The sequence below is a fragment of the Pseudomonas sp. JUb42 genome (assembly GCF_024807945.1).
Classification (GTDB): Bacteria; Pseudomonadota; Gammaproteobacteria; order Pseudomonadales; family Pseudomonadaceae; genus Aquipseudomonas.
Map to the genome: position 1 here is coordinate 57,672 of NZ_JANUFD010000005.1, position 55,845 is coordinate 113,516.

Sequence of the window (55,845 nt, forward strand, 5' to 3'; positions counted from 1 at the left end):
GCATCCGGGTCAACAGCGTGGCGCCAGGGCCGATCTGGACACCGTTGATTGTCGCGACCATGACCGACGAGGACGTGAAAAACTTCGGCTCGGCCACGCCTCTGGGCCGCCCTGGCCAACCGGTGGAAGTCGCGCCCATCTATGTGCTGCTGGCCTCGGATGAAGGCAGCTATATCTCCGGGTCGCGCTATGGCGTGACGGGCGGCAAGCCGATTCTCTGAGCGAGGGCGCTGATTGGACACGCAGACCCTCGTCGTCGGCTGCGCCGGGTGGAGTCTGGGCCGGGAATATTGGCCTGACTTCACGGCGCAAGGCACGCATTTGCAGCGCTATGCCGCGCGCTTGAATGGCGTTGAAATCAACAGCTCGTTCTATCGCCCCCATCGTCGACAGACCTATGAGCGCTGGGCCAGCGCGGTGCCAGATGGTTTTCGCTTCAGCGTGAAAATGCCCAAACAGATCACCCATATGCAGCGCCTGAAGCAGTGCGAGCCGCTGCTGGACGAGTTTATTGGGCAATGTTCGGGGCTGACGGACAAGCTGGGTTGCGTACTGGTGCAACTGCCGCCTTCGCTGGCTTTTGATGAAAGGCTGGCTGAGGGCTTTTTCGATGAGATGCGCCAGCGCTTTAACGGCCATATAGCCGTTGAGCCTCGCCACGAGTCATGGGCCCATGCCGCACCGCTGTTGCAGCAGCTGAAAATTGCTCAGGTCGCGACCGACCCATCGCGTATCAGTACCGACTCGCGTCCTGCAGGCTGGCCGGGCTTCAGGTACTGGCGGCTGCATGGGTCGCCACGGGTTTATTACAGTGCCTACGGTGACGAGCCGCTGCAGAACATTGCGCAACAGCTGATGGCAGCCCACAGTGAAGGCGCGCAGGTCTGGTGTATTTTTGATAATACGGCTGCCGGGGCGGCATTGGGTAATGCCTTGCGGTTGCAGGTTTTATTGCACGTCAATGAGCGAAATACGGATGTGGGACCGGCTTTAGCCGGGAATACATAACTGTGGGCGATAAATCTCTATCGCTTTCACATTGCCTTCCCGGCTAAAGCCGGTCTCACAGAAAAGCTCCATCGTTCAATTTGTAGAGGTCTTACCTCAGAAAATGGACCTTACAATACCTTATCCAGGGTAATCGGAAACTCCCTGACCCGCTTGCCCGTGGCGTGGTAAATGGCATTGGCTACCGCTGACGCCACGCCGACGATGCCGATCTCACCAACACCCTTGGAGCCCAGTTCGTTGACGATGTCGTCGTTTTCTTCGACAAATATCACCTCGATATCGCCAATGTCCGCACTCACCGGGATGTGGTATTCGGCCAGGCTGTGGTTGAGCACGCGCCCGAGCCGGTGGTCGGTCTGTGCCTCTTCCTGCAAGGCCATGCCCAGCCCCCAGACCACACCGCCGAGAATCTGACTGCGGGCGGTCTTCGGATTGATTACCCGCCCTGCCGCCACCGCGCTGACGACCCGGCTGACTTTGATAGAGCCCAGGTCCTCATCCACCTGCACCTCGACAAACACCGCCGAATGAGTCGCGGTGGCATAACCCTCGCGCTGTTTGTTCGGTTCGGTATCGATCTGCACCTCAAGCACGCCGCCAGGGCAGTTGGCGACGATGTCGGCGATGGCCAGGCGCTGATCACCAAAATGCACATACCCATCGCCGAACCCCACTTCTTCAGCGGGAATATCCGCCAGTTCAGGATAATGATCGCGGGCAGCCTGCAGCACCTTGGCCCGTATCACCAGGCAGGCCTCGCGCACCGCCGAGCCCACCGAGGACACGGTGAAAGAGCCGCCTTGCAACGGCGCCGTCGGCAACGATGAATCACCCAGTACAAAGGTCACGTCACGCGGCATGATGCCGGCGGCATCGGCGGCGATCTGGGTCATGACGGTATAGGTGCCGGTGCCGATATCGGTGGTAGCGCTGCTCACGGTCAGCCGGCCTTCGGCATCCAGGCGCGCCTTGGCACTGGCTTTCATCTGCATGGCCTCCCAGACGCCACCGGCCATGCCCCAGCCAATCAGTTGATGGTCCTTGCGCATGCTGCGCGGTTCTGCATTGCGTTTGTGCCAGCCAAAACGCTCAGCGCCCTGGTCATAACAGGCGAGCAGTTCCTTGCTGGAATAGGGCTTTGCTTCATTGCCATTGTTCTGGGCAAAGTTGATGCGCCGCAGTTGCACAGGGTCCAGCTTCGCCGCGCAGGCCAGCTCGTCCATGGCGCATTCCAGAGCAATCATCCCCGACGCCGCACCCGGTGCGCGCATATCCAGCGGCGTGTAGACATCCAGTGGCGCCAGCTTGTAACTCAGGGCAACGTTGTCGCACTGGTACAGCATGCCGCTCCACTCCACCAGATGTTCGGTGAAGTCCTCGAAACGCGAGGTCTGCCCGATGGCGTCATGCCCGACGGCGACCAGCCGGCCAGCCGCGTCGGCTCCCAGACGTAGGCGCTGCACGGTGCGCGGGCGGTAACCAAAGGTAAACATTTGCTGCCGGGTCAAGGTGACCCGCACCGAGCGCTTGAGTTGCAGCGCCGCCATCACCGCCAATGGCAACTGGTACTGCGGGCGCAACCCGGAACCAAAGGCACCACCGACATAGGCGGTCAGGATGCGGATTTTGTCCTTGGGCATGGCGAATATTTTGTGCAGGTAGTCCTGGCAGTTCTGCGGCCCCTGGTTCTTGTCGTGGATCTCCAGGCCGCCATCGTCTTTGTAGAAAACGGTGGAGGCATGGGGTTCCATGGGGCTGTGGTGCTGGTTGACGGTGCAGTAGGTCGCATCAATGCTGAAGGCTGCATTGGCCAACTGCCCGTTGAAATCACCCCGTGGCTTGGGCGTTTCGGCGGGCGCCGGGTGTGCCGGATCGAGCACGGCAAGCAAATCGGTCTGATGGTCCTCCTGCTGGTAGTCGATACGCAGCAGAGACCCGGCGTAACGGGCCAGCTCAAGGCTTTCGGCAACCACCAACGCCAGGGGCTGACCACTATAGAGCACCCGGTCGTTGTACAGCGGACGGAACGGCGAGCCGTCGGCCGAGTCGGCATCGGCGTAGTTTTCGTCATCACTGGCCAGTCGCGGCCGGTTGCGGTGATCGAGCACCAACCGCACACCCGGCACCGCCAGCGCTGCGCTGCTATCGATATTAATGACCCGCCCGCGAGCGATGGTACTGGACACCACGCTGCCATAAAGCAGGCCATCCTCTGGGTACTCGGCGGCATAACGTGCCTGGCCGGTGACTTTCAATGGCCCGTCAACACGATCCATGGGTTGGCCCGAGGCCTGGTTAAAGGTCTTCATCAGGCATTCCCTCCAACGGCGGCATCGCTCAAGGCGCGGACAATGGCCCGTCGCGCCAGCTTGATCTTGAAGCCGTTGTGGGCCAAGGGTTGCGCGTCACGCAGCATCGCCTCGGCAGCCTCGGTAAAGGCTTCATGGGACACGGAGCGCCCCTTCAATGCCTGCTCTACGGCCTTGTCGCGCCAGGGTTTATGGGCCACGCCGCCCAAGGCCAGGCGCACATCGCGAATCACATCGCCGTCCAGTTCCAGGGCCGCCGCCACTGACACCAAGGCAAAGGCGTAGGACGCCCGATCACGGACTTTCAAATAATGGGAGTGTCTGGCAAAGCCGCTGGCCGGTAGCTCGATGGCGGTGACCAACTCGTCGTCGGCCAACTGGTTATCCCGCTGCGGCGCGTCGCCGGGCAGACGGTGGAAATCAGCGAACTCAATGCGGCGCTTGCCCGCCCGGCCCTGAACATGCACCACCGCCTCCAGCGCGGCCAAGGCCACACACATATCCGAAGGATGGGTAGCGACACAGGCATCGCTGGCACCGAGGATCGCGTGAATCCGGTTCAGGCCATCCCGTGCCGGACAACCACTGCCCGGCACACGCTTATTACAGGGGGTGCCAGCGTCGTAATAGTAATAGCAGCGGGTGCGTTGCAGCAGGTTGCCGCCGGTGCTGGCCATGTTGCGCAATTGCGCCGAGGCACCGGCAAGAATCGCCTGGGACAGCAGCGGGTAACGCGATTCGATCAACGGGTGCCAGGCCAGATCGGCGTTACTGACCAGCGCACCGATCAGCAGGCCGCCGTCCGGAGTTTCTTCGATATCACGCAAAGGCAACCCGTTGATGTCGATCAGGGCTTCGGCGCGGACGACATTTTCCTTCATCAGGTCGACCAGATTGGTGCCCCCGGCAATGAAGCGCGTGGTCGGTCCGGCCAGATTGATCGCCTGGCTCACCTCAACGGGTTTGCTGTAGCTGAAAGGCATCATGCGCGCGCCCCTCCCTGTTCGGCCTGCATCTGCGGCATCGCTTCTTCCACAGCAGCGATGATGTTGCTGTAGGCGCCGCAGCGGCACAGGTTGCCGCTCATCAACTCCTGAATCTGCTCACGACTCTGTGCCCGCCCTTCCCGTACCAGGCCCACCGCCGAGCAAATCTGCCCCGGTGTGCAATAGCCGCACTGGAAGGCATCCTGACTGATGAACGCCTGTTGCATCGGATGCAGTTGCGCGCCATTGGCCAGGCCTTCGATGGTGGTCAACTCGGCGCCATCGCACATGATCGCCAGGGTCAGGCAGGCATTGATACGCTTGCCGTCGCGCAGCACCGTGCAGGCACCACACTGGCCATGATCACAGCCTTTCTTGGTGCCGATCAGGTCCAACTGATCGCGCAGCAGGTCGATCAGGGTGGTCCAGGGTTGGACGTCAAGCTCTCGGGCCTGACCGTTGAGGGTCAGACGAATCGTCTGCGCCTCAACATCCTTGCGGAATGTCGCACTCATGGGGAACCTCACGGTAGAGATGAATTGCGCGCAGTAGGCTGCGTCTGTCAGGTACGACCGAGGAGGTTTTGCGAACGTTCAGAGTTTTTCGATGAGGCGTCGTTATGAATGTCGAACGTGATCAGCTGATCCTCAATATCGTGTGCAGGAATGCGGATAAACGCGATGTGATTCTTTATAAGGCAGGTAACCGCCCCGGCTATACAGGAGCGGCGCACCAAGTATCTGGAGGGTCATACCTGAGTGGTAATGTCAGGTTAAAACCGCACAGCGCATTTCGATACCGATACACGCGAAGGCGCTGTGCAGCACTCGCTTTTGGACTACCGCCCCTCAAGGCGCAGAATCGGGCAGTCGATGAAATATCCAGTTCTGCTCCGTACTCTCTAAGCAATCGTTTACGTATACGCGACTCCCAGTGTCATCCTTACGCGGTGGATATGGATCAGCAAGGCACCCTGGCTGATTATCAACAAAATTTTCGCCGGGACTTGTAAGTTTGACCGTATTGAGGCCGCCTTTCATCTCCCATCTTATAATTGGAGCAAGCTGAGGCACATTGCAAGGCAACATTACAGCAAGCGCGCCACGGCCTCTGCCCATCGCGGTTACGCAACTTTCTTTAACGGCAAGCATCAGGGAGACCACGCCTGGTTCGGTTTCACGCGTAATCAATGTCCACTTCTGATCCACTCGCCCCTCGTATTCTTGAAGTATAATATTTGAACCATCTGTTGTTGGATAGCTCCAAAATTTTCCAGGCTTGGAGACACTTTCAATCCTGTATAAACCTGCGCTCAAGTTCTGACCGTCTTCTGCATATGTGAGCGACGCTGCCACTGTAGCGATAACAGCTATTGCCGCAGTATGGGTTAAAGTCCAATTCATTATTAGTTCTCCCTGACTTATGGGCGCTTTGTTCTCTTTCACGCTCCCACCTTTACTATTAGCAGAATGGCGCCACGCGCGCAAAGTTTTACTCTACAAAACAATTGACTTATTCGCTATAAAAAACAGCCTTCTTACAAAACAAAACAACAACCTTGCGCCCGGCAAGCTAATTCCGAGCAATCAACTTAAACAAGGGAACTCTAAAATTGCGGAGTAATTCGGCCTTGGCATAAACCAACAAAAAATTGACTCGGGAACGTTAACTGGCTGCGCCTGTGAGGTAAGACCGAGGGGGTTGTGACCGTCAGAGTTTTTCGATGAGGTGTCCACGCAAGCTCATAAATGAGCCTGCGCGGATTGGTTGCCGGTCAGTCAACCGGCAGGACTATCGGCGGCAGCGCTCGATTCAGCCCCGTCCCGGCAGGCCAACGGTTCGTCGTCGATCTCGCCGCTATCAGCCATCGCCTGATATTTCTTGCGCAGAAGCCGCAGTTCCTTCTGGTCGAGCTTGTCCAGATTCAACAAGGCGTTCTGCGCCTCGGTGGTCACGCGCAGCAGTTCGTTGATTTTGATATGCAGCTCATCGGTGTCGCGGTTCTGGGTGTTCTGCACGAGAAAGACCATCAGAAAGGTAATAATGGTGGTCGAGGTGTTGATCAGCAGCTGCCAGGTGTCGTTGTAGTGGAACAGCGGTCCCGTCAGGCCCCACAGGACGATCAGGCAGATGGCAGCGATAAACGTTCTAGGGCTGCCGGCCCATCTCGATAAGGCATGTGAGAACCTGGAAAATCTCATGACGCGTGCTCCGTGATAAGGGGGTGTAAATTGATGGACCACGGCGCGCGCCTGAAATTTCTTGTTACATCCAATCTATTGGAAAAGTGTTTCGTCTTTCACTCGCCCGAAAAAACGCCGGAATTTTTTCCCCGCGCAACGCTCTGTTCTTTCAGCACTGCCTGGAGGCCATGAGCAATGACACAGACCACCCACTTCAAGATCGATTACCTGATCCACGGTAGCTACAAGACTTTCTACATCCATTCCGACGCGATGAATCAAGACGAAGCACTGCATTGGGCGACCATCGACGCGGGCTTGTGCCAGATTCCCAAGCCAAGGGCCGACAGGATTCCCCGGCTCAGCCAGCGTCAGGCTGAGCAGTTGGGGCTTACCGACGTCGAGTGGAAGTCGGCATGATTGATACGGCGCGTTAAACCCGCACGCGGCCGTGATAAAGGGCCGATGTATCGTCAAATTTCAGCTTAACCAGCCCCCATTTCTTTTCCCTGTGCGAAACTCCCAAGGCAGCAACCCTTGTTTTTATGCCTTGGAGCGATATTCGCCATGCCGTCGCTGGAAAATTCCGACGTGATGTACCGCCTACTCATACAGAGCGTGGTGGACTATGCCATCTATATGCTGACGCCTGATGGCATCGTAGCGAACTGGAATCCCGGCGCCCAGCGGGCCAAGGGCTACACCGCTGACGAAATCGTCGGCCAGCATTATTCGGTGTTCTACAGCGAAGAAGAGCGGCGTCAGGACCTGCCCGGCCGCAATCTGGCGTTGGCCAAACGCGAAGGTCGCTTTGAGGCGCAAGGCTGGCGGTTGCGCAAGGATGGCACGTCGTTCTGGGCACATGTGGTGATCGACGCCATTCGCGATGAGTCGGGAACACTGCTGGGCTTTGCGAAAATCACCCGGGACTGTACCGAGCAGCAAATGGCGCTGTTGGCGCAACGTGAGCAGGAGCGGCGCTTTCGGCTGCTGGTACAGGGCGTCAGCGACTACGCGATCTACATGCTTGATCCCGAAGGTCATGTGGTCAACTGGAACGCAGGCGCCGAACGGGCCAAAGGCTACAAGGCCCATGAGATCGTCGGTCAGCACTTTTCGGTGTTCTATATCCCTGAAGATCGCGCCTCAGGGCTGCCCTGGCAGAACCTGGAAATCGCCCGCAGCCAGGGCCGCTTCCAGGCTGAAGGCTTGCGCCAGCGCAAGGACGGTTCGCACTTCTGGACCAGCGTGGTGATTGATGCCATCTACGACGAGGACGATGGCCAGCTCATCGGCTTCGCCAAGGTCACCAAGGACATCAGCGAGAAGCGCCAGCACGAGTTGCAACTGCTGGAGAGCAAGGAACTGGCCGAGCAATACAGCCGGGAAATGGCTTCCCTGTCGCGCTTTCTCGACTCAGTCATCAGCAATATTCCTGCGGCCGTGATTGCCCAGGATGTCGCCAGCGGCAAGATGATTCTGGCCAACCATCAGGCCGCCCGCCTGTTTGGTTCGGAAAAAGCCAACATGCTCGGTCATCTTTCCCAGGAGTTCGTGCCGGTCAAGGCCGTGACCTATCTTGACCTGCAAATGGCCAGGGGCCTGCGCGACGAGCATGTGCATACCACAGAAACCCTGATCGAGACCGCCATCGGCCTGCGCACCCTGCGCAGCCGGGTCATGCGCAGCCAACATACCGGCGGCGAGTCTGACTATGTGCTGTTCGTTGCCGAAGATGTCACCGAAGAACTGGCCGCCCATGCGCAGATCCATCACATGGCCCACCATGACGCCCTGACCGGCCTGCCCAATCGCACCCTGCTTCATGAGCGTCTGGAGCAGGCGCTGGCCTCCTCCGTCGAGTCGCAAAAGCTCACCGCCGTGCTGTGTCTGGACCTGGATAACTTCAAGAATATCAATGACGCCCTGGGCCACGCCTTTGGCGACAAACTGCTGCGGGCACTGGCTCAGCGTCTGCAACGGGAACTGCGCGACGAAGACACCCTGGCCCGCCTGGGCGGTGATGAGTTCGCCGTGATCCTGCCTGGCCTGGATGCTCTGGAAGCGGCGCAGATCACTGCACAATTGTTGATCAACGCCGTTGCTCCGGCCTTTCTCATCGAGGGCCACAGCTGCTCCGTCGGCGTGAGCGTCGGCCTGGCCATCGCGCCTTTTGACCATGACCTGCCCGAGCAACTGATGGGCTACGCCGACATGGCGCTGTACGAAGCCAAGCGCAACGGCCGCAACCGCTGCGAGAGCTTCCGCCCGGAACTGGACGAAGCCGCGCGCAAGCGCCGCATGATGGAAACCGAACTGCGCACCGCCCTGCACCTCGGCCATCTGCAGATGTATTACCAACCCATCATTGGTGAAAACGGTAGCGACATCGTCGGTTACGAGGCGCTGATGCGCTGGGTCCATCCGAGCAAGGGCATGATCATGCCGGCCGACTTCATCCCCATGGCCGAAGAAACCGGCCTGATCCATGAAATCGGCGTGCGCGCGCTGAACCTGGCCTGCCAGGAAGCCGCCAGTTGGGACGGCGACTATATGGTCGCGGTCAATCTGTCACCCGTGCAGTTTCGCAGTGGCAATCTTGTCGACAGCGTCGCCCTGGCCCTGGCCGATTCGGGACTGCCGTCCTATCGCCTGGAGCTGGAAATCACCGAGTCGGTGCTGCTGGAAAACAGTGACGAAAACATCGCCGCACTGCGCGCCCTGAAAGCCTTGGGCGTGGCCATTTCCCTGGATGACTTCGGCACCGGTTATTCCTCCCTGGGATACCTGCGCTCGTTCCCGTTCGACCGTATCAAGATCGACATGTCCTTCGTTCGCGACATGGCCGACAGCCGCGAGGCCCTGGCGATCATTCGAGCGATCACCGGCATGAGCAGCAGCCTGATGATCAAGACCACCGCAGAAGGCGTGGAAAACGTCGAGCAGATGCGCCAGTTGATGGCCGAAGGCTGCTCGCACTTTCAAGGCTATTACTTCGGCCGACCGGTGCCGGCCAGCCAGCGGATTCAGGTGATCGAGTGAATCGATGAGGGTATTCAACACATCAGCACAGTCCGTTTAATGACTGTAAAGTCATTCTCTCAGGACTAACGTTCCTTGCACCCACATTGAAAATTAGAGCGGCCGGGCTCTAAGCCCTGCCATAGGTAAATGGGCGACTTCCACTACTGACCAACTAGCAACAACCAGTTACACTCCTGAAAAACTATAATCAGGAGCCTGTAATGAGGGACCATTCCCCGCAATACGATTTTGCCCATTGGTGGAGCACAGAGGGCCCTTGGGTAGAAGAGCCGAATGTACGTCGTAGCGGCACTAGTGGCGTACAGCGGGTGGTGCATGAAGGCTCCATCGTCTATGTAAAACGCCAGACCGGCCATTTATATCGCAGCGCCCGACATCCCTTTGGCCGCCCCACCGTACTCAGGGAAGGTCATGCCCTGGCCAGCCTGCACTCGCTCAATGTCACTGCGCCCAACCCGGTTTTCTATGGTGCCAGGAAGGTCGACGGCGTCTGGCAAGGCCTTTTGGTGACAAAGGATCTGGGGGAGTTTCAGGATCTGGACAGCTGGTATCACGCTGGCGGTCAGGATCGCTACAGCCCCGAAGAAAACATGCGCCTGTTCGAACAGTTGGCCTTTCTCCTGTCACGGTTGCATCTGAGTCGCTGGCAACACGGTTGCATGCGTTCCAAACATATCTTTGTAAAAGTGCAATCAACCGATGACGGTCCGGACTTCCAGCTCGCCCTACTTGATCTTGAAAAATCCCGTAGACGCTTCAGTTCACTGAGGGCGGCACGCCACGATATTTTCCAGCTGCGTCGCCATTCACCCTGGAGCGACGCACAGTGGCAATACTTCCTCAGGCACTATGAAGCAGAACTGGGCCGCACTCTGACGACAGGCGAAAGCGCCCGCCCTATTGCGTAATAGCCTTAATGAGCGCGATTGAGCCGGGGCTCATATGCAGGCGCTTAGTTCTGTTCTACAGAGTCCTGACGTTCCCCAGAATGCATTGAGTGACGACTTATGGAAAAGCGTTGTGTAGCAGCGTTATTGCTTACTCTGGGTACCTGTATTACAGGCTTGGCTGCGCAGCCCGATCCCAAGGCGTTGGCGGCACTGGAACAGACCGGGCGTTATCTGCACGCACTGCCCTATTTCACCTTGAACGTCGACAGTTTTACCGACCGGATAGTGGAAACCGGCCAGGTCATCGAAACGCCGCAGCACACCCAAGTGCTGTCGGTACGACCGGACAAGTTGCAGGTCACGGTTGGCGTGCAGCAGTTCTTCTACGACGGCAAGCGCTTTACCCTGCGCGACAGCGGTGCCGGGCACTATGCAACCATTCAGGCGCCAGCGGGCATTGACCCGTTGTTCGACCAGTTCACCGACCGCTATGGCATTGCCCTGCCCTTGGCGGATCTGTTTGCGTGGGACGCCAGCACTGCGGGCAAAGTCGGTGTCGCTGGCGCTGAAGTGATCGGCAAGGAACGCATTGGCGATCAGACCTGCATTCATTACGCCTACCGCCAGCCGGGTATCGACTGGCAACTCTGGGTCCGCGAAGGGGCCAAGCCGCTGCCATGCCGATTGGTCATCGTGCGCAACGACATCAACGGTTTGCCGCGGCACAGCGTGAATTTTGACTGGGATATCAACCGACAGCCTGCCAGCAGCGCCTTTACCTTCAAACCGCCTGCGGGCGCCAGTGTCGTGCCGCTGAAGAGTTTCGAGCAGGAGCAAGGCCCCAGCGCTGGAGAACAATGAACCGAAATGCAATCCCGTAGGACCGGCTTCAGCCGGGAGCCCGCGCTCGCGGCTCAAGCTCCTACGGTTGGTGTGTAGAGCCCATCTCAGCCGCGAAACAAAGGAATGCCCCACGGCGCACCGGTATTGCCGCCGTCGACCACTATCTCCGCCGCCGTCATGCCCGACGACGCGCTGGATGCCAGGAACATCACTGCCTGAGCCAGCTCATCCGCTTCGGCGAAACGACCCATGGGAATACGCGGGGCAATAGCTTTTTCCGTAGCGTCGACCGTCGCCCCGGCGCGGGCACCGCGGGTCCAGATCGGCGTACGGGTGGCACCGGGGATCACGGTATTGACGCGGATACCCTTGGGCGCCAGTTCCGAGGCGAAGACCTTGGCCATGGAGGTAATCGCGCCTTTGCTCGCCGAATAGGCCGACGATCCGGCTGAGCCCAGTTCGCGCATTACCGAACCATTGAGGATCACCGAACTGCCCTCTTTGAGCAGCGGCAACACACCCTGCACGGTAAAGAACACCGACGTCAGGTTGGTGCGCAGTATGGCTTCGAAGGCTTCAAGGGTGGTGCCGCCCAAAGGCGTTGGCCCGGAAATACCGGCGTTCGCGAACACCACATCAAGGCTGCCAAAGCGCTCCTTGATGACGCTGACGACCTGATCGATCTCGGCCAGATTATTCACATCGGCCTTGATTGCCAGTACATCACCGCCCAGCTCCAGCACAGCGGCGTCCAGTTTCGCCTGATCGCGACCGGTGATGGCGACACGGGCGCCGTTTTCCAGAAGCAAGCGTGCGGTGGCCAGGCCAATACCGCTGTTGCCGCCGGTGATCAGGATGGTTTTGTCTTTGACAGTCATGGTCGTGTCCTTCAACGGATGCAATGAATAGGATTACAACCATACTCTTATTTAATATTACGTCTATACTCCAATGACCGAACCAGACGAAAACGTCTGCCTGGAGGATTGCATGTCACGGTCTCAGGCTGAAAAAGCCGCCATTCACGAAGAAATCGTCAACCTGGCCGCCGCGCGTTTGCGCGAGGTCGGTCTGAACGGCATTGGCATCGCCGATCTGATGAAAGAGGCCGGCCGCACCAGTGGCGGCTTCTACAAGCATTTCGAGTCACGGGAGAAACTGGTCGAGGAAGTACTGGCCTCGATATTCGCCAAACGCACCGAGGCGCTGAAGACCTACGTGGAGTCGGCGACGACCCGCTCCCTTGGTGAGCTGGTGGACAGCTACCTGAGCCAACGCCACAAGGACGCTCCCGGCAGCGGCTGCGCCCTTGCCGCGCTGATGAACGACGTCGCGCGCAGCAGCGAGCCGATCCGCGAGTTGTATACCGAAGAGGTACGCAATGAGTTGGCGATGCTGACACGACTGATGGATCACCCGGAGCCGCGCGCTCAGGCGTTGTTGGCCATGTGCGCGTTGGTGGGTGCCATCGGCCTGGCGCGGGCGGTGGTGGATGAGGAATTGGCGGCGGAGATTCTCGGCACCGGCAAGACCTTGCTCAAAGCCTTGGGATCTGCTGCTTAACCACCTGTGGGAGCGAGGCTTGCCCGCGAAGAGGCCGGTACAGCCGACAGATCCTCATCGCCTGGAATATTGCCTTCGCGGGCAAGCCCCGCTCCCACAAGTTCTGATTTCAACTCAGAGACGCCAGTTGCTCTCTGAGGGATTGCGCCGCAGCTTGATCCGACCGCTCAAACCGCAACGGCGTTACCGACACCCCGCCATTGATCACCACATGGGTCTCACTGCCCGGCGCATCGCCGCGATCATGGCGTTCGATATTCAGCCAGTAATAGTCCTGCTCGCGCATATCGGTTCTGGCGGTGATATTCAGGCTGTCCATGCGCCCGGTTCCCTGGCTGGTCACCTGCAACGGTCCGGCCTGATCTGTCGGGACATCAGGAAAGTTGATGTTCAAACAGACCGACGCATCCCAACCCGCCGCCAGCAGTTGCCGGATAACGCCGGGGGCCAATTGACGCGCCGTATCCCAGCGCACGGCATCGCGGCGGGTCAGGGCCTGGCTCAAGGCAATCGACGGAATCCCCAGCAACAGCCCGGCCATGGCCGCGCCCACCGTGCCGGAAAATACTGTTTCCACGCCCAGATTGGCGCCTTTGTTGATACCCGACAGCAGTAACTGCGGCGGTTGCTCCATCAAGTGACGCAAGGCGATGGCGACACAGTCGGCGGGCGTGCCGGACACCGAATAGCGGCGTTCACCACGGGTCGTGATGCGCAACGGATGGTGAATGCTCAAGGCGTGGGAGATGCCGCTCTGGTCATGATCAGGCGCCACGACCCAGACCTCATCGGCCAGCTCAAGGGCGACCTCGAGCAAGGTCGCCAGACCCGGCGCGTCAATGCCGTCGTCGTTGGTGATGAGGATGCGTTCAAGGGGTTTGCTCTGCATTACGGCCTCGCACGGGAAAGACATGGGCCTTGCATTAAAGCGCAAGGTATATGTCTTTCCCTAGTGCGATACATCAACCATGAAAATGAGGGAATGATGTAAGGACGCATTCTGTGGGTGTGACACGCTGTGGGAGCGAATTTATTCGCGAAGAGGGCCGTAAGGTCGACACATTTCTTTCGCCTGAAATACCACTTCCGCGAATGAATTCGCTCCCACCGTCGCCCCCTATCAGATTCCAGATTCGATCCGGAAAATTGAGGTCAAGGTGTCGTCATTTCCGGGCAGTAGTCAACTCCGGCCCCTGCCACCCGCCACCCATCGCCCGAAACAGCGTCACCGCCGCCCGGGTCGAGTCGGCCTGGGTGCTGTTGAGCGCGTCCCTGGCGGTCAGCAGTTCGCGGTTGGCATCCAGCACATCCGTCAGCCCAATGGCCCCCGACTTGTAGGCGGTCTCGGACAGATCCCGGGCGCGGGTCAAGGCACTGACTTCGCCGTCCAGTTCGTCACGCCGCTGCTCGGTCTGGGACAACGCCACCAAAGCGTTCTCCACATCCTCACAAGCCTTGAGCACTGTCTGGCGATACCCAGCCAGGGCCTCGGCGTTGGCACCCTTGGCCTGTCTGACCTCGGCGTCGATCTTGCCGAAGTCGAACAGGCGCCAGCGAACCAGCCCGCCAATGGACGGCTGGAACGCACTCTGGCTAAACATGTGATTGCCGGTGATGCTGTCAAAACCCAGGGCGCCGGACAGCGACACCTTCGGGTAATAATCGGCAATGGCCTCGCCAATCCGCTCGTTGGACGCGGCCAGACGCCGTTCGGCGGCAATGATGTCCGGTCGCCGCCGCAGCACATCCGCCGGTGCAACGCTGCCAGCAATCGACGGCAATACCGGGATCAGCGCCGTTTGCGCCAAGTCCTGCGCAGAACTGCCGGGCTGACGGCCCATCAACACATCGAGGCGATTGAGCTGGGCTTCCAGCGCGATGCGCAGCAAGGGCACGCTGGCACGGGCCTGCTTGAGCAAGGCCTGGGCCTGAGCGACTTCCCGTTCGTTGACATCGCCCAGGCGCTGGCGCACCTGTACCAGCCCCAACAGATGTTCATCGGTGCTGATCTGGTCGGCAGCCACCGCCAGTCGCGCCTGATAGCCACGGATCTGCACATAGGCATCCGCCGCCTCGGCCACCACGCTGATGCGCGTGCCCAGATGGGCTGCTTCAGCGACCTGAACCTCGTCGTCAGCCGCCGAAGCGCCGCGACGCAGGCCACCGGCCAGGTCCAGCTCCCAACTGGCCGAAGCCCCGGCGGTCAGTTCTTTCTGATTACGCTCGTAGCCCGGTTGGTTACGCCCGGTCGAGCCAAGGGGGCTTTGCAAACTCTGCCGTTGCTTGGTCGCCGAACCGACCGCATCTACGGTGGGATAGAGCTGCGCACCTGCGGCCTGGGCCACGGCGCGGGCCTGTTCGACCCGAGCCAGGGACACCGCCAGATCGAGGTTCTGCGCCAACACCTGATTGACGATACTGGCCAGTTGCCGGTCATTGAAGCCCTGCCACCAGGTGGCCAGGTCGACGTTTGACGAAGTGACCTTGGCCTGCACCGGGTTATGAAACGGCGCCAGGCGGGTGTCCGGCGCCTTGTAGTCAGGGCCGACCGTACAGCCTGCCAGCACTGCCAGGGCAACCAGCAGTGGCAGCAAGGCCTTGCGTCCCGGCACCTTCACGGCGTCGGCAACGTTGAAACTGAGTGAGCTGGACATCAACGTCTCCCGTGGAAGTATTTGCGGATAAAGATGTAGAACGCCGGGGTAAACAGCAGACCGAAACCGGTCACACCGAGCATTCCGAAGAACACGGCGGTGCCCAGGGACTGACGCATTTCCGAACCAGCACCGGTAGCCAGGGTCAGTGGCGCGACGCCGAGGATGAACGCCAGGGACGTCATCAGGATCGGCCGCAGACGAGTACGGGCGGCATGCACCGCAGCCTCCACCGCAGTCGAACCCTCGTCCTGTTTCTGCTTGGCAAACTCGACAATCAGAATCGCGTTCTTCGCCGCCAGCCCTATCAGCACGATAAAACCGATCTGGGCGAGGATATCGATGGGCATACCGCGGAAAATCAGGCCACTGATCGCCGCCAAAATACACATCGGCACAATCAGGATGATCGCCAGCGGCAGGCGCCAGCTTTCGTACTGCGCCACCAGCACCAGGAACACGAACAGCGCTGCTGCGGCGAACACCACCAGGGTCGGCGTGCCTTTCTGCTGTTGCTGGTAGGCCAGTTCCGTCCATTCGAAGCCGATGCCTTTAGGCAGGACTTGCTGGGCCAGGGCTTCCATCTTCAACAGCGCTGTACCGGTGGCCACGCCTGGGGCCGCAGCGCCCTGCACTTCTGCCGCCGGGAACAGGTTGTAACGCGGCACGCGGTACGGAATGGTGTTGTGCTCGATACTCGCCACACTGCCCACCGGCACCATCTCGCCGGCGTCGTTACGTACTTTCAGACGGGTGATGTCTTGCGGTGTACCCCGGAAAGTCGAGTCGGCCTGGGCCACCACCTGATAAGTCCGGCCCAGGTAGTTGAAGTCGTTGACGTACTGCGAACCCAGGTAGACCTGCAGGGTCGAGAACACATCCGACGGTTTGAGCCCGACCTTCTCGGCCTTGACCCGGTCGATGTTGGCGAAGATCGACGGCGAGCCCGCGTTGAACAGGGTGAACATGCCGACGAAATCCGGATCCTTGCGCGCTGCCGCAACCAGAGTATTGGCCGCATCAGCCAGGGCTTTTGGCCCCAGACCGGCGCGGTCTTCGAGCATCAGCTTGAAGCCGCCCGAACTGCCCAGGCCCTGTACCGGCGGCGGTGGAATGCTCAAGACATAGGCATCCTTGATCACCGACAGACGCCGACGCAGATCCGCCAGCACCGACTGCGCGGTCAGGCCGGGCATGTCGTGGCTGTACAGCGACGGCAGACCGGTAAATACGGTGCCAGAGTTGGATGCCACGGTGGAGGTGGTGGCATCCAGGCCCACGAACGGCGCGATATGCTCGATACCGGGGGTTTCCAGAGCGATATCCATGACCTGACGCACCACTTTCTCGGTGCGATCCAGGGACGCGCCCGGCGGTAACTGCACGATGGTGATCAGGTAACCCTGATCCTGCTCGGGAATGAAGCCGGTCGGGGTGCTGTGGAATTCCACGGCAGTCAGGCCAATCAGACCCACATAGACCAGCATCACCAGGGCCAGGCCACGGGCCAGACGCCGGGTCAGGTTGCCGTAGCCGAACGACAGCTTGTCGAAACCCCGGTTGAAGCGGCCGAAGGTGGCATCCATGGCCCGGCGAGCGCCCTGGAAACGCCCGGTATCAGGCGCGGACTTGGACTTGAACAGCACCGCGCACAGCGCCGGACTCAAGGTCAGGGAGACGATGCAGGAAATGATCGTCGAGGCGGCGATGGTCACCGCGAACTGCTTGAAGAACAGCCCGGAAATTCCGCTCAGGAAGGCCGCCGGCACGAACACCGCACACAGGGTCAGGGCAATGGACAGCAACGCCCCGCCCACTTCGTCCATGGTGTGGTGTGCCGCCTCGACCGGCGACATCCCGTCGTGAATATTGCGCTCGATGTTCTCTACGACAACGATGGCATCGTCGACCACGATCCCCACTGCCAGTACCAGACCGAACAGCGACAGGTTGTTCAGCGAGATCCCGCACAGGTACAGCACGGTGAAGGAGCCGACCAGGGAGATTGGGATCGCCACCACCGGAATGATCGTCGCACGCCAGTTCTGCAGGAACAGGAACACCACCAGCACGACCAGGATAATCGCCTCGAAAATCGTGGTGATCACTTCATGCACGGACTTGCCGATGAAGATGGTCGGGTCATAAATGATGCTGTACGCCACGCCCGCCGGGAAATCCTTCTTCAGTTCTTCCATGGTGCCGAGCACCGCATGCTCAACGTCCAGGGAGTTGGACCCTGGCTGCGCATAGATCAGCAGCGCCGCGGCGTCGCGTTTGTCCATGAACGAAGTCGAGCCGTAATCCACCGCGCCGACTTCGACCCGGCCGATATCACCGATACGGGTCACCCGGCCGGTGGAATCAGTCTTGACCACGATCTGGGCGAATTCCTCGGGCTTGCTCAGACGTCCCAGCACTTCGACGTTGAGCTGATAGGCTTCGGCGGATTTGGTCGACGGCTGATTGAGCACACCCGCGGACACTTGCAGGTTCTGCTGACGCAGCACCGCGAGAACTTCACTGGCACTCAAGTTATAGGCCGCGACCTTGTCCGGATCGAGCCAGATGCGCATGGCGTATTCACGACCGCCCTGGAACTGCACATCCCCTACCCCCTGGATCCGCGCCAGCACATCCTTGATATGCAAGGTGGCGTAGTTGGACAGGTAGAGGGTGTCCTTGCTGCTGTCATCGGAGAACAGATGCACGGCCAGCAAGATGCTCGGCGTCGACTTGCGCACCTGCACGCCAAGGCGCTGTACATCGTCAGGCAGCCGGGAAATGGCGTTCTGTACGCGGTTCTGGGTCAGGTTCTGGGCGACGTTAAGGTCGGTGCCGATACGGAAGGTCACCGTGATCGTCAGCTTGCCGTCGCCGGTGGACTGACTGGTCATGTAGATCATGTTCTCGACGCCGTTGATCTGCTGCTCAAGCGGCGTGGCTACGGTCTTGGCGATAGTCTCGGCCGAAGCCCCGGGATACGAGGTAATCACCTGCACGGTCGGCGGGACAATTTCCGGATACTGCGCCACCGGCAGCACGAACAGTGCGCCGAGGCCGATCAGAGTGATGAAGCAACTGACCACCACGGCAAAGCGCGGTCGATCAATAAAGAAGTGCGCGATACGCATGTCGGTCAGTCCTTCGCCAGATCATTTTCGGGTTTGATATCGGCGATCTTGACCTTCACTTTCGCACCGGGCGGCGCGTAGACCAGGCCGCCGATCATCACTTGATCGCTAGCCTTGAGCCCCGACTTGATCACCCGCAGGCCGTCACGCATATCCCCTACTTCCACTGGCCTTGGCGCGACGATGCCGTCTTCACCCACGGTCAGCACGATGAAGTGCGACTGGTCCGGCAGCACGGCGGCATCAGGTACCAGCATGGTCGGCGCAGGTGCGGCAGCGATCACCCGCACCCGGGCGAATTCACCGGGTGTCAGGCTGTTGTCCGGGTTGTTCACCGTGGCGCGGGCATGGATGGTGCCGCTGGAGCGGTTCAGGCTGTTGTCGATGAAGTCCAGGGTGCCCGCTGTTGCATACTCGTGGCCGCCACCGACAGCGATCTGCACGTTCTCGGCGGCATCGCCCTGACGCTTGCTCTTGAAACCTTTGTATTGCTGGTAATCGGCTTCGCTCATGTCGAAGTCGAGATAGACCGGATCCTGGGAAACGATGGTGGCCAGCAGCGTAGTCGGGCTGCCTGCGGCGCGGCTGCCGGCGACCAGATTGCCTACCGAGACCTGGTGATTGCCGATGCGCCCGGAGAACGGCGCGACGATCTGGCAGTGATCCAGGTCGAACTGGGCATCGCGGATCTGCGCATTGGCATCGGCGACAGCGGCCTCGGCCTCCTGCCAGTCGGATTTGCGTTGCTCCATGTTCTGCACGGAACCGGCCTGGTTGCGCGCCAGCTCATCGGCGCGGCGGAATTCGCTCTTGGCGTAATCCAGTCGCGCCGCCGAGCGTTGCAACAGGGCCTTGGCCTGGGCCAGGCGAATCTCGTAGGGCACCCGGTCAATGGAGAACAGCAGCGCGCCCTTCTTGACGATCTGGCCGTCCTTGAAATTGATGCCGATCAGGGTGCCACCGACCTGTGCGCGCAGTTCGACCTTGTCCACCGCAGAGAACTGGCCGAGAAAGCCCAATCGGCTGTCCAGGTCCTTGACCAGTGGCCGGCTGACCACCACTTCCGGCAGTTGCGGCGCATCGGCGGCCACCGCCTGCTCGCGCTCGCCCGCCACCATGAACAGGCCCACACCGATGGCCGCCGAGAGCAACCCCGCACCTGCCACCGCCCCAACCATCCTTCGCTTACGCAGTACTGGTTTCACTGACATTCCCCATATCCAAGATTCGGCAAAAGTTACGGTTGCAACCCAGGCCCCGATTGACATTGATGCTAACCATCATCATTAAGAGTGTAAATATGTCGACCATAATCTAAACACTTGATCTCTCATCACCGAAATTGATACGAGAGGCGCTGATTCAGGTCGGACGTGGGGTAAAAACGCTGATCTGTTCGATGAACTGATGACGGAACCAGACCTCGGAAGCGGCCAGGTTCTTGCCTTCCGACCAGGCCATATGCAGGTCAAAACGTTCGGCAAGGCCGTCGGGCAAGGCGTCGATGACAACGCCCATTCCTTGCAGATGGCGGGCTTCGAGATCAGGGATGATCGCCACCCTGTCGGTCCCGGCGAGGATATGCTCGAGGCCATCGGCACTGGCCAATTGCAGCGCCACCTTGCGTGACAGGCCTTCTCTGGCGAGCTTTTCATCCAGATGCTGCTCAAGCCCGGCGCCATAAGGCACTACCACATGGGCACGCTGGCTCAGATCATTGGCTGACAGCACCTGCGCGCTGTCGCTGGCCCGCACCAGCACACTGCTGCAACGCGCCACTGACTGGGCCATCCGGCCCTTGGCCTTCAGGGCAAAGTAACCCAGCTCAAGCGATACCGACTCGGCCGCCAGGCGTTCATTGATCGACTCAGGGTCGCGGCGTTCCACGGCAATGCTGATACCCGGCGCACTCGCCAGGATCGGCTTGAGCAGCCCCGTCACCAGGGTCGAGCCAACTCCGCCACTGAGGACAATACCGAACCGGGCCTGGCACTCCACCGCAGCAAAAGGCTCGTTGCTGCTCACGGCGGCTTCGATCAGCTCCAGGGCGGGACCGATCAATTGGGCAATTTCGAGGGCTTTTTCCGTGGGCCGTACGCCATGGCCCGAACGGATGAACAGCGGATCCTGAAACAGCGTGCGCAAACGGCGCAGTGAGGCACTGATCGCCGGTTGCCCCACCAGCAGCTTGTTGGCGCAGCGGGTGACATTGCGCTCACGCATCAGCGCGGCAAACACCACCAACAGATTCAAGTCCGTGGAATGCAGATCATCAAGCATGGGAAAAATGAACCATTGCGCTTTCTCGACTTCAAAGATTACAACTATAATCTTTAAGTCCTGCACAATCGTTGTCAATCATTTTCACGGTATACGCAGCCTGGCATTACTCCGATAATTCGGCCGCCGATGCACCATGAGGTCATGATGAAAGTCACCAAAGAACAGCGTTTACTCAACAAAGAGAAGATCCTCACCGCCGCTTCCCGGCTCTATCGCGAGCACGGTATCGAGGGCATCGGCATCGGCGAATTGAGCAAGTCCGTGGGTCTGACCCATGGCGGTTTCTACCGCCAGTTCCCCGAGGGCAAGGAACAACTGGTCAGCGAAGCCATCGAGCGTACCTTCGACGAATACCGCGACCGCTGGCAAAACCAGCACAGCATCAGCGAGGTGGTCCAGGACTATGTCACCCGGGAGCATCGCGACAACCAGCAGGACAGCTGCCCCATCCCCACCCTCGCCGCCGACGTTGCCCGTATCGGCGGCAGCGCCAGCGAGGCCTACACCAAAGGCGTGCACCGCCTGCTGGCAACCCTGATGGAGAAACAGGGCGACCTGGCCGACGGCACCTGCGAAGAGCGCGCCTTGCAAATCCTCGCCTCGATTTCCGGCGCCATGATCATCGCCAAGGCCAGTAGTGATCCCGAGTTGGCGGACAAGCTCATGGCGGCAGTGGTCAGGCAGTGGAGTGACTGACACCCGCTCAGTTGCCTGAACTGGAATGAGATTCCCGCAGGCGCAGGCTTGCTCGCGATGGCGTCAGGTCTGTCCCCGACGTCATTGCGAGCGCTACACGCTCGATCGCCAGCAAGCCGGCTCCTGCAGAGTTTATCAGCCTTGAAAATCACCGGCGCGTAACCAAAGCGAAGTACCGTCATGTGCGCGCGGTTAGAGCCGCGCAGGCGACACGATGATTTTCACGTTGTGCTCCTTGTTATTGACCAGTTCCTCGAAGCCCTTCCCGACAATCTGCTCCAGCTGAATCCGTCCGGTTACCAACGGCGTGATATCCAGGCGGCCGTCGGCGATAAAGGCAATAACGTCGGCAAACTCGCCGTTATAAGCCAGGGATCCCAGCACCTGCTTCTCGGTGGCCACCAGTTCGAAGAAGTTGAACTCGCTGGGCTCTTCGAAAATCCCCACCAGCACGCATTTGCCGGCCTTGCGGATCAGGTCGATGGCGAATTTGGCGGTGCGTTTATTGCCGATGCATTCGAAACTGACATCGGCGCCGAGGCCACCGGTCAGACGTTTGACTTCGGCCAGGGCGTCGCATTCATTAGGATCGAGCACATGGGTCGCGCCCACTTCCTTGGCCTTTGCCTTGCGCGCACCGGACATCTCCAGGGCGATCACCTGGGCGGCACCGGCGGCCTTGGCGCACATGATGGTGCACAGGCCGATGGTGCCTGCGCCGACGACCACGACATTCTGGCCCAGCAGGCTGCCGGCCTTTTTCACCGCGTGCATGCCCACGGCCAAGGGTTCGATCAAGGCCCCGGCTTCGGCAGGAAAGCCCGCAGGCAGCTTGTACAGCAGGTTGGCCGGGACATTGACCAGCTCGGCAAAGGCACCGTTGTTCATCAGTCCGGTAAACGCCAGGTTTTCGCAGATGTTGTACAGGCCATGGGTGCAGTAGTAGCAGGTGCCGCAATGCTGGCACGCATCAGCCGCGACCGGCTCGCCAATGGCATAACCCTCGACGCCCTCGCCCAGCTCGACAATCTCGCCGCAGAACTCATGGCCGAGAATGCACTGGCCCTTGATCCCGGTCAGGGGATGCGGCGCGTCCACCGGAATGAATACCGGACCGGCCACGTACTCATGCAGATCGGAACCGCAGATACCGCACCACTGCACGCGGATCTGCACCCAACCGGCAGGCGGGGCGCCTGGCAGCGGCACGTCTTCGACGCGGATATCGTTACGGGCATGCCACACGGCGGCGCGCATGCTGGGGGTTGGGGTGGCTGGAGTGTTCATGGTTGTCTCTCTTTTTTATTAGTTGATTAGTTGCGGCGTGCCGGTGTGGGAGCCGCCTTGGTGGCGATCGAGTGCGCAGCGCTAGCAACAGCGTCGCTGACTGACCTGACGCCATCGCCAGCAAGCCGGCTCCCACAAAAGCTCGTCTATCCGTGCTGCTGTACAAACCCGGCAATCAAGCCATTGACCTGCTCCGCCGCTTCCATCTGCACCATATGCCCCTGGCCCGGCAGGACCTCGACCTGGGCGGCGAGCCCGCTGCTGTGGCCGGCAGGGATAATGGCGTCGGCGGCGCCCCAGATCAGCAGCGTCGGTTTCCCGGCCACCACGTCGCGCAAATCGCTTTGCTGTCGACCTTCGGCAAATACCGTCGAGACCAGTTGCTGCAATGCCGCATCCACACCTTCCAGACGTTTGTACTTGAGCATGTCTTCGAGCATCTGCCGGTTGACCAGCTCGGGATTGGAAAACAGCTTGATCAGTTGCGGCTTGAGCGCATTGCGGTTGGCAGCATCGACAAAACCTTGCAGGTACTCGCCATTGATCTCGCGGCCCAACCCGGCGCTGCCAATCAGCGTCAGGGAGCGCACCCGCTGCGGTGCCAGGCGTGCAGTGTTGAGGGACACCGCACCGCCCATGGAGTGGCCGACCAGGTGAGCCTCGGCAATATCCAGATGATCGAGCAGCGCCAGTACCACTTCGCTCAGCTCCGCCAGATCGCCGCGTTGCAGTTGCTTGGCCGACTCGCCATGGCCGGGCAGATCCACAGCGATCACCCGCTGCCCGGTCGCCAGGGCTTCGTGGTTGAACATCCAGTTATTCAGGTCACCGCCAAAGCCATGGATCAACAGCAACGGCACCCCGCCTTCGCCACGCTCGAAATAACGGATCAGTCGGCCGTCCAGTTCGACCTTCTGCGGCTTGGGCCCGCTGTCTTCTTCAGCGCCTTCGCCGGGCACGAAACCGGCCTGGAACTGCTCGACCACCGCATCGACTTCCGCCTCGCTGGCCTCGCCCTCGACCACTATGCCGAGCAAGGCGCCGACCGCCAGGGTCTCGTCCGGGCGGGCAATCTGCCGACGCAGCACACCGGAAAACGGCGCTTCGACGCTACTGGAGATCTTGTCGGTTTCCACATCCAGCAGGTCATCGCCCTTGCTGACGGCCTGGCCCTCTTCCTTGAGCCAGACATCGACCCGGCCTTCGGTCATGGACAGGCCCCACTTGGGCATGGTCAGGGTATGGATCTGGCTCATGCGCGGCCTCCCCATTCGATGACCTTGAGTACGGCCTGCTCGATCTTCGCCGCATCCGGGATATACAGGTCTTCCAGGGCATCGGAAAACGGCACCGGGGTATGCGGGGCCGTGACCATTTCAATCGGTGCCTTCAATGCGCCGAAGGCTTTCTGCGCCACCAGTGCGGAGATATCGGTGGCCATGGAACAACGCGGGTTGGCTTCATCGATCACCACCAGGCGCCCGGTTTTCTCGACGCTTTCCAGTATGCTGTCTTCGTCCAGCGGGCTGGTCGTGCGCAGGTCGATCACCTCGCAGTCAATACCACGCCCGGCCAGGCTGCGGGCGGCGTCCATGGCGGTGTTGACCGTGCGCCCGTATGACACCAGCGTCACGTCCTTGCCATCGCGCAGGAAATTGGCCTCGCCAAAGGGCACCGTATACAGCTCCTCAGGCACCTCGCCCTGCATGCTGTAGAGCAGTTTGTGTTCGCAGAAGATCACCGGATCGTTGTCGCGAATCGCCTGGATCAGCAGGCCCTTGGCATCATAGGGCGATGACGGGCAGACCACTTTCAGCCCCGGAATGTGGGTCCATAGTGACGTAAGCATCTGCGAGTGCTGGGCCGCCGCGCGCAGACCGGCGCCGACCATGGTGCGGATCACCAGAGGCGTAGAAGCCTTGCCGCCGAACATATAGCGAAACTTGGCGGCCTGATTGAGGATCTGGTCCAGGCAGCAACCGGCGAAGTCGACGAACATCAGCTCGCACACCGGGCGCACGCCACAGGTGGCCGCACCCACGGCGGCGCCGACATAGCCCAGTTCAGACAAAGGCGTATCCAGCACCCGCCCGGGAAACTGGTGATACAGGCCCTTGGTCACCCCCAGCACACCGCCCCAGGCATCGTTGTCACCGGGGGAGCCTTCGCCGCCGGCGACGTCTTCACCCATGATGAACACGCTCGGGTCGCGGCGCATTTCCTGGGCCAGGGCTTCGTTGATTGCCTGCTGATAACTGATTTTTCTCGCCATGATTAAGGTCTCGATTTTTGTTGTAGTAATCCGCGGGATCCAGGGCTGGGAGCGAATTCATTCGCGAATGAGGCCGTTACATTCACCAGAGGTGCGGCGTCTTTTCGACCGCTTTCGCGAATGAATTCGCTCCCACAATTCGCTCCTGCCCGTTGCACTTGATTCCGGGGTTATGCCGGTTCAGGGATACGACACATACACATCCGTCAGCAGATCCGCCGCCGTCGGTTTGGGGTCTTCCTTGGCCTTGCGCACGGCGTTTTCGATCAGTTGCTCGACTTCGCTGTCGATCAGGTCCAGTTGGCTGGCCTGGACCAGCCCGGAGCGGGTGCTGCGCTCACGGAACTGCATCAGGCAGTCGCTGCGTTCGCGGAAGTTCTTCACCTCGTCCGGGGCCCGATAGGTCTGGGCGTCGCCTTCGAAGTGGCCGTAATAGCGAGTCAGCTTGACCTCAATCAGCGACGGCCCTTCCCCGGCACGCGCCCGGGCGATGGCGGCGGCCGCCGCTTCATACACGGCGAAGAAATCGAAACCATCCACCGTGACACCGGGCATGCCGAACCCGGCGGCGCGGTCGGCAATATGGTCGCAGGCCACCGACCAGTTGGACGCCGTAGCCTCGGCATAGCCATTGTTCTCGGCGACGAAAATGCACGGCAGGTTCCACACCGAGGCCATGTTCATCGACTCGAACACCGCGCCCTCGTTGGAGCCGCCGTCGCCAAAGAACGCCACCGCCACGTTATCGGTGCCCTTGAGCTTGGCCGCCAGAGCCGCGCCAACCACCAGAGGCGCGCCGGCGCCGACGATGCCGTTGGCGCCGAGCATGCCTTTCTCGATATCGGCGATATGCATGGAGCCGCCCTTGCCCTGGCAGACCCCGGTTTTCTTGCCGTAGATCTCGGCCATCATTCCGTACACGTCCACGCCCTTGGCAATGCAGTGACCGTGGCCGCGGTGGTTGGAGGCGATGCAGTCACTGGCGCTCAAGTGCGCCATGACCCCGGCCGCCGAGGCTTCTTCCCCGGCATAGAGGTGAACGAAACCGGGGATCTCGCCGGTGGCGAACTCCACATGCAGGCGCTCTTCGAAGACGCGGATGGTGCGCATCACCTGATAGGCGTGCAGCAGTTGATCAGTGGTCAGCGATGTCGACATTTTTATTCTCCGATGTTGTCTTGATTGCAAAGATCAGGCGTTAAGAGGGTGCAGCGGATGTTCGCGGTCGATGGCCAGCAAATGCTGTTGCGCGGCATAGGTCAGGACCGTTTCGACGTCGATGGTCAGGGGGCCGTCGCCATCGAGGGTGACCGTGGGGCGGTCATGGGGGTTGAATTCGATTTCGCGTTCGCCATCCAGGGCCAGGGTGCCGCGTTCCAGGCACAACCCATGGGCGACGCCCGGCTCCAGGCTACCGGCGCCCAGTACGCCGCAGCCTTGCAACAGGCCCGGCGCCAGAGGCACCAGCAAGGCTTGCGGGGCTTCAGGGTCAAGACGCATCCATGCCCCGCCCGCCGCCTGGCGCGGCACCGGAAACCACAGCCCGCACAGGGCCGAAATGCCGATGGACTGGGGTTCGGCAAAGGTCACGAAGACTTCGGCCAGGTCCGCCCCGCTGCTGATGGCCCGGGCGCCGATAAAGGCCAGCGGTGAGACCGCCACATCGACCAGGGCCATCTCGCAGAGACCACGGCCGGCCTCCCGTACCACCAGCCGCTTGTTGCGGCGCAGCGCCAGTTCGGCCGGGACCCGTTGGCTGGCGAACAGGCCACCGGCCAGGCCGACACTGGTGGCTTCGCGCAATTGCGGGAAGGCGTTATTGGTGCCGGTGGACAGGGTCAGCAACGGGATATCGCCGACTTCAGCAGCCACCGCCTTGTGCGTGCCATCACCGCCCAGCACCGCAATCAAACTCACCCCTCGCTCGGCCATGCAGCGTGCCGTGCGGCGGGTGTCTTCGACGGTCTGGCTCAGGGGCTGATCAAGAAACTCCAACTGCGGCCAGTGACGACCCTGGCGAGCCTGGCTGTTTTTCAGCACCGCTGCCGCGATGCCGGTCATGTCGGTGGGCATCAGCACCCGCTCGATACCGGTGGCACCAAAGGCTGCCAAGAGACGCTGAATCACCGAGACCTTGTCGGTACTGGAAAACAGCCCGGCATTGGCAGTCAGGCGGCGCACGTCCCGACCGGAGGCAGGGTTGGCAATGATGCCGACAGTCAGGGGCTGGCGATGGGCGTGCATGGGGCAACCTTTTTATTATTCGATTGCCAGGAGCAGAGCAAGGCCGGTGCCAACGCCGGTCAATATCGCGCAAAGTGCCGGTCCAGAGCGCTTCCTGAGCAGCACCGAGGGCAAGAAAAAAGCGCCGATTGAGACAGTTGATATCAGCCGACAGCGAGGTCGGGCGAGACCTTGAGACATCCCGTCTCACCGACAGCCGCCGCTTGTTTGCCGGGGATGAACGGCGCTTAATAGCCCTACAACTAATAAGAAGATCGGAACGGAGGCCTGCGAAATGCTTTCCGCACATTCAAAGGCGCATGTCGACTGCGTCAGCCGTGTCCTGAAAAATGCTGAACACCTGCCGCAGTTGCCCGTCTCAGGCGTGATTCTCGATTCCTGGCGGCGTTCCATGGAGCAACATCACCTCGACCCCGGCTCGCTGCAAGGCCCGCGGATCCTCTCGCAGAACGTCCTGCAGGAGTGCCGCGAGCGTTCCGAGCTGTTCCTGCGCATCGCCAGTGAGGAAGTCGCCCGCCTGCATGGCCGGGTCCGTGATGCTGACTATTGCGTGCTACTCACCGACGCCCAGGGCCGGACCATCGACTATCGGGTAGAAACCAGCATCCGCAACGACTGTCGCAAGGCCGGGCTGTACCTGGGCACTTGCTGGTCCGAGGGCGAAGAAGGCACTTGCGGTGTCGCCGCCGTGCTCACCGCCAAGACCCCGATCACCGTGCATAAGCGTGACCACTTTCGCGCCGCCTTTATCGGCCTGACCTGCTCGGCCGCGCCGGTATTTGACCCTCTGGGCGAATTGCTTGGTGTGCTCGATGTCTCGGCCCTGCGCTCTCCGGACGAACGCCGCTCGCAGCATCTGATCCGGCAGATCGTGGTGCAGAGCGCTCGGGAGATCGAGCAGGCATTCTTCATGAGCAGCGCCCAGGGCTATTGGGTCCTGCGTGCCCATAGCAGCCCGAGCTACGTCGACAGCCGCCCCGACTACCTGCTGGCCTGGGACGATGATGGCTGCCTGCAAGCCCTCAACCCGGCGGCACGGCAATGGTTGCTGCAACGCTTCGGCCAGCTGCCGCAACACATCGGCCAGGTGTTCGATCAGCAAATACTCCATCGCGCCGCCGACCAGGCGCTGTGCCTGCTGCAAGGCCTGGACGGCAGCCCGCCCCTGCACGGCCGCCTGAGCGCGCCGCGGCGGGTCAAGGCCGTCGCACCCCAGCCAGCCTTGGCGCCCAGCGAAATCGACCCTCGGGTGGAAGAAAGCCTGCGCCTGGCCGTGCGGGTCAAGGACCGAAACCTGCCGGTGCTGATACAGGGCGAAACCGGCTGCGGCAAGGAAGTCTTCGCCCGTCAGCTGCATCAGGCCAGTCGTCGTGGTACGCAGCCCTTTGTGGCGGTGAATTGCGCGGCGATTCCGGAAAGCCTGATCGAAAGCGAACTGTTCGGCTATGTCGCCGGGGCCTTTACCGGCGCCTCAAACAAAGGCATGCAGGGCCTGCTGGAACAGGCCCATGGCGGCACCCTGTTTCTCGATGAAATCGGCGACATGCCCCTGGCCCTGCAAACCCGCTTGCTGCGAGTGCTGTCCGAGGGCGAGGTGGCACCATTGGGGGCGTCCAGACGCAAGGCCGTGGATATCCAGGTGATCTGCGCCAGTCATCGTGATCTGGAAAGCCTGGTGGCTACTGGGGAATTTCGCGAAGACCTGTTCTTTCGCCTGAATGGCGCGCGCTTTCGCTTGCCGCCGCTACGCGAACGCAGCGACCGCCTGAGCCTGCTCAACCGGATTCTCGACGAGGAAGCCAGGCACTGCGGTACCAGCGTGCAACTGGGCAGCGCTGCCCTGGAATGCCTGCTTGGCTATCGCTGGCCGGGCAATGTCCGGCAACTGCGCCAGGTCCTGCGCTACGCCTGCGCGGTGTGCGAAGACAACTTCATCCAGCTCGCCGACTTGCCCGAGGCCCTGCATGGCAGCATCGAGCAAGCGTCTGAACGAACCGACCACAGCGCCAGCCCGGAACGCCAGGCCCTGATCGACGCCCTGGTCCGCCACCGCTGGAAACCCACTGCGGCGGCCAAGGCCCTGGGCATCTCCCGGGCGACCCTGTATCGCCGGGTGCATCTGCATGAGATCGATATGCCGGGGAGAAGCCAGGGATCGCAGGGATTGCAGGGATTGCAATGAGACCCTATAGGAGCTTGCTTCAAAAGCTGGAATGAATTCAGCCGGGAAGACAATAGATCTGACGATAGAACGGTATCGGTCATACCCATGCCGTCCCGGCCAAAGCCGGTCCCACTGCCCTTTAACCATCTACCTCCAACTAGGGCTTGAGCACTTTGCTCCCCGGCCCCGCCGTACCGTTATTGATCTGCCTGCGCAGCACCACCAGCCACCATAGCCCTCCCACCCCCAGGGTGATCGCGGTGGTCATTGCCCCGGTATGGCTTTCTTCGGGCACGCTCAGGGTCAGGATCACCGCCAAGGCCCACAGCCCACCCAGCACGATCATCGGCAACAGCCAGCGCCCCAGGCTGAACACCCCGGCCGGAGCGCTGGGCATGCGCCCGCTGCGGTAGGCGATAAAGGCGGCGATCAGGGTCAGTAGATAGGTGCAGTAGTAGGTCAGGCCGACCATCGAGTAGATCGCTGTGACGAAGCCGCCGCTGGCCAGGTTGAGCAGCACGGCAATGCCGGTGATCAGCAGGATGGCCCCTACCGGTGTGCCGAAGTGCGGATTGATCCTGCCGAGCAAGCGCGAACCCGGCAGCATGTTGTCCCGTGACAGAGCAAAGGTCATACGCGTGGCCACGGCCATATTGGCAATCAGGCAGGCCAGAATCGAGGCGAAAGCAATGACGATCATCACTTTGCCCGCCGCGTTACCCAGTTGCAGGCGCACGATATTGATCACCGGGTTTTCCGCCTGGCTGAACAGATCGGGCACCGAGCCTGGAATGGCAATGCTGAGCAAGGCGAATACGGCAAAGCCCAAAACACTGGACACCAGCACCGCGCGGATCATCGCCCGGGGCGCGGCACGCCGAGGGTCCTTGGTTTCTTCCGACAGGTCCGCGGCGCCTTCCCAACCCAGCAGCACCGACACTGGTAGCAAGGTCGCCAGGGCAATGGTGGTAAAACTGATACTGCCACCGTTGACCGGTGCCGCCGACGTGAGGATCGCCACTCCCTGGGTGTGTTGAAAGAAGAAGAACACGCCGAGAAACAAGGCAATCGCCAACAGCACCGTGCCAATGATCTCGATAATCGCGCCGATGTCGTTGATCCGCGTAGCCAGGCGAATGCCGCAGACATTCAACAGCCCCACCACCAGAGTGGCACCGATGCTCAGGCCTTGAATCTGCCCCTGAGTAGGGTTGGGCCAGATTTCCGGGGCAAACACCGTACCGATCGCCGCCGAAGTGGCCGCCGTGCCAGCAATGAAGGAAATGAATGCAACCCAACCGGTGAACCAGCCAAAGTGATTGCCCGCCAGACGGCTGGACCACTGATAGGCATAGCCGGTCAGTGGAATCCGCCCGGCCAGGTGGCAATAAACCATGACAATGCAGCAGACCAATGGAATCACCAGCAGCCACAGCAGTACGCCGATACCGCCGACCCGGTTGAAGGGGTCGGCAAACAGGGTTACCACGCCGGTATTGATCGACACCATGGAAAACGCCAGGGCGAACGAGGTAAAGGCGCTCATGGTGCGGTGCATTTTTTGCTCGTAGCCCAGGCTGGCCAGGTCTGCGTCGTCACTGGATAACGGCGCGGCGCCAGCGGCCTTGGTGCTGGCTGCGTGCTCACTTTCGATCACGGTGCTCATACGCCCTGCTCCTCAATGATGCCGATGACCTCGTCCAGTACATCGAGGGATTTTTCCAGCAGCGGCCGCTCGATATCCAGCGGTGGCTTGACCTTGATCAGGTTGCCCAGCCCGGCATAACGGCTCTCGCCGAACAGCACGCCGCGCTCCGCGCCCAGGCGGTAGACCTCTTGCGCCTCGCGGCAGGCAGGCTCCTTGGTGACCCGGTCCTTGACCAGTTCGATGGAGACCATCAAACCCGGGCAGCGTACGTCACCGATCAAAGGATGGCGCTTTTGCATCTCCAGCAGGCGCCCGGTGGCGTATTCACCCGCCAGGCGTGCCTTTTCACACAATTTGTCAGCCACTATCGCTTCAACCGTGGCGTAACCGGCCGCCAGGGACACCGGAAAATGCCCGAAAGTCAGCGCCTCCTCACCCTCGTCGAACCATTTGAGCCTGCTATTGGCCGCAATCCCTGCAAGAGGAAAGCCACCGCCCACGCCTTTGCCGAAAACGATGATATCCGGGGTGATGTCGTAGTAATCCGCTGCCCACATGGTGCCCATGCGGCCAAAACCGGTCTGCACTTCATCGAAGATCATCAACACGCCCAGACGATCGCAGATCTCGCGCACGCCCTTGTAGTACGAGCGTGGAAACTCGATATGCCCACCGTTGCCCTGAATCGGCTCCATCATGATCGCGGCGACCGGTCCGTCCACGCCCTTGGTAATGGTTTCCTCCAGCAGGCCCAGGCATAGCTGTGATTCAGCCTCGGGGTCCATGCCCATGCGCGTGCGGTACGGATTTGGATGAGCGACCCGGGTGAAGCGCGGCTGAATGGCCAGAAACGGGTTATTCGGATGCGGCCAGCTGGCGCCCAGCGTCGCCAGGGAGCGACCGTGATAGCCGTCCTGCAATACCAGCAGGTGCTGCGCGCCCGGACGATTCTTGAAGGCCAGTTTCATGGCCATCTCGCCCGCCAGGCTGCCATGCAGGGCGAAACCGATCTGGCTCAGGCCCGCAGGCGCCACTTCCTGCAACTTGCCGACCAGGCGGGTATGGGCCGCAGAACCGAAGTTGGGGCGGATATGGGTCATGTCGCGCAACTGGGCGATGGCCGCCTCGACGACGCGCGGGTCATTGGCCCCCAGGTTGTTGGACCAGGCCTGGGCCGTGCAGTCGATGTACTGCTTGCCCTGATCATCCCAGACCAGTGAGCCACGGGCCTTGACCAGATTGATCTTGCTGTTTGCGGTGCCGGTAGTCGTCGAGTTGTTTGTCACGTCATTCATCTGCGTTTATCTCTTTTGTTGGGGGCAGTTATCAATGGGTGCGCAGTGTTTTTAGGAAGGCTCGCCTGCATCGAGTGGTCTTCATCCTAAGGCCCGGTGCCCACGCATTAGAAAGACGGATTTCAGTTGGATTTATTGGCAGCGCTTATAAATGATGTAATGATCGGCGCATCATTCGCAGGTACAGCGGGACGACGCCATGTCGATTGCGGGAGTGGATATTCGCCAGTTGCGGGCCTTTGTCATGGTCGCCCAGGAGCTCAGTTTTCTCGGCGCGGCCCAGCGTCTGTTCGTCTCTCAACCCGCGCTGTCCCAGACCGTACGCCAGCTCGAAGCGCAGCTGGATGTCACCCTGTTCGAACGCAATACGCGCAAGGTCAACCTGACGGAAGCCGGCGCAGCGCTGTTGCCTCAGGCCAAAGACATCCTCAAGAAACTCGACGGCCTGGCCCAGACCGCCCGGGATCATGCCAATGGCGTGCGCGGCTCGCTCAAGGTGGGTTTCCTGATTGGTGCCGGGGTCGATCTGATCCCGCAGATACTCAGCTCGTTTGCCAAGCGCTTTCCCCAGGTCAAGGTGATCGTCAGCGAGTTCGACTTCGCCAATCCCCACGCAGGCATTACCGATGGCATGGACGTGGCGATCCTCAGGCCGCCGCTGGATATCGACGACATCGAACTGATTACCCTGATCGAAGAAGATTGCGTGGCCTGCCTGCCCAGCACCCATCGCCTGGCGGGCGAAACCTCGGTGAGTATTCATGAACTGCTCGACGAGCCCATCGTGGCCGCACCGGGCAGCGGCATCTGGCGCAATTACTGGACCGCCAATCACTATCGCCAGGGCGGGCAGGCGCCGGTGGTGCACGAAGCGTCGACCGTGGAAAGCGAGTTGCAGGCAGTGGCCTCGGAGCGCGGCATTAGCATTACTGCGGCCTCAACTGCACGCTTCTACGCCCGCCCTGGCCTGTCATTTCCGGTGATCCGCGACATGCCGCTGTGCACCGTCTGCGTGGCCCTGACCCGCGAACCCAGCGTGGCCGCACGCAATTTCGCCCAACTGGCGGTGGAAGTAGCCCAAGCCAGGAAAGCCTGAGCCTCACCCGCAACTGCCTGCGCAAAACCCGTCCCCCGCCCAGCCGTTCGTCAATCCTGCTGAAACCTTGCCCGTGACGACGAGTCGCAATTGATAGGTCGTCATGACGGCGGCCGTCTTCGCGCATCCGCAATTCCGAGGAGCCAGGCAATGGAACCTGCAGATATCTACAAGGCTCATCCATCACGCGGCACGCTGCCATGAGCCAGATCCGCGTCGGTATCTCCGGTTGGCGCTACGCGCCCTGGCGCAAGGATTTCTACCCCGTCGGACTGCCCCAGGCGCGGGAACTGGCATTTGCCTCACGGGCGGTGAACAGCATCGAGATCAATGGCTCGTTCTATAGCCTGCAAACCCCCGAGCGCTATGCCAACTGGCGCGACGATACGCCGGATGACTTTGTCTTCTCGGTCAAGGCCCCGCGCTATATCACCCATGTGCGGCGGCTCAAGGAGATTGAAGAGCCCATGGCCAATTTCTTCGCCTCCGGGCTGCTCGACCTGGGCGACAAACTGGGGCCGATCCTCTGGCAGTTTCCGCCGAGCATGAAGTTTGATGAGGAGCGTTTCGCCCATTTTCTGCAATTGCTGCCCGCCTCCTGGACCGCCGCGGGCCGTTGTGCCCGGCAATGCGCCGAAGGCCTCAAGCACAACCGCATTCCCCGGCCCAATGGCCGGTCGAGGCTGCGTCATGCGGTGGAGGTCCGCCACGACAGCTTTCTCTGTGACGCCTTTATCAACCTCTTGCGCAAGCACAAGGTGGCGCTGGTGGTCGCCGACACAGCCGGTAAATGGCCCTATATCGAGGAGCTGACCAGTGATTTTCTCTACCTGCGCCTGCACGGCGATGCCGAGCTGTACAGCAGCGGCTACACCCCGGCGGCGCTGCAGCGCTGGGCCAAACGCATCGAAAAATGGAGCCACGGCGGCCAGCCCGCCGATGCCCATCGCGTGATCAAACGCGCGCCCACACCGCGCAAATCCCGGGATATCTACTGCTACTTCGATAACGATCTGAAAGTGCGTGCACCTTACGATGCCCGTCGTCTGCTCGACAGCCTTGGCCTGGACAAGGGCCTGCAAACCGAGCCAGGGGTAGCGCCAGCAATGGAGCTGTAAACATGACATTGACCGAACCCGCTGAACGTATCGAGGCCGCTGCGGCGGTACATCGCCTGACCGTGCTGACCATCAACGTGCACAAAGGCTTCACTGCGCTGAACCGGCGCTTCATCCTCCCGGAATTACGCGATGCGGTGCGCACCATCGGTGCCGATCTGGTGTTCCTGCAGGAAGTCCATGGCAGCCATCAGCACCACGCCCAGCGTCATCCGGAGTGGCCGGCCATGTCTCAGTACGAATTCCTCGCCGACAGCATGTGGCCGCAGTTTGCCTATGGCCGTAACGCGGTTTATCCCCACGGTGACCACGGCAATGCCCTGCTGTCGAAATTCCCGATCCTGGCCTTCAACAATCTCGACGTGTCGATCCACGGCAACGAGCAGCGCGGACTGTTGCATTGTCGCCTCGACGTGCCGGGTCATGACGGCGTGCATGCCATCTGCGTGCATCTGGGCTTGCGTGAAGAGCACCGCCAGCAACAGGTGCGCCTGCTGCTCGATTGCCTGGAGCAGATCCCCGCCGGAGCGCCGGTGATCGTCGCCGGGGACTTCAACGACTGGCGCCTGCGTGCCGATGCGCTGCTGACCCGGGAATCGCTGATCGAGGTGTTCAGTCACGATGGTGGCGCACCGGCGCGCAGTTTCCCGGCACGCCTGCCATTACTGCGCCTGGACCGGATTTACCTGCGCAACGCCACGCCGCTTTGCGCACAAGTGCTCTCCACCCGGCCCTGGTCGCACCTCTCCGACCACGCGCCCCTGACTGCGCAGGTGCAAATATGAGCAATGCCTCTACCTACAACAGCTGGATCGCCGGTAACCGCGTGCAGCTGCTGATCAATGGCGAGGATTACTACCCGCGGGTCTTCGACAGTATTCGTCAGGCCCGGGAGGAAGTGCTGCTGGAAACCTTCATCATTTTTGCTGACAAGGTCGGCCAGGCCCTGCAAGAAGCGTTGATCGAAGCCGCCCAACGTGGCGTGCGGGTCGAGGTTGCCGTGGATGGTTACGGCACTGCCGATCTGTCCGAGAGTTTCCTTGGCGCCATGACCAATGTCGGGATCAGGATTCATTTTTTCGACCCCGCACCACGCCATGTCGGCGTACGCACCAATCTGTTCCGCCGCCTGCATCGCAAGATCGTGGTGATCGATGGCCAGCGCGCGTTTATTGGCGGGATCAACTACGGCGCTGATCATCTGACCGATTTCGGCATCATGGCCAAGCAGGACTATGCGGTGGAGGTCACCGGCCCGGTGGTGGCGCAGATTCATGCTTCAAGCCGCCGCCTGATGGCCGAAGTGCTCGACCCGCCGAGCCAGGTCAAACCGCTGACCCAGCCCATTGGCCAGGCGCGGGCGATTCTGCTGGAGCGGGACAACCAACAGCACACCAACGATATCGAAGACCAGTACCTCGAAGCCATCCGCGCCGCGCGCACGCGCCTGGTGGTGGCCAATGCCTATTTCTTTCCCGGTTATCGCCTGGTCAAGGAGATGCGCAACGCCGCCCGGCGTGGCGTCAACGTAACGCTGATTCTGCAGGGGCAACCGGACCAGCGTTGGGTCCGGGCCTTTTCCCGCCTGCTGTACAACCGTCTGCTGCGCGATGGCGTGACCATCCTCGAATACACCCAGCGCCCTCTGCACGGCAAAGTTGCGCTGGTGGATGACGAGTGGGCGACGGTCGGTTCGAGCAATCTCGACCCGTTGAGCCTGGCTCTCAACCTGGAAGCCAATCTGTTCATTCGCGACCGCGCCTTCAACCAGCAACTGCATGCGCATCTGACCGAGTTGGGTGAACGGCACTGCAAGCGCATCAGTCTGGAACGGATGATTCGAGGCTACTGGTGGCGAGCGCCGCTGATTTTCCTGTGTTACCACTTTATCCGGTACTTCCCGACCATCGCCGGCTGGTTTCCCGCTCACCGGCCGACGCTCAAATCGGCGCCGATTCCTGCCGAACCCACCGCTGTTCCCGTCGGAACAACCGCCGACTATCAGGAGGGCAAGACCTGATGAATACCCGACCCTGGCGCAAATGGCTCAAGCCTGCACTTACCCTGTTTTTCCTGCTGTTGATTCCGGCGCTGCTGTACATGATGGCGCGCAATCTGGACTGGAACGAGGTCAAACAATCGCTGCATGCCTACAGCCCGGGCACCCTGACCCTGGGGCTGGTCCTGGCGCTGTGCAGCTATGGCGTATTCAGCGCCTACGACCTGGTCGGTCGCGCCTATACCGGTCACCATCTGCCCGCCCGCCAAGTGCTGCCGGTGGCCTTCGTCTGTTATGCCTTCAACCTCAACTTCACCACCTGGGTCGGCGGTGTCGCCCTGCGTTATCGCCTGTACAAGCGTCTGGGGCTGGACACCGCCACCGTCACGCGGATCATTACCCTGGGCATCATCACCAACTGGGTCGGCTATATGGCCCTGGCCGGGGCGGTATTCGCCATGCGTCTGGTCAAGCTGCCTGAGGGCTGGGTGCTGGGAGTCACAGGGCTGCAACTGATCGGCTTTCTGCTGATTGCCCTGGCAGCGGGCTATCTGTACGCCTGCGGCTTCGCCAAGAAACGTACCTGGACCTGGCGCGATCACGAAGTGGAGCTGCCGACCCTGCGCCTGGCCCTGATCCAGGTCGGCCTCGGCGCCACCAACTGGGCGCTGATGGCGGCGCTGATCTTCTGGTTGCTGCCCCGGGAGCTGTTCTACCCGTCGATCCTTGGCATTCTGCTGATCAGTTGCATGGCCGGGGTCATTGCTCATATTCCTGCGGGGCTCGGTGTACTGGAAGCGGTATTCCTTGCCCTGCTCCACGGTCAGCTCGGCCAGGGCACCCTGGTCGCCGCCCTGCTCGGCTACCGCACCCTGTACTTTCTGATTCCCCTGCTGCTGGCGGTGGCGACCTATCTGGTCCTGGAAAACCGCGCCAAGGCCATGCGCGAGCACGGCAAGGCGACTCCGAGCAAGCCCTGAACGCGTTGACGGTCACGGATGACCGTTTATCCGCGCGCCTGAACCCTTTTGCACGAAATACCGCTCTCAACTTCAGGCAATCGCAATTGCGCTGATGGTGACTAAGGAGAAACGACCATGCCCAGAGGAAGCAAAGCCAAGTACACCGACAAGCAGAAAACCAAAGCCGAACACATTGAAAAAAGCTACGAAGCCAAAGGTGTGCCCAAGGCTGAAGCCCAAGCCCGTGCCTGGGCGACGGTGAATAAACAGTCCGGCGGCGGCGAACGCAGCGGCGGCTCCGGCCAGCACACCAGCAGCGACAGCAAGCACAAGGCAACGCAGTCCTCGGCACGCCGCGCGGCGTTGACCCGCAAGGGCGTGCCCCACCCCGACCAGCCCTTGGAAGAACTCACCAAGACCGAGCTGATGGACAAGGCACGCAAGCAGCACATCGCCGGGCGTTCGAGCATGCGCAAGGCGCAACTGATCGAAGCCCTGCACCACGCCGCATGAGTACCCTGCCCGCCGCCCATTGCGGCGGGCAGTCAGCACAAGAACCACGGCGCCCAAAGGAGCACACCCATGAGCATCATCCAGGATCTGGACCCGGGCAATCTGCACACACTGCTGCACGACTTCGCCCAACGCCCCCAACTGCATGAAGCCGATGACCGCCTTGGCCAGCTCATGCACGACTTGCAGGCGGCAAAGCTCGATCGCCTGCCCCTGCCCGGCCAGCAAACTCTGCGTCGCTGGCAGACCCTGGCGCGGGTCGCTGGCTGCGACCTGGCCTTGGCCAAGCTATATGAAGGCCATACCGATGCCCTGGCGATTCTTACCGAATGCGGCGCGGCTCATCTGGCCGAAGACAAAGGGATCTGGGGCGTCTGGGCCGCAGAAATGCCCGGCGCCCGCACGCTGATTCATGGCGACGGCGCACAGGTTCGCCTAAGCGGCAGCAAGGCGTGGTGCTCCGGCGCCTTGCAGATCGACCGCGCCCTGCTCACCGCCTGGGACAGCCAGGATCAGCCGCAACTGGTGGCCATCGAACTGCGTCACCCCAGCCAGCGGATCCACGGCGATAACTGGCAGGCCGTCGGCATGGCCGCGACCCAGAGTGTCGAGATCCACTTCGATGACACCCCGGCCCTGCGAGTCGGCCAGCCGGGGCAATATCTGTCGCGCCCTGGCTTCTGGCAAGGCGGTGGCGGCATCGCCGCGTGCTGGTATGGCGCAGCTCAGGCATTGGCGGACTACCTGCACCAACAGCGCCGACAACCGCGTCAGGATCCCCACGCCGACGCCCATCTCGGCGCAGTGGACGCCGCCCTCTACGGCGCCCGCGCCGCGCTGCGCGAATGCGCCGCGTGGATCGACTGCCAGCCCGATGCCGATGCCAGCCTGCCCGTGCGTCGCCTGCGCGCTCATGTCGAAGCGGCCGCCAATACGGTGCTGGAACATGTTGGCCGGGCTCTGGGCGCCGGGCCGTTTTGCCGCAATAGTCACTTCGCTCGCCTTAGCGCCGACCTGCCGGTGTTCCTGCGCCAGAGTCACGCCGAACGTGACCTCGCCAGCCTCGGCCAGCAACTGGCCCAGGCGCCACTGGGAGAATGGTCGCTATGAAAGCCGATCTGATTCAAGACAGCCGCGGCACCACTTTGAGTGAATGGCAACACTCCAGCCGCCTGGCCAGTGCGCCAAGTATCGGCGTGGACGAGCTGTGCCCGCCGGGCCAGCGTCTGGTACTCATAGCGCCTCACCCGGACGACGAAATTCTGATGGCGGGGGGCCTGCTGAGCGCCTTTCACGGCCGCGAGCATGAGCTATTCATCGTCTCGGTCACCGACGGCGAATGCAGTCATCCCCATTCCAGCGACTGGACTGAGCAGCGCCTGCGCGAGCAAAGGCCACAGGAAAGCCGCGTCGCACTGCAACGCCTGGGGCTTAACGTCGAAGCCATTGAATGGCTGCGGCTGGGCCTGCGCGACACGGATGTGGCCAAGGACGAACACCATCTGGTCAATAACCTCTGCCAGTTGCTGCACAGCAACGACGTGCTGATGGCCACCTGGCAAGTCGACGGCCACGGCGATCACGAAGCGGTGGGCCGAGCCTGCGCTCAGGCCGCCCTGGCCAGCAATATCCAGTTACTGGAAGTGCCGGTCTGGGCCTGGCACTGGGCGACACCCGAAGATGAGCGGCTGCCGTGGCACCGGGCACGGCGTCTGGCCCTGGATGAAGACGCCCAGGCGCGTAAACGCCAGGCCATCGCCGCCCATGCCAGTCAGGTCAACGAGGATGGCGGGCGTGCCCCGGTACTGCCCGCTGCCACCCTGGAATGTCTGCTGCAACCCTTTGAATTGGTATTCGTATGAGTGTCGACCCGCAATACTTCGCCCAACTCTATGCCACCAGTGACGACCCCTGGGCATTTCGCAGCCGCTGGTATGAGCGACGCAAGCGCGAACTGACCCTGGCCTGCCTGCCGCGCCAGCACTACCAACGGGTATTCGAGCCCGGCTGTGCCAACGGCGAGCTCAGCGCCGCCCTGGCCGGACGCTGTGCCAACCTGCTCTCCCAGGACCTCGACCCCACTGCTCTGGCGCTGGCCCGTGGCCGCCTGGCTGACGCACCCCATGCCCATGTGGTGGCCGGCAGCGTGCCGGATGACTGGCCATCGGGGCTGTTCGATCTGATCGTGCTGAGCGAGTTCGGCTATTACCTTGAGCCGATGCAATGGCGCAAGGTCATCGAGCGGGCTACGGCCAGCCTCACCAACGACGGCGCCATTGTCGCCTGTCATTGGCGCCATTCCATCGAAGGATGCCCGCAGAGCGGCGATCAGGTGCATGCCTTGCTGGACGAGCATTTGCCGCTGTTCCCCATCCTGCGCCACGAAGAAACCGACTTCCTGCTGGAGTACTGGTGCCGCAAGCCCGACTCCATCGACCTGGACGAGACCTGCCCATGATCGCCGTCATCATTCCCGCCCATAACGAAGCACGGCGCCTGGGGCGCTGCCTGGCCGCCGTCAAGATCGCTGCCCGTGAGGCCGAAGCGGCCGGGCATCAGGTGGAAATCCTTGTGGTCCTCGATCGCTGCGGCGACAGCAGCGCCGCCATTGCCAGGCGCCACGGCGTGCAGACCCTGGAAATCGACGCGCAAAATGTCGGCCAGGCGCGTCGGGCCGGCGCCGCGCGGATGCTCGAACGCGGCGCCAACTGGCTGGCCTGCACCGATGCCGACAGTCGCGTGCCGCCGCACTGGCTGCTCTGGCAGATCGCCTGCGGCGCCGATGCGGTGTGCGGCATCGTCCATGTCCAGCGCTGGCAGCCCTGGCAAAACTCCCAACTAAGGCGCCTGTACCGCAGCCGTTATCAGGCTCGGGATGACCATCGGCATATCCATGGCGCCAACCTCGGCGTCTGCGCCATCGCCTACCAGCGTGTCGGCGGCTTTCAGCCATTGGCCGTTCATGAAGACGTGCAACTGATCAACGACCTGCAAGCCAGCGGCGCCCACATCGCCTGGACAGCCGGGCATAGCGTGGCCACCGACAGCCGCAGTGACAGCCGGGCCCGGGGCGGGTTTGGTGATTATTTGAAGGAATTGGCTGAGGAACAGCACGCAACCATTTGAATAATAACAGTTCCCTGTAGGACCGGCTTTAGCCGGGGGGGGCGTCCTTGAGGCTGACAACGCTCTCCCGGCTAAAGCCGGTCCTACGGTCAGGTGTAGGCGGTGCGATAGGCCGGGGCGTTTGACTCAATCCGAATATCCATTGGCACTCCGCGACGCCTTGGCAGTCTGTCTCTACACTGCCCACACGCCCTATGGAGACTGCCATGATTATCGTCCACCACCTCAATAACTCCCGCTCCCAGCGCGTGCTCTGGCTGTTGGAAGAGCTTGGCCTGCCCTATGAAATCAAGCGCTACGAGCGTGACCCGAAGACCAATCTGGCGCCGCCGGAGCTCAAGGCCATCACGCCGCTGGGTAAATCCCCGGTGATTCAGGACGGCCCCCACACCCTGTTAGAGTCGGGAGCCATACTCGATTACCTGATCCGCCGCCATGGCGACGGCCGCCTGCAGCCTGATCCGGCCACCGCCACCTATGACGAGTACGTGCAATGGCTGCACTTTGCCGAAGGCTCGGCGATGCTGCCGCTGATGCTCAACCTCTATGTCGGCCGCCTGGGCGAGGCCGGTGCGCCGCTGCAGCCGCGCATCGATGCGGAAGTCGCCAATTACCTGGGCTATCTGGACAGCACACTTGGCCGCAGCCCCTATCTGGTCGGTGAAACATTCACCGCTGCGGATATCCAGATGAGCTTTATCGGCGAGATCGCCAAGGCCTTTGGCAAGCTGGGCAGCTATCCCAACGTGGCCGCCTGGGTGGAGCGCTTCCAGGCACGCCCGGCCTACAAACAGGCCATTGAACGTGGCGGCGAATACAGTTTTGCCCGCTAGTGGCTGATAGGGATCTGACAGCCGAACGTCAGGCAGTACGGCCGTAATGCCGACAGGTCGCCGAGCAATTGCTGCAAGGCGGCCGAGTCGAAGTGCTCGGTCATCGCCCGGGCACAGGCCCAATCGCCCTTTATCAGCCAGGTATTGGCCCGCTGCGGATCCGGGCACAGGCCATAGCCGATACAGTCGGGGATTGCGGCGAGAACTTTGAGGGTTTCTTGCAGTGCCTCGGCCAAAGCAGTGCCTTGATCTGGCCGCAGTTGCACAATTATCTGATGGCTGACCATGGAGTCGCTCTCTTGCTCGATTCTCGATGGTGCCTATTTTGCGGCGGTTAGCGCACGGGCAAAACTCGCGTTTGCCTGCGTCGGCCCAGCGGCGCGCCGCTCAGCAAAGCCGAGGGTTGGCCGGGCAAGCGCTGCGGCGAGCTGGCGTCTTATTCACATTTTTGCCGTCGCAGCGCATGCCAGGTTGGCTCAGCTATGAGCGCCGATACCGCCAAACTCCAGATCCACACGCTGGCTGATTTGCTCGGCCGTCAGGTCCTCCTTGTGGGTGGCCATGAACCAGACGATACCGTAGGGATCACGCAAGACTCCGCTGCGATCTCCGTAGAAATGATCGGTAGGTGCGCTGATCTGCACGGCACCTGCCTGGATCACCCTGGCGAAACGGGCGTCGACATTATCGACATACAAGTGCAGCGCTATGGCACCTGCCCCTGCGCCAATCGGCGAGCCCGGCAGGCGATCGGCAACCATCAGTGACGAATCGCCGATGCGCAGTTCAGCGTGACCAACCCTGCCTTGAGCGGTATCCACGCGGAAGATCTGGTCGGCACAAAACGCTCTTACATAGAAGTCGATGGCTTCACTGGCATTGTCACAGCCAAGGTAGGCCGTAATACCGTGGGGCCGTTTCGGTAGGGATTTGACAGTCATTATGTGAACCTCCTGGTTGATGTGACAGGCTCGCGCACGCCCGACAATCTTCCACAGCCACTTACGATGCGCCAGCATGTTCACTAATAGGTATAGGCGTTTTCCCGGCAGATACACGCTCAGGACTTCAACTATTTCCTTACGGAACCTGCGGCAATACATGAATGCTTCAACTTCTTGAAAATCTAGCTATATATACCGCCTGCATGCCCTGCCAAGCCTCTAATCTGCGTGCCGTCGTTGAGGGTTCAACGACCGGATTTGACGATCCGCGTTTGCCTAGATGTGGCTTGCCTGCCCAATAGTGTTATGGCAGCTGCGTGCGGGAGATCTTCGGATCTACCGGGTTCCTAGGCACCGGTTCGTCAACCCGTACGCAACTGCCACCCAATTTGCCTGACGACGCTGAAGGTGGCTTTCTTCTGTTCTAGGATCATTCATGAACCAGCAAAACCTTCCCGACCGCTACATCCCCCTCACCCATCCCGGCCTGGAAAACCCGATCCTGCTGCTCGACAGCCAAGCCTCCCTGCAAGACCTGCACGCCCTCGCCGATCTTCGCGTCACCCAGGCCACCCGCTGCCTCGACACCCTGGTCAACCTCAAAGACCTCGACCCGGACGAACACGACCTGACCGCCATCGCCGGTACGGCCCATGCACTGATGCTGCAAGCCTGCGATGTAAACCGGCTGATCGAGAAGCGACTGTGGGCCAATGGCGCCATGTAACAGCCAGCAGACATAACGCCGCCCTCTGAATTGGAATAAATGAGGTTGTCAGGGAGCCTGCTTGCCGGCTCCCACACAGCCGCATTTCACGCCCGTCAAAGTGCCTTCGCCGCCCCCAACAAAAATGAACGCACCACCCGCTTGTGAACCGGGCTGATCACCGCGATATAAGCCCAGCCTAGGGCGTTATGGCAATGCACCACCGTGGAAACCACCACCTCGCGCCCCAGCCCCGACGCCTGCGAGCGGATCAGCACCGACAGCTGGAAATCCAGATGACTGTCCTGCTCGCCCAGGATAATTTCGTCCGGCGTGCGCGCAAGGATGCGGAAGAAATCGATATGTTCAAAACCCTGGGCCACCGAGGCATCGCGCAACTGCGCCGAGGTCTTGACCCCGAAAACACTCATGATCCGGTCCCGGGCACGCATCAACCCATGGAACCACGGCGCCGGACTGCTGAGGATCAGCCGCGCCAGATCCTCGGCACTGCCGTTGAAATGCGCGGGCAGCGGCGTGGCAAAGGCATCGGCCAAGTGAGTCGTCTTGAAGGCAGAACGAACCAGGCTGTGCTCGGGCACGGCCACGGCGCTGACCAGGGGGGTGTGCATGCTGACTCCTTGGAAGAAATGCTTGAATCCGCAATCTAGCATGTCCGCTTCAGCCGCAGCGTCATCTGAACCCACTTGATAGCGTCAGGCCGCTCAACGCTCAATAATCACCCGCCGCAACGCCTCGACCCCCTGGCGAAACTCGCGTTCATTCATGCTGCCGTAGCCCAGGCGCAAGGCGTGTACCGGCACCTGATCATCGCCGAACAAATGCCCCGGCAGCAGGCGAATCCCCTGCAACAGCGCAGCTTCGGTCAGACGCGCCATATCGGTGCCATCAGCCAGACGCAGCCACAACGCCAGCCCGCCCCCAGGCGCCGTGACGCTGGCGAAGTCCCCCAGGTGCTCGCGTACGGCGTCAACCGCTTGACCGCAGCGTTGCTCATAGACGCGCAAGGCCCGGCGAATGTGGCGCTTGAGCTTGCCGCTGCGCAACAGCTCTGCCGCCGCCCGCTCGGTGACGGTATTGCCCTGGCGATCAATCAGCAGGATGTCATTGGCCATGCGATTGATGATGCCCGCAGGCGCCACTACGTAGCCCACACGTAGTCCTGGCGCGAGGATCTTGCTCAGAGAGCCGATGTAAATCACTCGCCCGCCCTGATCGACACTGGCCATGGGCAACATAGGGCTGTGGGAAAAGTGGAACTCATGATCGTAATCGTCTTCGATGATCACGAAATCGAACTGCTCGGCCAGGGCCAGCAGGCGCATGCGCCGGTCGATGGGCATGGTCACGGTGGTGGGAAACTGGTGATGGGGCGTCAGGTAGATGGCGCGGATACGCCGGGTGCGGCAGATGCGCTCCAGCGAATCAGGGATCATGCCGAACTCGTCCTGCTCGACGTTATGGACCGTGCCACCGCAGGCGCGGAAGGCATCCCTGGCCGGTGGGTAGCTCAAGCGCTCCATGGCCACGTCATCGCCTGGCCGCACCAGCAGCCGTGCCGCCAGATAAATGCCCATCTGACTGCCCCTTACCAGACACAGGGTGTCCGCATCGGCATTCAGACCGCGTTCGGCGCGCAGCATCGCGGCCAGTTCTTCACGCAGCAGCGGCAGGCCGCGTGGATCGCCGTAACCAAGGCGATTGCCCCGCGCCGACTCCAGTAGCGCCAGGCGAAACGCCCGTGACAGGTCCTCGAACGGCACCAGGCGGGTATCCGGTGCGCCATCACTGAAATCAACCACGTCATCGACCGCCGGCAGTGGCAGTTCGCCCTCGACCCCATAGGCCTGATAACCAGGCTCGGGCAGACGCCCCGACAAGCGTTGCGCCACCGCCGCCACGCGCGCCGCCTGCTTGACGGCGGGCAATTCGGGGGACACGAAAGTGCCGCGCTTTTTCTGGGTGACCAACCAGCCCTGGGCGGTCAACTCCTCATAGGCCAACACAATGGTCTTGCGGTTTACCGTCAACTGGCTCGCCAGTTCTCGCGAGGCGGGCAGCGCATCGCCTGGGCGCAGCAAGCCGGCGCGAATGCGATCGATAAAGGCCTGGACGATCTGGGCATTGAGCGAGGCCTCAGCCGAACGATCCAGATCAAGGCTGATTTCCCAGGGTTTACGCATATTCGTGGACCATCATACTTTCCGTATCTGGATGATTGAGTGGGGCCAGAGAAAAGATAGCATTTTGATAACGCACTGGCACCCAGGCTTATCAGACATGACCACGACCTCATCCCGCCCCTTCACTCATGCGCCCTATCGTGTCGCGGAACTGGACTACCTGCATTGCGCGGTCGTCCGGTTGCGCCTGCTGCCGACCACCGCCCGGCACCTGCACTACCGCTGCGGTCAGTACATCAGCCTGGAGCTGGCCGACGGCGAGCAGCGCAGCTATTCCCCCGCCGCACCGGTGAGCGCAGACGGCGCCATCGAACTGCATGTACGGCTGTACCCGGACGGGCGTTTTTCCGGGCTGATCCGCAACGGCCTGGCTGCATTGGGCTCATTGGAGGTCCATGGACCTTATGGCGACTGCGTCTGGCAAACGCCACATTCAACCGAGGCACCGGTGATTCTGCTGGCGACCGGCACGGGCATTGCGCCGATCAAGGCCCTGCTGCTGGCGGCCCTGGCGCAGGGTTGCAGCAATCCACTCTGGCTGTACTGGGGTGCCCGGCATGCCGACGAGCTTTATGCCCGCGAGCAGTTCAAGACCCTTGAGCAGCAGCACGGCAACTTTCATTTCGTCGAGGTACTCAGCCCTGAGCATGTCCAGGACCGTGCCGCCCGGCAGCATCCGCAACTGGCTGACGCGATGGTCTATGCCTGTGGCCTGCCCGCCATGATCGACGCGGCGCGCACGCTGTTGACGGGCCAGTGCGGCCTGGCTGAAGCGCACTTCTTTGCCGACGCCTTCGTCACCGCCACGCCATCTGCTACCGAGGGCAATGGGACAGCCCCGGCCAGGATGATCCACACGACCTTCCGCAGCCCCACAGGCAACGGCAGCTTGCGTATCGCTAGCGGCGCCACCCTGCTTTGCGGGCTGCGCACAGCGGGCGTACTCAAGGGTGTCTGCGGCGGCCGCCAATCCTGCGGCACCTGTCGCGTCAGCCTGGACGAGAGCGACTACGCCCTGCTGGCGCCGATCTCGCGTAACGAGCAGCGCCTGCTCAAAGCATTGCCTGGGGCCGACGACCTGGATCGCCTGGCCTGCCAGATCGTTCTCGAACCCGCGCTCGACGGGATGCATTTCACCATTACGGCGCAGGCCATCTGACCTGCGCTTCATCTGACCTGATAGAGAAACGCCATGAGCGACCTGAATAATCGTGAACTCCTCGAAGCCGTGGGCGCCGCCTACGATGAACAGCAAATGCTTGCCGTGCGCCAGATGACACGTGAAGTCATCCAGCAGATTGCTCGGGAGGTCAAACCCGGCATGGTCGAGGAAGACGCCGTGGAAATGGCCAAGGACCTCTTGGCCGATCGCGGCATGCTGCGCGGCTGGCATGACGTCTACGTGCGCTTTGGCCGCAACACCACCAAGACCTTCGGTGAAGCCTCGGACCCCGGCGTCGTGCTGGGCCATAACGATATTTTCCTGATCGATATCGGCCCGACCTGGCAAGACTGGGAAGGCGACGGCGGCGACACCTTCGTCACTGGCGACGACCCGCAGATGGCCCGCTGCGCCGCCGATGCCCGGGAAATCTTTCACCAAGTGCGCCGCCACTGGCAGGCCACCCAGGCCACCGGCAAGGCGCTGTATGAACTGGCCATTGCCGCGGCCGAACAGCGCGGTTGGGTGCTCAACATGGATTTGTCCGGCCATCGTCTGGCGGACTTCCCCCATGCCGCCGGCTACGAAGGGCCGATGGCCGATATCGAATTCAAACCGTCGCGGCAGCTGTGGGTGCTGGAAATCCATATCCGCAACGTCGAGCACAGCTTCGGCGCCTTTTTCGAAGACATGTTGCTTGAAGACCGCTTCTTCGCCTGACCCACCCCTTCATAACGCGAGTAACGACCATGCAGACTTCGACAACGCTGTTGCCTTTCCATATCGCTTTTCCGGTCCACGACATCGCCGTCGCGCGGCAGTTTTACGGTGAGCTGCTGGGCTGCACCGAAGGCCGTAGCACGGCCGAGTGGGTGGATTTCGATTTTTACGGCCATCAGGTGGTGGCCCACCTCGCCCCGGAAGAAACCGGTGTGAGCCCCACCAACAAGGTTGATGGCCATGGCGTTCCCGTACGACACTTCGGTGCCCTGCTCCACCTGGACCAATGGCAAGCCCTGGCCGCGCGACTCAAGGCGGTGGGCACCGAGTTCATCATCGAGCCGTACATTCGCTTCAAGGGCGAGCCCGGCGAGCAGGCCACCATGTTTTTCCTTGACCCCAGTGGTAACGCCCTGGAGTTCAAGGCCTTTGCCGACCTGAGCATGTTGTTCGCAAAATAGAGCGAGATTGAAATGAAACGTTGGAATATCGCGATAACCGGCTTTGGCGCCATTGGCAAAGCCGTGGCGCAGATCGTTGCACAGCGCCAGTCGCACTATCAGACGCGCTACGGCGCTGATGTGCGGGTGGTCGCGGTATGCGGCTCCCGCGCCGGGCTGATCGACCCAAAGGGCCTGGCCCTCGATGACGAGGCGCCGGTGACCTTGCAGCCAGGCGTGACCGGTGACGGTTTTCTGCAGAACGCAGGCGCCGATGTGCTGATCGAAGCCGGGCCCACCGACTACGAAACCGGCGGCGCCGGTTACCGTTACATCCGCGAGGCGCTGGGCCGGGGCATGCACGCCATCAGCATCTCCAAGGGCGCCCTGGTCTTCGATTACCCCGGCCTTGCACAGCTGGCGCGCAATAACGGCGTGCAGTTGAAGATCAGCGGTGCCACTTCAGCCGCATTACCGACCATCGACCTGCTGCAATACAACCTGGCCGGATGCCGGATTCTCGAGGTCGAAGGCATCGTCACCGCCACCAGCAACTTCGTTCTCAGCTCGATGATGGACGGCCAAAGCTTCGACGATGCCGTGGCCGACGCCCAACGCCTGGGCATGGCCGAGCCCAACCCGCGCTTCGATGTCGAGGGCTGGGACACTGCCTGCAAGATCAATATTCTGGCCAACGCCGGTTTCGGGGCGAACCTCAAGCTGCACGATATTCCGCGCGCGGGCATCGAGCAGATTTCAGCGGCCGATATCGCCCGCTGGAAGTCCGAGGGCGTGGTACCCAAGCTGGTGGGGCGTATCGACAACCTTGGCGATAGCCTGCGGGCCTCGGTGGAATTGCGCACCTACGCTCTGGACCATCCGTTTGCCCAGGTCAGCGCCAAAATGAAGGCCATTCGGGTCCGCACCGACATCATGGGCGAAATCATGGCCATTGGCGTCACCAGCCCCCTTGCCACCGCTGCGGCGGCCCTGAAGGATTTCGAACACCTGTTGATGGCGAGCAGCCGCTAACGCACTTTTTGGAGTCACCATGCGCGTCCACGTCCTGCAACACGTACCTTTTGAAGGCTTGGGCAATATCCAGCCCTGGCTCGATGAACGAAATGCCCGGATCAGCTACAGCCGCTTTCATGAGTCCGCCGAGCTGCCTGAGCTGGCGTCCATTGACCTGTTGATCGCCCTGGGCGGGCCAATGAGCGTCAACGATGAAGCCGAATTGCCCTGGCTGGTCGCAGAAAAGCGTTTTATCGCACGGGCCATTGAGCAAGCCATACCGGTACTGGGCATTTGCCTCGGGGCGCAGTTGATCGCCTCGGCACACGGGGCGCAGGTCTATCCGGGGCCGGAGAAAGAAATTGGCTGGTTCCCGATCACTGCGCCCGCCCCGGCGCCGAACCGCTTCAATTTCCCGGCCAGCGTCGAGGTCCTGCATTGGCACGGCGAAACCTTTGACCTGCCTGAAGGCGCAGTACGCCTGGCCAGCAGCGCGGTGTGCCCGAACCAGGCGTTCCAGCTCGGCCCTCGGGCCATCGGCCTGCAATTCCATATGGAAATGACCCGCGCCAGTGTCGAGGCGATTCTGGAGCACTGTGCCGATGAACTGGTGGCCGGCCCTTACGTGCAGACCGAAGAAACCCTGCGCGCCACCGCCGACGAGCGCTATACCACGGTCGAACCCCTGATGCGCGACGTACTGACGTACCTGACCCGGCCTTGAGCTGAACCAAACCGGCGTCGCGGCGGCCCAAGCTGTTTGCCCTTGCACAGGAGACACCGCTATGGACAAGCAAGCACTGCGCGACGCCTATCAGGGTTATATCGATTGCCTTAACCGTCAGGACTGGCCGGCCCTCGGCCAGTTCGTCGGTGAGCAGGTGCATTACAACGGCAAACTGATCGGCCTCGACGGTTACCGGCACATGCTCGAAGGCGATTTCCAAGCCATTCCCGATCTGCGCTTCGTCATCACCCAACTGATTGCCGACCCACCCCATATCGCGGCGCGGCTGAGTTTTGACTGCACGCCGGTGGGCGGGCTGTTTGGTTTGCCGGTGGATGGGCGGCGGGTACAGTTTGGCGAGAATGTGTTCTATGAGTTCAGCGAGGGCAGGATTTGTGCGGTGTGGTCGGTGATTGACAAGGCGGCGATTGAGCAACAACTGGCTTGAATAAAATGACACAAACCTTTGAATTTAAATGACTTATGCAGGATCTTCCGAAGGCTGCGATTGGGTTTATCTGACACACCGATTTCGCAGCCTTCGCAGCTCCTATAGGATCATTACAAAATATAAAAAACGTTTAAATACAATTTGTTATATAAATACTTTAATTCAAACTCTCATCCTTGTGATCTGCCTCCCCACGCTTCCAGTAGCCACTGGCATGCACGCTGCCTTTATCAATCTCGCGCTCGCGCAGCAGCCTGCGAATAGCGATCACCTGGGCCGATTCCGCCGCCACCCAGATAGCCGTCGCCGGATCGGGCCTATGGACCGCTTCGGCAGCCGCTTGCAGCAGCAACGAAAGCCCGCTGTCCGCGCCCTGACGATGCAGCCAGCGCAGCGATATCTGAGCAGAACTTTTCATTACCTGTTCAGCAGTTACATCACAAACCTCAACAAATACCTGCGCAGTTATGTCATCAGGTAACGCCTCAAGAATGGCGCCGATGGCGGGCAACGCCGTTTCATCGCCGAACAGCAGGTAATGACGCACAGTCGGGTCGATGATGAAGCCGCTGCGCGGATGCGCCTCGCTGATTTCCAGACGATCTCCCTCCTGTGCCCGCGCGGCCCAGGCCGACAGTGGGCCGTTATCGCCATGCAGGACAAAATCAATGGCCAGTGCGCCGGTTCGCGGATCGAAGTGGCGCACGGTGTAGGCCCGGCCGCCGCTTAGGCTGCCGTCCGTAGCCGGGATAAAGACCTTGAGCCATTGCGCCGGAAGATTCGCGCGCAGGCTGGTCAGGCCACTGCCGTCCACGGTGATGCGTTGCATATGTGGAGTGACGGACAGCACGCTGCGTACGGTTACGTCATGCAATGGATAAGGCGGTCTTGGGGATGTCATGCGGGGATCTCTACAAAGAATAAATACGAATTACTTGTATTTGCAGAGGCAACCTTAACGACAGGCTTTGATGACCGGATAGCGAGGCCCGGCCATAAGATTATTCATTTCAGACAATATACTCGGACAGGGTAATGGTCGGCACGTTTAGCTTGGGCTCCGAATGACCCGAGCGTTCCGCCAGGTAACGGGCCGGTGGCTTACCCACCGCCTTGCGGAACATGGTGACAAAACCGCTGGCGTTCTCATAACCCAGCTCCAGGGCCACGGTCTGCACGCTGTCGCCCCTGGTCAGGCGTTGCAGGGAGAGGATCACATGCAACTGGCGGCGCCAGCGGCCAAAGCTCAGGCCGATTTCCTGCAACAACAGGCGGCTCATATTGCGCTCGCTCATGCCGATACGACTGGCCCAGTCGGCCATGCTGGTCTTGTCACTGGGTTCAGCCAGCAGTTGCTCGGCCAGGCGCCGCAGGCGCGGGTCCCGAGGCATGGGCAGATGCAAGTCTTCCACGGGGGCCACTACCAGTTCATCGAGCAGCGTCGCGATCAACCGCTCTTCCCGGCCGCCCGACGGGTAGAGCTCAGGAAATTCCGCCGCCTTGAGCAACAGCTCCCGCAGCAGCGGCGATACGGCCAGGGTGCAGCAGCTTTGCGGCAGGTCCGCAGCGGCGCCGGGCTCGACGAACAGGCAATAACACTCGGTCCGCCCGGCCCCCCGGGATGAATGTGCCAAGCCGCCGGGAATCCAGACTGCACACTGCGGCGGCACAATCCAGACGCCTTCTTCGGTCTCGCAATTGAGCACGCCACGCACCGAATAGAGCAGTTGCGCCTTGCGGTGCTGATGCCGAGCGTATTCCCAGTCCCGGGACACCATGGACGCGCTGAGGGCTGAAACGGCACGGGGAATGCTGTCGACATCGCGGGAGTCGGACAGCTCGAGGGAAGTTGGCACTGACAAGATCGTGCACTCGTTATTTGGCTGAATTGCGAAATAGTGTGGCCAGATTGTGCAATGACGTCTAGCCGGGGGGGCGACTATCCTGGCATTGCTAATCGAAATCACTCGCAGCAGGTTATGCCATGCCAATCACTGCCATCAATACCGTCGCCATCCACGGAACTCAGGGACAATCCGCCCCCCTGCTCGCTCGCCTGGAAAAGCTGCTGGTCGCGCTGCAACACAACTCCGGATGCGCCACCTATGGCTTGACTCGAAGCCATGGGGATGACAACACCTGGATCATGACCGGCTACTGGTACTCAGCCGCGAGCCTGGCCGAGCATCTGGCCATGCCATGCCTGGGGGAGTTGTTCGAACTTACGGCGGAGCGGCTGGCGACCGGCCTGCGGTTTGCGACTTACCAGGTTGCGGATACCGCACACCTGTCAGGTGAGAGTAAATCCGGTGGGAGCGAATTCATTCGCGAATAGGCCAATGAAGATCTATTGGATGTACTGCCTTCTTCGCGAATGAATTCGCTCCCACCTAGGTGTTAGGTTGCCCCCAGCACCATCAAATCCCCTGCCCACCCGACACTTCGATCCGCTGGGCATTGACCCAACGGTTATCCGCCGACAGCAGGCTGGCAATCATCGGCCCGATATCGTCCGGCACACCGGCGCGGCCGAGGGCGGTCATGTCGGCGAAGATTTTGTTGACGTCAGGGTTGTCGCGTACGGCGCCGCCACCAAAATCGGTTTCGATGGCGCCCGGTGCCACGGTATTGACCGTAATCGCGCGACTGCCCAGCTCCTTGGCCATGTAGATCGAGAGGATTTCCACCGCGCCCTTGACCGCCGCATAGGCGCCATAGCCCGGAAAGGACACGCGGGTCAGGCCGGAGGACAGGTTGATGATGCGCCCGCCGTCGGCAATCAACGGCAGCAGCGCCTGGGTCAGAAACAGCACGCCCTTGAAGTGCACGTCGACCAGGCGATCGAACTGCGCTTCAGTGGTATCGACTATCAAGGCGTAGTCACCGTGACCGGCGTTATTGATCAAATGATCGAAAGTGTCGCGCTGCCAGGTGTCGCGCAATGCCTTGCCCAGGCGCTCGGCGAACTGGCCAAAATCGCTGACCTTGCCTGTATCAAGCTGCAAGGCCATAGCATTACGACCAAGGGCCTTGATCTCGGCGACTACCGCTTCGGCTTCGTCGCTGCGGCTCTGCCAGGTAACGATTACGTCGCCGCCATGGCGGGCGATGCTCAATGCGGTGTTGCGGCCAAGGCCACGGCTGGCGCCGGTTACGAGGGAAATAGTGCTCATGGGGAATCTCCTGTTTGGGTGCAATCCACGTTACCCGAGCGCCACTTCTGAGCCTTTGCCGAAACCGCGACGTTGTTTGCCTAATCCTCCAAACCCCGTAGGCGGGTCCGCCGGGGTCCATTAGGATTGATCCATGACTGACTCCCTGCTCAACAGCGTACGCCGCTACGTCGACGCCTTCGCCGACTCCACCGGCCTGGCCCGCACGCCTATCCCCGGCCTGACCACCATTTGCTCGACGACGCCGAGCGGCCTGGTGCATGCCATTTCCCGGCCGCTGGTGTGCCTGGTCCTGCAGGGCGGCAAGCAGGTTGCCATGGGCGATCAGTCGTTTCATTTTGCTGCCGGGGATTCGCTGATCATTACCGCCGATGTGCCGACGGTCAGCCAGATCACCGAGGCCAGTGTCGAGCGGCCTTATCTGTCCCTGGTGCTGGACCTGGACCCTCATGTGATTGCCGACCTGACCGTGGAAATGAACGCGCTGCCCGATATCGGCGGCGTGGCCGTGCGCTCGGAGCCCACCGACAGCGAAGTGGCCGATGCGGCGCTGCGCCTGATGCGCCTGGTCGAACGGCCGAAGTCAGTGCCGCTGCTGCACGCACAATTGGTGCGCGAGCTGCACTACTGGCTGTTGGAAGGCCGCCATGGCGCGGCGATTCGCCAGTTGGGCTGGCGCGAAGGCCAGGTGCAGCGAGTGGCCAAGGCCATTGCCGTGCTGCGGGCCGAGTTCAACCAGCCATTGCCGGTCAATCGCCTGGCGTCGCTGGCGGGCATGAGCCTGTCTTCGTTCCATCAGCACTTTCGCGCCGTGACCTCGCTGTCACCGCTGCAATTTCAAAAACAGCTGCGCCTGATCGAAGCGCGGCGCCTGTTGCTGTCGCAAAGCACCTCGGCCAGCGCGGCGGCTTTCGCCGTAGGTTACGAGAGCGTGTCCCAGTTCAACCGGGAATACAGCCGCATGTTCGGTCTGCCGCCGGTCAAGGATGCCCTTGCCGTACGGCAGAACGCTTAGGGCAAAATTTACAGCGGGCAGGACGCCATTACCTGACCCTCGCTGTCCTCGGTCAACACCTGCGCCGTCCAGCCTTTGGCAAATACCAGGTCGTAACGCTCGACCAAAGACTCAATGAGCAGACAGCGTTCCCTGGCCTCATCCGGCGTGCCGTCAACCACGGCATAAACCATGCGTTCTTCAACTGAATACTCAGGCGGATGTGCCAGGTCGCCTTCACTTTCCAGTATCTGCGTCAATAACACAGCATTCTGCTCCGACTTATCTGCGCCGGCCTCACCGTCACCGCCAGCCCCAACATCCGCGGCGCCCGCGTACTGCGCGCTCATCAGCGCCAGAAAACCAGTCATCACCACTGCACAGGTACGTTTCACAGCCCGACTCCTTATTGGGGGTGGCGGATACTAAATCATGATCATGACTCCAATCATTCTTTTGATCGATATCCACTGTCGAAAAATTGAATTTCTCGAAAGGGTGGCCGGTCGACAACTATGTAGGCAATAAATCTGATGAGGTAAACAGTCATGACTATCCACGCAGATACACTTGCACAACTGACCGAAGCACTCCAGGAACGTGGTCTTTATTTGATGGCAGACGTGCACTTCACCCGTGCGCCGTACCGTCATAACCATCGCTGGGTATGCGCAGTAGAGTAAGGCCCCGGACTTACCTGGCCAGGCCCTGGATAAACTCCAGGAAGCGCCGTGTCTTAGCCGGTGGATGAATCCGCGATGGATACAGCGCATATAACGTGAAGCGCTCATCTGGCCAGTCTGGAAACAGATCCACTACTTGCCGTTGCGTTAACAGCGCCTCAGAACCAAAGGCCATGATCTGGGCGATGCCGTAGCCGCTGACGCACAGCTCATGCATGGTGCGCACATCGTTAAGGGTTATCTGGCCTTTGACCGGCACTTGCACCACGCGGTCGCCGCAGTGAAACTCCCAGTCGAAGGGCCGCCCGGTCTCCGGGTTACGAAACTGAATGCAGGCGTGTTGCAACAAGTCCTGAGGCGTTTGTGGCAGAGCGTGTTTCTGGAGATAAGCCGGTGACGCCACTGTCAGAATCCGTGTGTCGAATAACGGCCGGGCAATCAGGCTGGAGTTGCGCGGTTCACCGAAACGCACG

56 protein-coding genes (2 of these 56 running past the window's edge) are annotated in these 55,845 nt (G+C 61.2%); 29 read left to right on the forward strand and 27 right to left on the reverse strand.

The window, feature by feature from the left end; all coding sequences use genetic code 11:
- Both M2401_RS11390 and M2401_RS11395 read left to right on the forward strand, forming a co-directional pair.
- Window positions 1–221, forward strand: partial view of an SDR family oxidoreductase gene (locus M2401_RS11390; protein WP_259102777.1) — the 3' portion only. The gene continues 637 nt to the left of window position 1, outside the view; 221 of the gene's 858 nt are visible here — the last part of the coding sequence; its start codon lies off the left edge, out of view; it ends in the stop codon at window positions 219–221.
- 13 nt (window positions 222–234) lie between these two features.
- Complete coding sequence (locus M2401_RS11395) at window positions 235–1,008, forward strand: DUF72 domain-containing protein (protein ID WP_259102779.1); 774 nt, start codon at window positions 235–237, stop codon at window positions 1,006–1,008.
- 110 nt (window positions 1,009–1,118) lie between these two features.
- On the opposite strand, the gene M2401_RS11400 is transcribed toward M2401_RS11395, so the two are convergent.
- From M2401_RS11400 to M2401_RS11420, 5 genes are all read right to left on the reverse strand, one after another.
- Entirely contained in the window at window positions 1,119–3,320 is a 2,202-nt protein-coding gene (locus tag M2401_RS11400) for a xanthine dehydrogenase family protein molybdopterin-binding subunit (RefSeq protein ID WP_259102781.1), read from the reverse strand.
- Complete coding sequence (locus M2401_RS11405) at window positions 3,320–4,306, reverse strand: xanthine dehydrogenase family protein subunit M (protein WP_259102782.1); 987 nt, start codon at window positions 4,304–4,306, stop codon at window positions 3,320–3,322. Before M2401_RS11405 ends, M2401_RS11400 begins: the two co-directional genes overlap by 1 nt.
- The gene (locus M2401_RS11410) at window positions 4,303–4,821 is read right to left on the reverse strand and encodes a (2Fe-2S)-binding protein (RefSeq protein ID WP_259102784.1); all 519 of its coding nucleotides are present in this window, start codon (window positions 4,819–4,821) and stop codon (window positions 4,303–4,305) included. Before M2401_RS11410 ends, M2401_RS11405 begins: the two co-directional genes overlap by 4 nt.
- 333 nt (window positions 4,822–5,154) lie before the next feature.
- Window positions 5,155–5,709, reverse strand: coding sequence for an RICIN domain-containing protein (locus M2401_RS11415; protein WP_259102785.1), 555 nt, complete (start codon window positions 5,707–5,709; stop codon window positions 5,155–5,157).
- A 375-nt stretch (window positions 5,710–6,084) separates the two neighbouring features.
- Window positions 6,085–6,507, reverse strand: a complete 423-nt coding sequence (locus M2401_RS11420; protein ID WP_259102787.1) for a low affinity iron permease family protein — start codon at window positions 6,505–6,507, stop codon at window positions 6,085–6,087.
- Between the two features lie 177 nt (window positions 6,508–6,684).
- Here M2401_RS11420 and M2401_RS11425 point away from each other — a divergent pair, with 177 nt between their 5' ends.
- The 4 genes from M2401_RS11425 to M2401_RS11440 all read left to right on the forward strand — a co-directional run bounded on the left by M2401_RS11425 (window position 6,685) and on the right by M2401_RS11440 (window position 11,285).
- Window positions 6,685–6,909: a DUF6555 family protein gene (locus tag M2401_RS11425; protein ID WP_259102789.1), complete on the forward strand. Its 225-nt coding sequence runs from the start codon at window positions 6,685–6,687 to the stop codon at window positions 6,907–6,909.
- Window positions 6,910–7,056: 147 nt separating this feature from the next.
- A complete protein-coding gene (locus M2401_RS11430; protein ID WP_259102791.1) occupies window positions 7,057–9,531 on the forward strand; it encodes an EAL domain-containing protein in 2,475 nt (824 codons plus the stop codon).
- A gap of 203 nt (window positions 9,532–9,734) precedes the next feature.
- Window positions 9,735–10,442: a lipopolysaccharide kinase InaA family protein gene (locus tag M2401_RS11435; RefSeq protein WP_259102792.1), complete on the forward strand. Its 708-nt coding sequence runs from the start codon at window positions 9,735–9,737 to the stop codon at window positions 10,440–10,442.
- Window positions 10,443–10,541: 99 nt separating this feature from the next.
- Complete coding sequence (locus M2401_RS11440) at window positions 10,542–11,285, forward strand: DUF2092 domain-containing protein (RefSeq protein ID WP_259102794.1); 744 nt, start codon at window positions 10,542–10,544, stop codon at window positions 11,283–11,285.
- Between the two features lie 86 nt (window positions 11,286–11,371).
- On the opposite strand, the gene M2401_RS11445 is transcribed toward M2401_RS11440, so the two are convergent.
- Window positions 11,372–12,145, reverse strand: a complete 774-nt coding sequence (locus tag M2401_RS11445) for an SDR family NAD(P)-dependent oxidoreductase (protein WP_259102795.1) — start codon at window positions 12,143–12,145, stop codon at window positions 11,372–11,374.
- Window positions 12,146–12,257: 112 nt separating this feature from the next.
- Between M2401_RS11445 and M2401_RS11450 the strand changes: the two genes are divergently transcribed.
- Window positions 12,258–12,830, forward strand: coding sequence for a TetR/AcrR family transcriptional regulator (locus tag M2401_RS11450; protein ID WP_259102796.1), 573 nt, complete (start codon window positions 12,258–12,260; stop codon window positions 12,828–12,830).
- A 109-nt stretch (window positions 12,831–12,939) separates the two neighbouring features.
- On the opposite strand, the gene surE is transcribed toward M2401_RS11450, so the two are convergent.
- The 5 genes from surE to M2401_RS11475 all read right to left on the reverse strand — a co-directional run bounded on the left by surE (window position 12,940) and on the right by M2401_RS11475 (window position 20,898).
- Window positions 12,940–13,719 (reverse strand): 5'/3'-nucleotidase SurE, encoded by a 780-nt coding sequence (gene surE, locus M2401_RS11455; RefSeq protein ID WP_259102797.1) that lies wholly within the window; start codon window positions 13,717–13,719, stop codon window positions 12,940–12,942.
- Between the two features lie 274 nt (window positions 13,720–13,993).
- Window positions 13,994–15,484 (reverse strand): efflux transporter outer membrane subunit, encoded by a 1,491-nt coding sequence (locus M2401_RS11460; protein ID WP_259102798.1) that lies wholly within the window; start codon window positions 15,482–15,484, stop codon window positions 13,994–13,996.
- On the reverse strand, window positions 15,484–18,618 hold the full coding sequence (locus M2401_RS11465; RefSeq protein ID WP_259102799.1) for an efflux RND transporter permease subunit: 3,135 nt from the start codon (window positions 18,616–18,618) through the stop codon (window positions 15,484–15,486). The genes M2401_RS11460 and M2401_RS11465 overlap by 1 nt, the downstream gene beginning before the upstream one ends.
- Window positions 18,619–18,623: 5 nt before the next feature.
- Window positions 18,624–19,829 carry an efflux RND transporter periplasmic adaptor subunit gene (locus M2401_RS11470; protein WP_259102800.1) on the reverse strand — a complete coding sequence of 402 codons (1,206 nt, stop codon included), beginning with the start codon at window positions 19,827–19,829 and terminating at the stop codon, window positions 18,624–18,626.
- A gap of 151 nt (window positions 19,830–19,980) precedes the next feature.
- On the reverse strand, window positions 19,981–20,898 hold the full coding sequence (locus tag M2401_RS11475) for a LysR family transcriptional regulator (protein ID WP_259102801.1): 918 nt from the start codon (window positions 20,896–20,898) through the stop codon (window positions 19,981–19,983).
- A gap of 147 nt (window positions 20,899–21,045) precedes the next feature.
- On the opposite strand from M2401_RS11475, the gene M2401_RS11480 reads away from it, so the two are divergent.
- A complete protein-coding gene (locus tag M2401_RS11480; protein WP_259102802.1) occupies window positions 21,046–21,597 on the forward strand; it encodes a TetR/AcrR family transcriptional regulator in 552 nt (183 codons plus the stop codon).
- A 192-nt stretch (window positions 21,598–21,789) separates the two neighbouring features.
- Here M2401_RS11480 and M2401_RS11485 read toward each other — a convergent pair whose 3' ends face one another.
- From M2401_RS11485 to M2401_RS11505, 5 genes are all read right to left on the reverse strand, one after another.
- Window positions 21,790–22,854 (reverse strand): 2,3-butanediol dehydrogenase, encoded by a 1,065-nt coding sequence (locus M2401_RS11485; RefSeq protein ID WP_259103286.1) that lies wholly within the window; start codon window positions 22,852–22,854, stop codon window positions 21,790–21,792.
- Between the two features lie 176 nt (window positions 22,855–23,030).
- The gene (locus M2401_RS11490; RefSeq protein WP_259102804.1) at window positions 23,031–24,140 is read right to left on the reverse strand and encodes an acetoin dehydrogenase dihydrolipoyllysine-residue acetyltransferase subunit; all 1,110 of its coding nucleotides are present in this window, start codon (window positions 24,138–24,140) and stop codon (window positions 23,031–23,033) included.
- On the reverse strand, window positions 24,137–25,156 hold the full coding sequence (locus tag M2401_RS11495; protein WP_259102805.1) for an alpha-ketoacid dehydrogenase subunit beta: 1,020 nt from the start codon (window positions 25,154–25,156) through the stop codon (window positions 24,137–24,139). The genes M2401_RS11490 and M2401_RS11495 overlap by 4 nt, the downstream gene beginning before the upstream one ends.
- A 180-nt stretch (window positions 25,157–25,336) precedes the next feature.
- Window positions 25,337–26,314, reverse strand: coding sequence for a thiamine pyrophosphate-dependent dehydrogenase E1 component subunit alpha (locus tag M2401_RS11500; RefSeq protein ID WP_259102807.1), 978 nt, complete (start codon window positions 26,312–26,314; stop codon window positions 25,337–25,339).
- 33 nt (window positions 26,315–26,347) lie between these two features.
- Window positions 26,348–27,400, reverse strand: a complete 1,053-nt coding sequence (locus M2401_RS11505) for an ATP-NAD kinase family protein (RefSeq protein ID WP_259102808.1) — start codon at window positions 27,398–27,400, stop codon at window positions 26,348–26,350.
- Window positions 27,401–27,674: 274 nt separating this feature from the next.
- Here M2401_RS11505 and M2401_RS11510 point away from each other — a divergent pair, with 274 nt between their 5' ends.
- Window positions 27,675–29,582, forward strand: coding sequence for a sigma-54-dependent Fis family transcriptional regulator (locus tag M2401_RS11510; protein WP_259102810.1), 1,908 nt, complete (start codon window positions 27,675–27,677; stop codon window positions 29,580–29,582).
- A gap of 139 nt (window positions 29,583–29,721) precedes the next feature.
- Here the strand turns inward: M2401_RS11510 and M2401_RS11515 are convergent, their stop codons facing one another.
- Both M2401_RS11515 and M2401_RS11520 read right to left on the reverse strand, forming a co-directional pair.
- Entirely contained in the window at window positions 29,722–31,230 is a 1,509-nt protein-coding gene (locus M2401_RS11515; RefSeq protein ID WP_259102811.1) for an APC family permease, read from the reverse strand.
- The gene (locus M2401_RS11520) at window positions 31,227–32,507 is read right to left on the reverse strand and encodes an aspartate aminotransferase family protein (protein WP_259102813.1); all 1,281 of its coding nucleotides are present in this window, start codon (window positions 32,505–32,507) and stop codon (window positions 31,227–31,229) included. The genes M2401_RS11515 and M2401_RS11520 overlap by 4 nt, the downstream gene beginning before the upstream one ends.
- 199 nt (window positions 32,508–32,706) lie before the next feature.
- Between M2401_RS11520 and M2401_RS11525 the strand changes: the two genes are divergently transcribed.
- From M2401_RS11525 to M2401_RS11575, 11 genes are all read left to right on the forward strand, one after another.
- A complete protein-coding gene (locus M2401_RS11525) occupies window positions 32,707–33,603 on the forward strand; it encodes a LysR family transcriptional regulator (RefSeq protein WP_259102814.1) in 897 nt (298 codons plus the stop codon).
- A gap of 200 nt (window positions 33,604–33,803) precedes the next feature.
- Complete coding sequence (locus M2401_RS11530; protein WP_259102816.1) at window positions 33,804–34,721, forward strand: DUF72 domain-containing protein; 918 nt, start codon at window positions 33,804–33,806, stop codon at window positions 34,719–34,721.
- A 2-nt stretch (window positions 34,722–34,723) separates the two neighbouring features.
- A complete protein-coding gene (locus M2401_RS11535; protein WP_259102818.1) occupies window positions 34,724–35,506 on the forward strand; it encodes an endonuclease/exonuclease/phosphatase family protein in 783 nt (260 codons plus the stop codon).
- On the forward strand, window positions 35,503–36,741 hold the full coding sequence (gene clsB, locus M2401_RS11540; protein WP_259102819.1) for a cardiolipin synthase ClsB: 1,239 nt from the start codon (window positions 35,503–35,505) through the stop codon (window positions 36,739–36,741). Before M2401_RS11535 ends, clsB begins: the two co-directional genes overlap by 4 nt.
- Entirely contained in the window at window positions 36,741–37,700 is a 960-nt protein-coding gene (locus tag M2401_RS11545) for a lysylphosphatidylglycerol synthase domain-containing protein (protein ID WP_259102820.1), read from the forward strand. The genes clsB and M2401_RS11545 overlap by 1 nt, the downstream gene beginning before the upstream one ends.
- Window positions 37,701–37,817: 117 nt before the next feature.
- Complete coding sequence (locus M2401_RS11550; protein ID WP_259102821.1) at window positions 37,818–38,195, forward strand: Rho termination factor N-terminal domain-containing protein; 378 nt, start codon at window positions 37,818–37,820, stop codon at window positions 38,193–38,195.
- Between the two features lie 69 nt (window positions 38,196–38,264).
- Window positions 38,265–39,305 (forward strand): acyl-CoA dehydrogenase family protein, encoded by a 1,041-nt coding sequence (locus tag M2401_RS11555; protein ID WP_259102822.1) that lies wholly within the window; start codon window positions 38,265–38,267, stop codon window positions 39,303–39,305.
- Entirely contained in the window at window positions 39,302–40,057 is a 756-nt protein-coding gene (locus M2401_RS11560; RefSeq protein ID WP_259102823.1) for a PIG-L deacetylase family protein, read from the forward strand. Before M2401_RS11555 ends, M2401_RS11560 begins: the two co-directional genes overlap by 4 nt.
- A complete protein-coding gene (locus M2401_RS11565; RefSeq protein WP_259102824.1) occupies window positions 40,054–40,653 on the forward strand; it encodes a bifunctional 2-polyprenyl-6-hydroxyphenol methylase/3-demethylubiquinol 3-O-methyltransferase UbiG in 600 nt (199 codons plus the stop codon). The genes M2401_RS11560 and M2401_RS11565 overlap by 4 nt, the downstream gene beginning before the upstream one ends.
- A complete protein-coding gene (locus M2401_RS11570) occupies window positions 40,650–41,321 on the forward strand; it encodes a glycosyltransferase family 2 protein (RefSeq protein WP_259102825.1) in 672 nt (223 codons plus the stop codon). The genes M2401_RS11565 and M2401_RS11570 overlap by 4 nt, the downstream gene beginning before the upstream one ends.
- A gap of 206 nt (window positions 41,322–41,527) precedes the next feature.
- Window positions 41,528–42,154, forward strand: a complete 627-nt coding sequence (locus M2401_RS11575) for a glutathione S-transferase family protein (protein WP_259102826.1) — start codon at window positions 41,528–41,530, stop codon at window positions 42,152–42,154.
- Here M2401_RS11575 and M2401_RS11580 read toward each other — a convergent pair.
- The gene (locus M2401_RS11580) at window positions 42,151–42,441 is read right to left on the reverse strand and encodes an antibiotic biosynthesis monooxygenase (RefSeq protein ID WP_259102828.1); all 291 of its coding nucleotides are present in this window, start codon (window positions 42,439–42,441) and stop codon (window positions 42,151–42,153) included. The two genes, M2401_RS11575 and M2401_RS11580, sit on opposite strands and share 4 nt — an antisense overlap.
- Window positions 42,442–42,630: 189 nt before the next feature.
- The gene (locus M2401_RS11585) at window positions 42,631–43,095 is read right to left on the reverse strand and encodes a VOC family protein (protein WP_259102829.1); all 465 of its coding nucleotides are present in this window, start codon (window positions 43,093–43,095) and stop codon (window positions 42,631–42,633) included.
- Window positions 43,096–43,534: 439 nt separating this feature from the next.
- Between M2401_RS11585 and M2401_RS11590 the strand changes: the two genes are divergently transcribed.
- Complete coding sequence (locus M2401_RS11590; RefSeq protein WP_259102831.1) at window positions 43,535–43,825, forward strand: hypothetical protein; 291 nt, start codon at window positions 43,535–43,537, stop codon at window positions 43,823–43,825.
- A gap of 95 nt (window positions 43,826–43,920) precedes the next feature.
- On the opposite strand, the gene M2401_RS11595 is transcribed toward M2401_RS11590, so the two are convergent.
- Together M2401_RS11595 and M2401_RS11600 are read right to left on the reverse strand one after the other, a co-directional pair.
- Window positions 43,921–44,436 (reverse strand): DUF2867 domain-containing protein, encoded by a 516-nt coding sequence (locus tag M2401_RS11595; protein ID WP_259102833.1) that lies wholly within the window; start codon window positions 44,434–44,436, stop codon window positions 43,921–43,923.
- A gap of 93 nt (window positions 44,437–44,529) precedes the next feature.
- Complete coding sequence (locus M2401_RS11600) at window positions 44,530–46,008, reverse strand: PLP-dependent aminotransferase family protein (protein WP_259102834.1); 1,479 nt, start codon at window positions 46,006–46,008, stop codon at window positions 44,530–44,532.
- A 97-nt stretch (window positions 46,009–46,105) separates the two neighbouring features.
- On the opposite strand from M2401_RS11600, the gene M2401_RS11605 reads away from it, so the two are divergent.
- The 6 genes from M2401_RS11605 to M2401_RS11630 all read left to right on the forward strand — a co-directional run bounded on the left by M2401_RS11605 (window position 46,106) and on the right by M2401_RS11630 (window position 50,519).
- Complete coding sequence (locus tag M2401_RS11605; RefSeq protein WP_259102835.1) at window positions 46,106–47,167, forward strand: flavin reductase family protein; 1,062 nt, start codon at window positions 46,106–46,108, stop codon at window positions 47,165–47,167.
- Window positions 47,168–47,200: 33 nt separating this feature from the next.
- Window positions 47,201–47,890, forward strand: a complete 690-nt coding sequence (locus tag M2401_RS11610; RefSeq protein ID WP_259102837.1) for an aminopeptidase P family protein — start codon at window positions 47,201–47,203, stop codon at window positions 47,888–47,890.
- Between the two features lie 29 nt (window positions 47,891–47,919).
- A complete protein-coding gene (locus tag M2401_RS11615; RefSeq protein ID WP_259102838.1) occupies window positions 47,920–48,351 on the forward strand; it encodes a VOC family protein in 432 nt (143 codons plus the stop codon).
- Window positions 48,352–48,363: 12 nt separating this feature from the next.
- On the forward strand, window positions 48,364–49,362 hold the full coding sequence (locus tag M2401_RS11620) for a homoserine dehydrogenase (protein WP_259102840.1): 999 nt from the start codon (window positions 48,364–48,366) through the stop codon (window positions 49,360–49,362).
- A gap of 19 nt (window positions 49,363–49,381) precedes the next feature.
- Window positions 49,382–50,068: a type 1 glutamine amidotransferase gene (locus M2401_RS11625; RefSeq protein ID WP_259102842.1), complete on the forward strand. Its 687-nt coding sequence runs from the start codon at window positions 49,382–49,384 to the stop codon at window positions 50,066–50,068.
- A gap of 61 nt (window positions 50,069–50,129) precedes the next feature.
- The gene (locus M2401_RS11630) at window positions 50,130–50,519 is read left to right on the forward strand and encodes an ester cyclase (protein ID WP_259102843.1); all 390 of its coding nucleotides are present in this window, start codon (window positions 50,130–50,132) and stop codon (window positions 50,517–50,519) included.
- Between the two features lie 160 nt (window positions 50,520–50,679).
- On the opposite strand, the gene M2401_RS11635 is transcribed toward M2401_RS11630, so the two are convergent.
- Together M2401_RS11635 and M2401_RS11640 are read right to left on the reverse strand one after the other, a co-directional pair.
- A complete protein-coding gene (locus tag M2401_RS11635; protein ID WP_259102845.1) occupies window positions 50,680–51,423 on the reverse strand; it encodes a siderophore-interacting protein in 744 nt (247 codons plus the stop codon).
- 109 nt (window positions 51,424–51,532) lie between these two features.
- A complete protein-coding gene (locus M2401_RS11640; protein WP_409033913.1) occupies window positions 51,533–52,384 on the reverse strand; it encodes an AraC family transcriptional regulator in 852 nt (283 codons plus the stop codon).
- Window positions 52,385–52,506: 122 nt separating this feature from the next.
- Here M2401_RS11640 and M2401_RS11645 point away from each other — a divergent pair, with 122 nt between their 5' ends.
- The gene (locus tag M2401_RS11645; protein ID WP_259102848.1) at window positions 52,507–52,857 is read left to right on the forward strand and encodes a putative quinol monooxygenase; all 351 of its coding nucleotides are present in this window, start codon (window positions 52,507–52,509) and stop codon (window positions 52,855–52,857) included.
- Between the two features lie 82 nt (window positions 52,858–52,939).
- Here M2401_RS11645 and M2401_RS11650 read toward each other — a convergent pair whose 3' ends face one another.
- On the reverse strand, window positions 52,940–53,695 hold the full coding sequence (locus M2401_RS11650) for an SDR family NAD(P)-dependent oxidoreductase (RefSeq protein WP_259102849.1): 756 nt from the start codon (window positions 53,693–53,695) through the stop codon (window positions 52,940–52,942).
- Between the two features lie 133 nt (window positions 53,696–53,828).
- On the opposite strand from M2401_RS11650, the gene M2401_RS11655 reads away from it, so the two are divergent.
- On the forward strand, window positions 53,829–54,710 hold the full coding sequence (locus tag M2401_RS11655) for an AraC family transcriptional regulator (RefSeq protein WP_259102850.1): 882 nt from the start codon (window positions 53,829–53,831) through the stop codon (window positions 54,708–54,710).
- Window positions 54,711–54,718: 8 nt separating this feature from the next.
- Here M2401_RS11655 and M2401_RS11660 read toward each other — a convergent pair whose 3' ends face one another.
- The gene (locus tag M2401_RS11660) at window positions 54,719–55,084 is read right to left on the reverse strand and encodes a hypothetical protein (protein WP_259102852.1); all 366 of its coding nucleotides are present in this window, start codon (window positions 55,082–55,084) and stop codon (window positions 54,719–54,721) included.
- A 298-nt stretch (window positions 55,085–55,382) separates the two neighbouring features.
- A protein-coding gene (locus M2401_RS11665) for a substrate binding domain-containing protein (protein ID WP_259102853.1) crosses the window boundary here: on the reverse strand, window positions 55,383–55,845 show its 3' portion. It continues 164 nt past the right edge of the window; 463 of the gene's 627 nt are visible here — the last part of the coding sequence; its start codon lies off the right edge, out of view; the stop codon is at window positions 55,383–55,385.

What these genes read in the sequence shown, in the direction of transcription:
- M2401_RS11410 (WP_259102784.1), bottom strand. Translation starts at nt 4,821, where the DNA reads ATGAGTGCGACATTCCGCAAGGATGTTGAGGCGCAGACGATTCGTCTG.
- M2401_RS11435 (WP_259102792.1), top strand. Translation starts at nt 9,735, where the DNA reads ATGAGGGACCATTCCCCGCAATACGATTTTGCCCATTGGTGGAGCACA.
- M2401_RS11650 (WP_259102849.1), bottom strand. Translation starts at nt 53,695, where the DNA reads ATGAGCACTATTTCCCTCGTAACCGGCGCCAGCCGTGGCCTTGGCCGC.
- M2401_RS11655 (WP_259102850.1), top strand. Translation starts at nt 53,829, where the DNA reads ATGACTGACTCCCTGCTCAACAGCGTACGCCGCTACGTCGACGCCTTC.
- M2401_RS11560 (WP_259102823.1), top strand. Translation starts at nt 39,302, where the DNA reads ATGAAAGCCGATCTGATTCAAGACAGCCGCGGCACCACTTTGAGTGAA.
- M2401_RS11555 (WP_259102822.1), top strand. Translation starts at nt 38,265, where the DNA reads ATGAGCATCATCCAGGATCTGGACCCGGGCAATCTGCACACACTGCTG.
- M2401_RS11485 (WP_259103286.1), bottom strand. Translation starts at nt 22,854, where the DNA reads ATGCGCGCCGCCGTGTGGCATGCCCGTAACGATATCCGCGTCGAAGAC.
- M2401_RS11415 (WP_259102785.1), bottom strand. Translation starts at nt 5,709, where the DNA reads ATGAATTGGACTTTAACCCATACTGCGGCAATAGCTGTTATCGCTACA.
- M2401_RS11550 (WP_259102821.1), top strand. Translation starts at nt 37,818, where the DNA reads ATGCCCAGAGGAAGCAAAGCCAAGTACACCGACAAGCAGAAAACCAAA.
- M2401_RS11635 (WP_259102845.1), bottom strand. Translation starts at nt 51,423, where the DNA reads ATGACATCCCCAAGACCGCCTTATCCATTGCATGACGTAACCGTACGC.
- M2401_RS11510 (WP_259102810.1), top strand. Translation starts at nt 27,675, where the DNA reads ATGCTTTCCGCACATTCAAAGGCGCATGTCGACTGCGTCAGCCGTGTC.
- M2401_RS11525 (WP_259102814.1), top strand. Translation starts at nt 32,707, where the DNA reads ATGTCGATTGCGGGAGTGGATATTCGCCAGTTGCGGGCCTTTGTCATG.
- M2401_RS11400 (WP_259102781.1), bottom strand. Translation starts at nt 3,320, where the DNA reads ATGAAGACCTTTAACCAGGCCTCGGGCCAACCCATGGATCGTGTTGAC.
- M2401_RS11405 (WP_259102782.1), bottom strand. Translation starts at nt 4,306, where the DNA reads ATGATGCCTTTCAGCTACAGCAAACCCGTTGAGGTGAGCCAGGCGATC.
- M2401_RS11475 (WP_259102801.1), bottom strand. Translation starts at nt 20,898, where the DNA reads ATGCTTGATGATCTGCATTCCACGGACTTGAATCTGTTGGTGGTGTTT.
- M2401_RS11595 (WP_259102833.1), bottom strand. Translation starts at nt 44,436, where the DNA reads ATGCACACCCCCCTGGTCAGCGCCGTGGCCGTGCCCGAGCACAGCCTG.
- M2401_RS11445 (WP_259102795.1), bottom strand. Translation starts at nt 12,145, where the DNA reads ATGACTGTCAAAGACAAAACCATCCTGATCACCGGCGGCAACAGCGGT.
- M2401_RS11615 (WP_259102838.1), top strand. Translation starts at nt 47,920, where the DNA reads ATGCAGACTTCGACAACGCTGTTGCCTTTCCATATCGCTTTTCCGGTC.
- M2401_RS11545 (WP_259102820.1), top strand. Translation starts at nt 36,741, where the DNA reads ATGAATACCCGACCCTGGCGCAAATGGCTCAAGCCTGCACTTACCCTG.
- M2401_RS11605 (WP_259102835.1), top strand. Translation starts at nt 46,106, where the DNA reads ATGACCACGACCTCATCCCGCCCCTTCACTCATGCGCCCTATCGTGTC.
- M2401_RS11470 (WP_259102800.1), bottom strand. Translation starts at nt 19,829, where the DNA reads ATGTCAGTGAAACCAGTACTGCGTAAGCGAAGGATGGTTGGGGCGGTG.
- M2401_RS11515 (WP_259102811.1), bottom strand. Translation starts at nt 31,230, where the DNA reads ATGAGCACCGTGATCGAAAGTGAGCACGCAGCCAGCACCAAGGCCGCT.
- M2401_RS11450 (WP_259102796.1), top strand. Translation starts at nt 12,258, where the DNA reads ATGTCACGGTCTCAGGCTGAAAAAGCCGCCATTCACGAAGAAATCGTC.
- M2401_RS11495 (WP_259102805.1), bottom strand. Translation starts at nt 25,156, where the DNA reads ATGGCGAGAAAAATCAGTTATCAGCAGGCAATCAACGAAGCCCTGGCC.
- M2401_RS11535 (WP_259102818.1), top strand. Translation starts at nt 34,724, where the DNA reads ATGACATTGACCGAACCCGCTGAACGTATCGAGGCCGCTGCGGCGGTA.
- M2401_RS11565 (WP_259102824.1), top strand. Translation starts at nt 40,054, where the DNA reads ATGAGTGTCGACCCGCAATACTTCGCCCAACTCTATGCCACCAGTGAC.
- M2401_RS11505 (WP_259102808.1), bottom strand. Translation starts at nt 27,400, where the DNA reads ATGCACGCCCATCGCCAGCCCCTGACTGTCGGCATCATTGCCAACCCT.
- M2401_RS11625 (WP_259102842.1), top strand. Translation starts at nt 49,382, where the DNA reads ATGCGCGTCCACGTCCTGCAACACGTACCTTTTGAAGGCTTGGGCAAT.
- M2401_RS11425 (WP_259102789.1), top strand. Translation starts at nt 6,685, where the DNA reads ATGACACAGACCACCCACTTCAAGATCGATTACCTGATCCACGGTAGC.
- M2401_RS11490 (WP_259102804.1), bottom strand. Translation starts at nt 24,140, where the DNA reads ATGAGCCAGATCCATACCCTGACCATGCCCAAGTGGGGCCTGTCCATG.
- M2401_RS11465 (WP_259102799.1), bottom strand. Translation starts at nt 18,618, where the DNA reads ATGCGTATCGCGCACTTCTTTATTGATCGACCGCGCTTTGCCGTGGTG.
- clsB (WP_259102819.1), top strand. Translation starts at nt 35,503, where the DNA reads ATGAGCAATGCCTCTACCTACAACAGCTGGATCGCCGGTAACCGCGTG.
- M2401_RS11460 (WP_259102798.1), bottom strand. Translation starts at nt 15,484, where the DNA reads ATGTCCAGCTCACTCAGTTTCAACGTTGCCGACGCCGTGAAGGTGCCG.
- surE (WP_259102797.1), bottom strand. Translation starts at nt 13,719, where the DNA reads ATGCAGAGCAAACCCCTTGAACGCATCCTCATCACCAACGACGACGGC.
- M2401_RS11585 (WP_259102829.1), bottom strand. Translation starts at nt 43,095, where the DNA reads ATGACTGTCAAATCCCTACCGAAACGGCCCCACGGTATTACGGCCTAC.
- M2401_RS11430 (WP_259102791.1), top strand. Translation starts at nt 7,057, where the DNA reads ATGCCGTCGCTGGAAAATTCCGACGTGATGTACCGCCTACTCATACAG.
- M2401_RS11575 (WP_259102826.1), top strand. Translation starts at nt 41,528, where the DNA reads ATGATTATCGTCCACCACCTCAATAACTCCCGCTCCCAGCGCGTGCTC.
- M2401_RS11610 (WP_259102837.1), top strand. Translation starts at nt 47,201, where the DNA reads ATGAGCGACCTGAATAATCGTGAACTCCTCGAAGCCGTGGGCGCCGCC.
- M2401_RS11420 (WP_259102787.1), bottom strand. Translation starts at nt 6,507, where the DNA reads ATGAGATTTTCCAGGTTCTCACATGCCTTATCGAGATGGGCCGGCAGC.
- M2401_RS11645 (WP_259102848.1), top strand. Translation starts at nt 52,507, where the DNA reads ATGCCAATCACTGCCATCAATACCGTCGCCATCCACGGAACTCAGGGA.
- M2401_RS11600 (WP_259102834.1), bottom strand. Translation starts at nt 46,008, where the DNA reads ATGCGTAAACCCTGGGAAATCAGCCTTGATCTGGATCGTTCGGCTGAG.
- M2401_RS11580 (WP_259102828.1), bottom strand. Translation starts at nt 42,441, where the DNA reads ATGGTCAGCCATCAGATAATTGTGCAACTGCGGCCAGATCAAGGCACT.
- M2401_RS11440 (WP_259102794.1), top strand. Translation starts at nt 10,542, where the DNA reads ATGGAAAAGCGTTGTGTAGCAGCGTTATTGCTTACTCTGGGTACCTGT.
- M2401_RS11530 (WP_259102816.1), top strand. Translation starts at nt 33,804, where the DNA reads ATGAGCCAGATCCGCGTCGGTATCTCCGGTTGGCGCTACGCGCCCTGG.
- M2401_RS11630 (WP_259102843.1), top strand. Translation starts at nt 50,130, where the DNA reads ATGGACAAGCAAGCACTGCGCGACGCCTATCAGGGTTATATCGATTGC.
- M2401_RS11500 (WP_259102807.1), bottom strand. Translation starts at nt 26,314, where the DNA reads ATGTCGACATCGCTGACCACTGATCAACTGCTGCACGCCTATCAGGTG.
- M2401_RS11480 (WP_259102802.1), top strand. Translation starts at nt 21,046, where the DNA reads ATGAAAGTCACCAAAGAACAGCGTTTACTCAACAAAGAGAAGATCCTC.
- M2401_RS11590 (WP_259102831.1), top strand. Translation starts at nt 43,535, where the DNA reads ATGAACCAGCAAAACCTTCCCGACCGCTACATCCCCCTCACCCATCCC.
- M2401_RS11520 (WP_259102813.1), bottom strand. Translation starts at nt 32,507, where the DNA reads ATGAATGACGTGACAAACAACTCGACGACTACCGGCACCGCAAACAGC.
- M2401_RS11620 (WP_259102840.1), top strand. Translation starts at nt 48,364, where the DNA reads ATGAAACGTTGGAATATCGCGATAACCGGCTTTGGCGCCATTGGCAAA.
- M2401_RS11570 (WP_259102825.1), top strand. Translation starts at nt 40,650, where the DNA reads ATGATCGCCGTCATCATTCCCGCCCATAACGAAGCACGGCGCCTGGGG.